This window comes from Allobosea caraganae, assembly GCF_003351345.1.
In the GTDB taxonomy this organism is placed as follows: Bacteria; Pseudomonadota; Alphaproteobacteria; order Rhizobiales; family Beijerinckiaceae; genus Allobosea; species Allobosea caraganae.
Map to the genome: position 1 here is coordinate 531,024 of NZ_QQTO01000037.1, position 56,362 is coordinate 587,385.

The following is a 56,362-nucleotide window of genomic DNA, read 5'->3' on the forward strand; positions in this document are numbered from 1 at the left end:
ATACCCGCCCGCTGACGCTCGGCGCCGACATTGTCATGCATGCCGCCACCAAGGTGCTGAACGGCCATTCCGACGTCGTCGCCGGCGCGCTTTGCGCTCGCGAGGACGACGAGTTCTGGGGCCGCGTCAAGACCGTACGCAAGATGCAGGGCGGCATCCTCGGCCCGTTCGAGGCCTATCTGCTGATGCGCGGCATGCGCACGCTCCATGTCCGCCAGGAGCGCCAATCGGCCTCCGCTATGACGCTCGCCCAAAAGCTGTCGGCCCATCCGCTGGTGGCGCGCGTGCTCTATCCCGGCCTGCCGCAGCATCCCGGCCACGACATCGCCGCCCGGCAGATGGAGGGCGGCTTCGGCTACATGCTCTCGATCCAGGTCACCGGCGGCGAGGCGGCTGCGGTCAAGGCCGCTGCCCATGTCGAACTCTACAAGCGCGCGACCTCGCTCGGCGGCGTCGAGAGCCTGATCGAGCACCGCGCCTCGATCGAGGGCGCCGGTTCGCCCTGCCCGACCGACCTGCTCCGCCTCTCGACCGGCATCGAGGATGTCGAGGACCTCTACGCCGATATCGACCAGGCGCTGAGGGTTGGGCACGCGTAGACGACCTCTACCGGCAACCGAACAAAGCGCGGGGAACCCTCTCCTGTAAGGAGAGGGCAGGGTGAGGTGTAGGCCAGAACACCAGTGAAGCTGAACCAGCCGCCGCGGTTAGCTCACAGCTACAGCGTCAAACGGCCGACACCTCACCCCCACCCCTCTCCTTACAGGAGAGGGGCTCCCGCGCCCTTCTCGCGAACCTCACAGCCAAATCCCCTTCGCCACCGCCAGCAGCCGCGTGCGTTCGGCCAGCCCATTGCGCCCGCCATTGATCAGCCGCGTCACGCGCACGACGTCATCCCCATCCGCAGCCTCGTTGATGCCGCGCTCGCGCCAATAGGCGAAGGCGATGGCGAGCGAGATCGCCGGGTCCTTCGCCAGCTCAGGGTTCGCTTCGAGATCGAGCCCGAGCAGCGCGCCATAGCGCCGGTAGTTCGACCGGCCGGTGAGCTGGAAGACACCACGGCCGTGAAAGCGCGCACCGTCGCCCGGCTGCACGTTGCCGAGATCGCGCCGCCCCTCGTAGCGCGCGAAATAGGCCGTGTTGCCATACTCCTGCAGGGTGCGGAACCTGTCGGTCTCATGCGCCGCCTGGGCCAGGAAATGGCAGAGGCGCAGCCGCGTCGTGACGCCGTAATCCGCTGCCTGCCAGTCGAAGCCGGCGGCGATGCCGGCGATGATCGCGGGTTTGCCTGATGGCACCAGCCGGCGAAGTTTTTCCTCGGTGACGGCCAGAGTCGGCGGCTCCGGCAGGTCCGCAACCGTCTCGGCCCATCCAAACATCGACATTCGCAGCGCTCCCCAAGGGTGGAAAAGCGCCATCATGCGGCCGCTCGGAGCGCCGGGGATAAGCCGAAGCAACTATCCCCGAAATCGTCACAGCGCTGAAACAGCGCCTCGCTAGCTCCGGCCATTCCCAAAGGAGGTGACGACCATGCAAGCTCTCGAAACCAACCGCCGCGCGCTCCTGCTCGGTCTCGGCGCCGCCGCGCTGATGACCCAGGCCAGGCCCGCGTCCGCCCGTACTTTGCCGGCTCTGCCGACCGCCAATATCGGCGCCGACACGAGCTACTGGACCGCCGTGCGTAACCTCTACAGCGTCACGCCCGATATGGTGAACCTCGAAAACGGCTATTGGGGCATCATGGCCGAGCCGGTGAAGGCCGAGTACAAGCGCCTGACCGACTTCGTGAATTTCGAGAACACGGTCTATGCCCGCACCAAGATCGGCAAGGACCTCGACGATGTCCGCACACCGCTCGCCGCCTTCCTTGGCGTCGCCCGCGAGGAGATCGCCCTCTCGCGCGGCGCGACCGAGGCGCTGCAGGCGCTGATCTCCGGCTACAACAAGCTCAAGCCCGGCGACACCGTGCTCTATGCCGATCTCGACTATGACTCGATGCAGTATGCGATGAACTGGCTCAAGGGCCGCCGCAGCGTCGACGTCGTCAAGTTCGCCATCCCCGAGCCCGCCACCCGCCAGGCCGTGCTCGACGCCTACGACGGCGCGCTCAAGGCCAACCCGAAGACCAAGCTGCTGCTGCTGACCCATATCAGCCACCGCACCGGCCTGATGATGCCGGTCAAGGAGCTCGCCGCCATGGCCAGGGCGCGTGGCGTCGACGTCATCCTCGACGCCGCCCATAGCTGGGGCCAGGTCGACTTCCAGGCCAAGGACCTCGGCGTCGACTTCATCGGCTTCAACCTGCACAAGTGGATCGGCGCGCCGCTCGGCGTAGGCATGATCTACATCAACAAGGACCGCCTCGCCGACATCGACTCCTACATGGGCGACGAGGATTTCAAGGCCGACGACGTGCGCTCGCGCCTGCACACCGGCACGCCGAACTTCGCCGCCCAGCTCGCCGTCCCCACGGCGCTGGCGCTGCATCAGGAGATCGGCCCGCAGGCCAAGGAGGCGCGCTATCGCCACCTGCGCAACTATTGGGTCTCGAAGGCCCGCGAGCTGAAGGGTGTGGAGATCCAGACCCCGGACGATCCGAGCATGGTCGCCGGCATCACCTCCTTCGCGCTGACCGGCAAGCGCACGGCGGCCGAGACCAACGCGATCGTCGCGAGCTTGCGCGACCAGCACAAGGTGATGACGGTGCGCCGCGGCGGCGTCGCCAAAGGCGACACGATCCGCATCTCGCCGGCGCCCTACATCATGGAGGCCGACTTGGACCGGTTCGTCGCCGCGCTGGCGGTGGTGTCGGGTAATCGGGCGGGTTGAGTTCTTCCCTTCTCCCCTTGCGGGAGAAGGTGGCCCGCCGCAGGCGGGTCGGATGAGGGGTCGCGCCATCGTTTCCGGTTGGCGTGGCTGAGACGAAGCGCCGCAAGCGTCGCGCGACCCCTCACCCCAACCCTCTCCCGCAGGGGGAGAGGGGGCAGGTCGCGCTACCCCTTCGCCACCTTCTGGTAGTCCTTCACATCCGAAAAGCTGATCTCCGGCACGCGCTCGGAATCGTATTTCAGCGTGAACTGGCTGGACGCCATGAAGACCGGGTCGCCGTCGAGATCATCCGCCATCGACGAGGGCTTCAGCGCCACGAACTTCGCCAGCGCCAGCTTGTCCTCGCTCGAGACCCAGCGCGCGATCGCGAACTGGCACGGCTCGAAATCGACAGGCAGCGAATACTCCGCCTCCATCCGCTCCTTCAGCACGTCGAGCTGCAGCGCGCCGACGACGCCGACGATGGCGGGCGCGCCGTCATGCGGCAGGAAGAGCTGGACGACACCCTCCTCCGCCATCTGCTGGAGCGCCTCGCGCAGCTTCTTCGCCTTCATCGCGTCCTTGAGCTTGACGCGGCGCAGGATTTCCGGCGCGAAGCTCGGCACGCCCTTGAAGACGATGTCCTCGCCCTCGGTCAGCGTGTCGCCGATGCGCAAGGTGCCGTGGTTCGGCAGGCCGACGATGTCGCCGGCATAGGCCTCCTCGGCGATCGAGCGGTCGCGGGCGAAGAAGAATTGCGGCGCGTTGAGCGGCATCGGCTTCGCCGTCCGCACCAGCTTCGCCTTCATGCCGCGCGAGAGCTTGCCCGAGCACACCCGCATGAAGGCGATGCGGTCGCGGTGGTTCGGGTCCATGTTCGCCTGGATCTTGAAGACGAAGCCGGTCATCTTCGCCTCGCCCGCCTCGATCAGGCGCTTGTCGGCCACCTGCGCCCGCGGGCTCGGCGCGTAGCGGCCGAGCGCGTCGATCAGGTCGCGCACGCCATAGTCGCGCAGCGCCGCGCCGAAATAGAGCGGCGTCATATGCCCTTCGCGGAAGGATTCGAGGTCGAAGCGCTTCAGCCCCTCGCGCGCCAGGAAGACCTCCTCGCGCCAGGTCTCGGCCAGCCCGTTCGGCAGGAGCTCGTCGAAGAGCTTGTCGTCCTCGCCGGCGACCGGCGTGCCGGCGTCGCTCTCGTCGCCCTTCTGGTTGCGGCGGAAGGTGTTGGAGGCGAAGTCGAGCGTGCCCACGAACTCGCGCCCGCGCCCGACCGGCCAGGTCATCGGCGCGACGTCGAGTGCCAGCGTCGTCTCGATCTCGTTGATCAGGTCGAACGGATCGCGCGTCTCGCGGTCGACCTTGTTGATGAAGGTGACGATGGGGATGTCGCGGAGACGGCAGACCTCGAACAACTTCTTGGTGCGCGCCTCGATGCCCTTGGCGGCATCGATCACCATCACGGCGGAGTCGACCGCCGTCAGCGTGCGATAGGTGTCCTCCGAGAAGTCCTCGTGGCCCGGCGTGTCCAGCAGGTTGAAGACGTGCCCGGCATATTCGAAGGTCATCACCGAGGTGACGACCGAGATGCCGCGCTGGCGCTCGATCTTCATCCAGTCGGACGAGGTCTGGCGCCGCCCGGCCTTGGCGCGCACCTCGCCGGCGAGCTGAATGGCGCCGCCGAAATAGAGCAGCTTCTCGGTCAGCGTCGTCTTGCCCGCATCCGGGTGCGAGATGATCGCGAAGGTGCGCCGGCGCGCATAGGGCGCCTCCGCCGCAGCCGGGCTATCCAGGGTCGAGATATCGGTCATGGCGCTGTTGAAGACAGGAAGGGGCGGCCGCTGTCAATTCTTCAAGCGGTAGCCGGTCCGGAAGATCCAGCCGACCACGGCGATGCAGACGGCCAGGAAGACCAGCGTCATCGCCAGGCTGATGGCGATTCCGACGTCGGCAAGCCCGTAGAAGCTCCAGCGGAAGCCGCTGATCAGGTAAACCACCGGGTTGAAATAGGCGATGGTACGCCAGAAGCTCGGCAGCATCTCGATCGAGTAGAACGAGCCGCCGAGGAAGGTCAGCGGCGTCACCACCAGGAGCGGGATGACCTGCAGGCGCTCGAAGCCATCGGCCCAGATGCCGATGATGAAGCCGAACAGGCTGAAGGTCATCGCCGTCAGCACCAGGAAGAACAGCATGAAGACCGGGTGCTCGATCCTGAGCGGCACGAAGGCTGTCGCCGTCAGCAGGATGATCAGCCCGAGCAGGACCGATTTGGTCGCGGCCGCGCCGACATAGGCGATCACCGCCTCCCACCATGCCACCGGCGCCGAGAGCAGCTCGAAGATCGTGCCGGTGAATTTTGGGAAGTAGATCGCGAAGGAGGCGTTGGCGATGCTCTGCGTCAGCAGCGAGAGCATGATCAGCCCGGGCACGATGAAGGCGCCATAGGGCACGTCGCCGATCGTCGGCATATGCGAGCCGATCGCGCCGCCGAAGACGATGAAGTAGAGCGAGGTCGAGACCACCGGCGAGACGATGCTCTGCAACGGCGTGCGCCAGGTGCGCGCCATCTCGAACATGTAGATGGCGCGGATCGCGTGAATATTGACGGCCATCGCGCTCATTTGCGCTCCCTCACCAGGCTCACGAAGATGTCTTCCAGCGAGCTCTGGCTGGTGTTCAGGTCCTTGAAGCGGATGCCGGCCGAGGCGAGGTCCTGCAGCAGCGAGGTGATGCCGGTGCGCTCCGCCTTGGTGTCGTAGGTGTAGACCAGCTCCTCGCCATCGGCCGCGAGCGCGAGGTTGTACTGCGCCAGCGCGGCCGGCACCGCCGCCATCGTCTGCTGGAGCACGAGCGTCAGCTGCTTCTTGCCGAGCTTGCGCATCAGCTCGGTCTTGTCCTCGACCAGGATGATCTCGCCCTTGCTGATCACGCCGATCCGGTCGGCCATCTCCTCGGCCTCCTCGATGTAATGCGTGGTCAGGATGATGGTGACGCCGTTTTCGCGCAGGCGCCGCACCAGCTGCCACATGTCCTGGCGCAGCTCGACGTCGACGCCGGCCGAGGGCTCGTCCAGGAACAGGATCTGCGGCTCGTGCGAGAGCGCCTTGGCGATCATCACGCGCCGCTTCATGCCGCCAGACAGCGTGCGGATCGTCGAGTCGCGCTTGTCCCAGAGCGAGAGGTCCTTGAGGATCTGCTCGAGCAGCGCCGGGTTGCGCGGCTTGCCGAACAGGCCGCGGCTGAAATTCACCGTCGCCCAGACCGTCTCGAACGCGTCGGTGGTCAGCTCCTGCGGCACCAGCCCGATCTTGGTGCGGGCCGCGCGGTAGTCCTTGGCGATGTCGTGCCCGTCGGCCGTGACAGTGCCTGAGCTGGGATTGACCAGGCCGCAGATGATGCTGATCAGCGTCGTCTTGCCGGCGCCGTTGGGGCCGAGCAGCGCGAAGATCTCGCCGCGGTTGATGTCCAGGTCGACCGATTTCAGCGCGCTGAAGCCGGAGGCATAGGTCTTGGACAGGTTGGATACGGAGATGATTGGTGACATGGCGCCCATATAGGCGATGTGGCTGGGAGATGCGACCGCATCGCCATGCGCCGCAAGCGCGGCGGAAGAAGCAGGCGCGCCTGTCAGGGCGCGTCAGGAACCGGAGCCGCGCGCCGAAAGAGGCGTCTCTGCTCGCCGACGCCGACGTGACAGAGATCGAGACATGGCAAAGGCCGGGAGCAAACTCCCGGCCTCGATGTATTATTGGTAATTCTACGCCTCAGCGCATGAAGAACCACAGCAGGATGATGAGCGGGATCGGAACACCGAGCAACCACAGAGCAATCGAGCGCATGACATAGCCCCCTGTTGGACATTTATGCAGGAGGCAACGCCGTTGCGGCCGTGAATGTTCCGCTTGGCCAGGCACCAAACGCGGTGCCAGCGCCGCCATCGGCCGTTCTTACTTGAAGGCGATGCCCTTGACGATCTTGCCCATCGCGGCGTCATGCTCCTTGTGCCCGTCTTCCGAGGCCCAGTAGGTCAGCATGACGATCTTGCCGCTTGCGGCATTCGGGTTGATCGCGATGTAGCGGATGATCGAGGCGCCGTCCTCGGTCTTCGCCTTCAGCTCGGTGAAGGACCAGGCGCGGCCGTCGACCTCCTGCTTCACCGTGTCGGAGGCGCTGGTGATGGTGACCCCCTCCTTGGTGAAATAGGCCTCGTGCTCCTTCTGGACGGCCTCGATCTCGCCGGGCGCGACCAGCTCGAACCAGACATAGACCTCTTCGTCGGGCGACTTGATCTCGGCGCCGCGCGTGATCTTGCTGTGAGTCCAGTCGTCGGGAATGGTGACCGTGGCGACGGGGTCGGCCTCGGTGATGCTGACGGGACCGGCGAGGCTCGGGCCCGCCGGCAGGATAACGGCGCCGGCAAGGGCGAGCGTGAGGCTGAACGCGCAAACCAGGGTTCGCAGCATGGGAAATATCCTTGGTGGGATGGCTCGGAAAAGGGCGCGGCACACCAGCGTGGTCACGCCTCTGCCGCAACGGCAACTTGTCATCGCGCAAAAGCTTTGCAAGGCGGGCGCAGCCGGCTCAGGCAGAGTTTGCGACGCTGCTGTGCCAGCGAGGTTGATAGCCGTTCGCAAGCGCCACCAATGTTGACGGCGGTGTGACGACGGCGACGAAACCCGCCGGCCGAGCTTGCTTTTCAGCATAGCCCGCAGGCGTCCAGAGCAGCGCCGCCTTGCCCCGCAGCGCCAGCCATTCGCCCGGCGCGGCCTCGACCATCGCGCCATCGGGCAGGTCATCGGCCGGCAGCCTGTGCAGGCGCTTCGCTCGCCCGATCCGGCGCTCGCCATCGAGCAGCCGGTCGATCTCTGGAAAAAGCGGCGCCTCGTTCAGGCCGAGCCCGCGCACCAGCGCGGCGCGATAGCTGAGCGCATCGGCGCGGCGGCATTCCATGCAGGGCCGATGCCCGGCCGCCAGCGCCGTGACCTCATCGCAGAAGAACAGCTCGGTATAGAACCTGCCCCAAACCTCGCGCCGCCGGTTCTTGAAATCGAGCACGCAGCAGATCCATTGCCGGCTGGCATAGGCCCGCTCCGGCAGCGCCTGCGTCTCGGGATCATGAAAGCGCCCGCCGCGATTGCCGAAAAGCTCACCGCGCGCCGGATCGGCGAAGAGCGAGCCGTCAGGCCTGATGCGATTTGGCAGGGGCATGGGCGATCCGTTGGCGTAAGCGACAATCTCACTCTAGCGGAGTTTCCTGCCAGCGCATGGCGGCAGGTGCGGAGGGCCGACCTATTCCCGCAGCCCGGCTACCACGGGCGCGCGATAGGACATCAGCGCCGGCAGCAGCGAGATCGCGCTGCCGATGGCGAAGAGCAGGAGCACCATGAGGATCTCCTGGCTTCCCAGCGCGAAGGCGAGCCGCAGGCCGGTCTGGGCCTCGACCAGCCCGGAGACCGCGCTCGTGAACAGCGCGCCCACCGCGAGGCCTGTGAGGCAGCCGACGCCGATCAGCAGGGCCATGCCGAGCCAGACCACGAGCAGCACATAGGCCCGCGGCGCGCCCAGCGCCCGCAGCACGGCGTAGCGCCGCCGCCTGAGACCGGCGACCGCGACCAGCAGCAGCAGCACCGCTGCCAGGATCAGCACCGCATTCAGCACCGAGGCGACGACGAGGACGTTTCTGACATCGCCGAGCGCCCGGTAGAGCGTCACCAGCACCTCGGCCGGGAAGAAGGCCATCGTGCCGCCCTGGCGGTACTGCGCCCGCAATTGATAGGCGCCGGCGACGCTGCGCGGCTTCACGACCAGCGCCGGCACGCCGGGGATCTTCTGGCCATCGAAGGGCAGGCCGATGACATCCTCCGTGGCATGGCCATTGCCCAGCCCATGGATCTCCCAGACGCTCTCGATCGGCACCAGGATCGCGCGGTCCCAGGGCGAGCCCAGCCGCGGCAGCCGCCCGACCGCGACATAACCATGGCCCTCATGGCGATGCCCGGCCTCCTCCTCGTCGACCTGCCCCGGCTTCGCGGCATGGCCGAAGACGCCGTGCGAGGGCGCGATGGTCTCGCCGAGCTTGTAGAGCACGTCGGCGCCGAGCACGGCCTCGCCCTCTCTGGCGAAGAGGCGGCCCTCGGAGGGCTGCACCCGGCCCCAGCGTCCGGCGAAATTCGCGGTCGTGCCGATGATCGAATAGCCGCGGCTGACATCGCCGAAGGCGATCGGCGCCAGCGCCGCGACGCGCTCGTCCTTGGCCAGCGTGTTGAGCAGACGGCCGTCGATCAGCGGGATCGCATCGGGCTGGAGGTAGATGGCCGACATCAGCAATTGCGTCTGGCTGCCTGGCGCGCCGATCAGCAGGTCGAAATCCTCCGCCGCCGCCGCCGAGCTGCGCCTTAGCGCCCGCTCCTGCGCGCCGATGGCGACGCCAATAGCGACCGCGAGCGCCACCAGCACGACGATCGCCAGCGCGGTCCAGCGCAACGCCCTGATATCGGCCCAGACCATCGGAAACGGGTTCATGACGCGAGCGCCAGGGATTTGTTGGTGACCGTGCCGATCTCGACCACATCATTCATCCGCGCCAGCAGCGCGGCATCGTGCGAGGCGCAGATCAGCGTCGCGCCAGCCTCCGCCGCGACCTCGACCAGGAGCGAGCCGACCTCGGCTGCATGCGCCGCGTCCAGGCTCGCGGTAGGCTCGTCGGCGAGGATCAGCGCCGGCCGGTTCAGCACGGCGCGCGCGATCGCGACGCGCTGCTGCTCGCCGCGCGAGAGCACGCGCGCCTTGCGGCGGAGATCGCCGAGGCCCATGCGCTCAGCCAGCGCCGCGGCTCGCTCGTGATGAGCCCTGTCGATCCGCCAAGCCGAGAAGGTCGCCGGCAAGGTGATGTTGGCGGCGACGTCGAGTTCGGGGATCAGGTGAAAATCCTGGAAGACGAAGCCGATCGTCTCGCGGCGCCAGCGGTCGCGGGCCGAGACCGGCAGAGCTGAGACGCTCTTGCCGTCCCAGGCGACGGTGCCGGCATCGGGCACCAGCAAGCCGGCCACCAGATGCAGCAGCGACGTCTTGCCGGAGCCGGACGGGCCGCGAAGCCCGATGCGTGCGCCGGCCGAGATGGTGAGGTCGGGAATGTCGAGCACGCGGAAGGGACGGCCATCGCCCCCGCGATGGTCGAGCGTCACGCCGTGGAGATGGAGCGTCTTCGCCGCAGCTTCTGGCAAGCCGTCAGGCAACGCGGAAACCGGCATCGACGAGTCTGATCTGGCTGACGAAGCCGGTGTCGGGATCGGTCGCGGAGCCGATCTCGAGCCGCCCGGTAACAGTGACCTTGCGCCCGGCGCTAACCATCGGCGTCTCTTCCTTCATGAAGATCACGACGATATCGACCGGCCAGTCGGCATCGGACTGGCAGAACGGGCAGATCGCCAGCGGCTCTCGCGTCAGCACGAAGAAGCGGCTCTCGGGCTTCAGCGGCGGCGCCATGTAGCCGACGATCCGGGCCTCCTGGCCGCGTAGCGCGGTGACGCGGTCGGAGAACTGGAAGCCGAGCACCCCGAAGGATTTGTAGAGGCTGTCGAAGGCGATCAGCGCCGGCTCGGCCGCAAGGGCCGGCCCGGAAAAGCCTAGCGCCGCGAGCCCCTGGAGGAGCCCGCGGCGGGAGAAGGACATGGGGGAGATGCGCAGACGCATAAGACGCTCCTTCATCCCCCCGTTTGCGCGCTTTCCGTTCGGCCGGTATCGGCCGAACGATCAGAATTCGCGCCAAGCAATAGCCTGAGTCTAGCTTACTTGCCGCCGAGCGCCAGCGCTTCCGTCATGACGCGGAAGACGTAGGTGTTCGGCTTGTGGCCGCGGAACTTCTCGGCGCCCGGGCCCATCGCGGTCAGGACGACGTCGTCGGCGGCATGGACGCCCGAGTTGGAGTCGAAGGGCAGGTTGCCCTGCTTGCGCACGGCCATCGGCGCCGTGCAATCCTTCTCGTTGGCGACATAGGTGCCCTTCTCGGCGCCCGCGACGGCCGGGACGCGCTCGCCGTCCATGTTCGGCTTGCCGGTGTCGCAGGTGTCGGGATAGGAGCCGAACACGACGGCCAGGCGGCGCGAGGTGTTGACGTCGGTCGGGTAGCCGTCGGCATCGCGCGGGCCGTAGTTCGGCACGACCGAGTCCTGGTAGACGCCGAGCTTGTCGCGCAGCAGCTGGCCCGGACGGTCGTCGTTATAGGTGCCGATCAGCGAGACCGGGTGGGCGTGGTCGGCGACGACGATGATCAGCGTGTCGTTGCGGTCGCCGGCGAAGTCCTTGGCGGCCTTGACGGCGTTGTCGAGCATGATCGTGTCGAACACCGCGCGCTCCCAGTCGAGCGAGTGGCTGTACTTGTCGATGCGGGCCGACTCGACCATCAGGAAGAAGCCGTCCTCGTTGCCCTTGAGCATGTCGATCGCAGCCTTGGTCTGCTCGACCACGTCAGGCTGGTCCGGGAACTTCGAGACCGAGCCCTTCTTGGCCAGGCGCAGGTCGAAGGCGCCGTCGATGTTGCCGGTGTTGTAGAGGCCGAGCATCTTCTTGGCGCCGCCGGAGACCGCGGTGTTCATCTCGGTCTTCGAGGTGGCGATCGAGTAGCCGGCCTCCTTGAACTTGGCGATGAAGTCGAGGTCGTCGGTGCGCTTCGAGCCGTTGGTGGCCTTCGGCAGGAAGTTCGGCGAGCCGCCGCCCATGATCACGTCCGGCTTCACGTCGAAGAACATCTTGACGATGTCGTTGAAGTCCGAGCGGCGGCGGGTATGGGCCACCATCGAGGCCGGGGTGGCGTCCTCGATCTCGGAGTTGGTGACGACGCCGATCGACATCTTGCTGCGGCGGCGGATCACCTCGGAGATGGTCTCGACCTTGGGGTGGTCGAGGGTCAGCGCGTTCTGGGCGCAGTAGACGCCGAGCGCGTTGACGCAGGACTTGTGGCCGGTGGTGTAGGCATGGGCCGCGTTGGCGCTGTCGGTGACGACCGAGTCGGTGCCGGAGGTCGAGATCAGCGCCATGTTCGACATGTCGTCGATGGCGAGCTCGCCGCCGTAGCGGCCTTCCTTCAGGCCCTTCGACATGATGCGGGCGGCGGTGCGGTGGGCGATCGAGAAGCCGTCGCCGACGAAGAGGATGACGTTCTTGGCGCGGCGCGGGGTCGCGGTCGCGAAGACCTCCCAGTTCACCGTCGACTTGTTCGCGCCCTGCGTCGCTTCGACGACGTAGCGGCCGGCCGGCAGCGAGGCGCCGCGCAGCCACAGGGCGGAGTGCTTCTGGCCTTCCTCGTTCTGCATGAACGTGGTGGCGCGGCCGAGGGTCTCGGCGGCCGGCTTGCCGTTGATGGTGACGTTGACGTCGGCCGAGGTCGGCGCGTTCGGGAACTCGACCTTGAAGTCGAAATGCGAGCCTTCGAGGATCTCGGCACGGTCGATCGGGTAGATCGTCTGGGCCACCGCGGGAGCGGCTCCGGCGAGCGTGGCCGCCACGGCCATCATCAGCAATCGTTGCGCCTGCATATGTGTTCTCCGCCTGTCGCGCGTGTTGAATGGACTCGGGCTGACGCCATAGGCAGCGCAAATGACAATACGATTACTGACTCAAGGTAAGTAATTATGCAATGTTATACTATAACATGATTTCGATGCTCGAACCGCCCGGCGCGGCGAACCCTCTTCCGGGAGAGGCGGCACGACCGGGCGGGCGGCTTCCTTTCCTTCTCCCATCCGGGAGAAGGGTTCCTCGCGCCCTTCCTTCCAAGCCTCACGCCTCCTTGAAGCCGTAATCCGGGATGCCCTGCTCGTTGCCATAGTACTTGTAGGGCAGGAACTTGCCGGACATGGCGATCTTGACCCGGTCGCCTTTGGGGTTCGGCTCGCGCTCGAACTCGATGTTGAAGTCGATCGCCGACATGATGCCGTCGCCAAATTCCTCCTCGATCAGCGCCTTCCAGGCCGGGCCGTTGACCATCACCATCTCGTAGAAGCGGTAGATCAGCGGGTCGGTCGGCGGCATCGGCGTGCCCGTGCCGCGATAGGGCACCTCGTTGAGCATGCGCTTCTCGTTCTCGGAGAGGCCAAACAGCGCCGCCGCCGTCTCGGCCAGCGGCTTGACCAGCTTCATCTGGCCGAGCAGCGCGCCGACGATCAGGACCTCGGACATGCCGCCGATCTCCTGCGTGATGTACTTCCAGCTCCAGCCCTTCTCGCGCTTGATGTCGAGGATCTTCTCGGTGAGCTCTTCGCGCTTCATCCTGCCTGCTCCTGGGTTGGTGGGCAGGGCGAAGCAGGCAAGGATCAGGCCGGGCCCGGGAGATGCGGTGGTGTTTCTGGAAACCCGGCAGGATCATCTTAACGTTACGGTGAGTTAGGCCCCATGACGTAAGGCATTTGAAGTATTTTTGGCGTCATTCAGAGCTCCACCGAGCCACGCGGAAAATCCAGCGCCGATGAATGCCTACATTCCCCTGATCCTGTTCACGGTGCTGACCAACGCCGCCGCCCAGCTCATGCTCAAGAAGGGCATGACCGGCATCGGCCAGTTCGACATCCCCAATGACGGGCTGATCTGGACGGTCTTTCGCGTCGTCTTCAACCCGTTCGTCTTCGCGGGCCTGTGCACCTTCGTCATCAGCATGGCCTCGCACCTGATCGTGCTCTCCAAGGTGCAGATCAGCTACGCCTATCCGTTCCTGAGCCTCGCCTACGTTGTCGTCGCTATCTACGCCTACTTCGTCTTCCAGGAGGATCTGAGCCCCGCCCGCATCGCCGGCATCGGACTGATCGTCGTTGGCACCATCTTCATCGCACAGAGCTGAGGACTATGATGGACCTGATCGCCCGCCTCATCCTTCGCCTCGCCATCCTGTTCGAGCCGCCGGTCGACCGCGCGCTGCGCCCGGTGCCCGTGCCGGTTCGCGCCAATCCGCCTCGTCTGCCCGGCGCCCCGCGCTGATCCCTTCAACCGAACCAGCAATGGCCTGATCATGAAGCACATCATCATTGGCGGCGACGGCTTCGTGGGCTCGCATCTGGCGGCCGACCTCGCCGCCATGGGCGAGGAGGTCCTCGTCGCCGACATCCACAAGAGCCCGCACGCGCATTACGGCAAGGTGCCGTTCCAGACGATCGACGTCACCAAGGCCGAGAGCGTCGAGAGCATCGCGCTCACGCCGGACGACCTCGTCTACAATCTCTCGGCCAAGATGCTGAGCCCGATCGTGACCCGCAAGGAGCGCCACGATTTCTTCTGGCCGGTGAACTATCACGGCACCGCCAACATCCTGACCTGGATGGAGAAGAACGGCGCCAACAAGCTCGTCCACTTCACCACGGACATGATCTACGGCCATTCCGTCACCGTGCCGCAGGACGAGACCCATCCGGCCAAGCCGCTCGGCGAATACGGCGAGAGCAAGCTCGCGACCGAGACCCTGGCCCAGACCTATCGCGACAAGGGCTTCCAGATCCCGATCTTCCGGCCGCGCCTGATCATCGGCCCGGGCCGCCTCGGCATCCTGGTCAAGCTCTTCCGGCTGATCGACATGAACCTGCCGGTGCCGATGATCGGATCGGGCAAGAACCCCTATCAGTTCATCTCGGTCTTCGACTGCGCCAGCGCCTGCATCGCCGCCTGGAAGGCCGGCTTCCCAAACAGCGCCTACAACCTCGGCTCGGACGATCCGCCGCCGGTGCGCAAGCTGCTCGGCGACCTCGTCAGGCATGCCGGCTCGAAGTCGATCCTGCTGCCGACGCCGGCCGCGCTGGTCAAGCTGACGCTCGACACGCTCGATGCAGTCAACCTGCCGATCATGGACCCCGAGCAATACCTGATCGCCGACGAGATCTGCATCCTCGACACCAGCAAGGCCAAGCGCGAGCTCGGCTGGACCCCGAAATACCGCGACGAGGACATGCTGCTCGCCGCCTACACCGAATATCGCAAGAGCAAGGACGAGCAGAGGAGCAAGGCCGCATGAGCATGCCCGCATTCAAGAACGACGTGGTCCCCGCCCGCCCGAAGCTGATCAGCGTCGAAGAGGCCAAGCAGCTCGACGCCGCGACGGTGCGCGACCTCTTCGCCGCCCATATCAACCCGGGCCAGCTGCATTTCCTCAAGCTGCTCGGCTTCGACAAGATCCTCGTCGATCGCGCCGAGGGCATGCACTACATCACCAGGGACGGCCGCAAGATCCTCGATTTCTTCGGCGGCTTCTGCTCGGTGGCCTTCGGCCATAACCACCCACGCATCATTGCGGCCCGGCAGAAGTTCCAGGACGAGAACCGCCATGAGATCTGCATGGCCTTCATGTCGCAATATGCCGCCGCGCTCGCCAAGAACCTGGCCGAGATCGCGCCGGGAGACCTCGACATGGTCTTCCTGGGCTCGACCGGCTCGGAGGCGATGGAGGCGGCGCTGAAGGTCGCCGAGCAGGTCCAGGGCCCCGCCCGCTCCAAGATCCTGCACGCGGCGAACTCGTTCCACGGCAAGACCAAGGGCGTGCTCTCGGTCACGGATTCGACGCTCTACCAGTCCCAGTTCAAGCTGGTGGAGAACCGGGTCAAGGTGCCCTTCGGCGATATCGAGGCGGTGCGCAAGGCGCTCGAATCCGACCGCTCGATCGGCATCGTCGTGATGGAGACGATCCAGGGTGGCGGCGGCATCGTCGAGGCGCCGCTCGGCTTCTGGCGCGAGCTGCGCGCGCTCTGCGACAAGCACGACGTGCTCTGGGTCGCCGACGAGGTGCAGTGCGGTCTCGGCCGCACCGGCCAGTTCTTCGCCTTCGAGCGCGACGGCGTCGTGCCCGACGTAACCGCACTCGCCAAGGCGCTGGGCGGCTCCAAGGCCGCGGTCGGCGCGATGATCGCGCGCCGCGACCTCTACATGAAGGCCTATGGCAAGCCGAAATCGGCGCTGATCCATGCGCAGGCGACCTTCGGCGGCATGGGCGAGGCCTGCATCAGCGCCATCGAGGGGCTCAACGTCCTCTATGACGAGGACCTGATGGGCAACGCCAGGCGCCAGGGCGACTACCTGATCGAGCGCCTGAACCAGCTCCGTGCCAAGCACCCGAGCCTGCTCAAGGAGATCCGCGGCCGCGGCCTCATGATCGGCGTCGAGTTCAACGACATCAGCGAGACCATGCCCTTCGGCCTGAAGCACATGGTCGCGCTGCTCGACGACAAGCTGAAGGGCTCGCTCTGCGGCTTCGTCGGCGCGCTCCTGCTCAAGGATTACGACGTGCTCGTCGCCTTCACCGAGTACAACCGCAACGTCATCCGGCTCGAGCCGCCGCTGATCGCGACCCGCGAGGATTGCGACACCTTCCTCAACGCGCTCGACGACCTGCTCTCGCGCGGCATCACGCGGATCGTCACGGACTACCTGCGCAAGGTCGCGACGGCGAAGGGCTGAGCCCCCGGTGGCCATCGCACTATTCTCCAGGGCCGGCTTCGCCGGCCCTTTTCTTTCGTCCGCAGATTCCCGATGAATGTCGAGATGCTGGCGAAAGCGCAGCCCTTTCAGGGAGAGAGCCAGTGCCGACTGAGTATGAAGTAGCCGAAGCAATTTGCCGAATACTTGGCGAGCTTCACCGACTTACGGATTTAGGCCTTGACCCGCGGCGCATCGATAGAGTTCGGCGAGAGACAATCTTCTTCCTTCACGAAGGAGGCGAACCCGCCAAATGGTGCGAAAGTCGAGTACACTCCGCAGCGGCCCGAGAGATGCGCCGTACGGCCAACTCACGCTTCACCAGTAAAAACTACGACATCACCTACGATCACGCGATACCGCTCGCCACTCTGTGGCAAGGACTTCGCACCTGCATCGTGGACGCGGCAGAAATGAACTCGTTCTTGGAACTCCACGTCGCCGGCGTCGTCCTTCTCAAGGCGGAAAATGCCAAGCTCAATAAATGTGGCCTCCGAAGTTCAATGCCTCCGGGTGCTCCCGCTTACGATAAGCTCGCTCGCTATAGACACGCCGACATCGCCTTCGAGCCAGCGGACGAAGCCCGGTTGAAAATTCACAATCCAAACTGAGACAACCACTGTCCCCTGACAGGGATTGGCCGGCGCGTGTGCGCTTTTACCCCTCCCGCAGCCATGACTTGGACGAGCACATGCTGGGTCACATCTCCTTCGGCGTCTTCGATCTCAAGCGCGCCGCCACGTTCTACGATGCGGCTCTCGCGCCGCTTGGCCTGACGCGGGTCTGGGCGGTCGCCGATGGCGTCGGCTACGGGCCTGCCGGCGGCGGCGACCTCCTCGCCTTGAAGAAGCAGCCGGAACCGGTGACCCCGCCCGGCCCCGGCTTCCATCTCGCCTTCAAGGCGTTTTCTCATGCAAGCGTCGACGCGTTCCATGCAGCGGCGCTGCAGGCAGGCGGGCGCGACAACGGCCAGCCGGGGCTGCGAGCCCATTATGGCCCGCACTACTATGCCGCCTTCGTCATCGACCCCGACGGCCACCGCATCGAGGCGGTCTGCCAGGAGCCGGCCTGACGTCAGCCCGCCGTCACCCGCCGCCAGAACCCGGACGAGAAGCCCGGATCGACCTGCTTGGCGAACTCGCGCCAATGCGGGAACGACGCCTCGAAGGTCTCGGCCGACATGCGCGCGTCCTTATAGGGGTTGACCCGCCCGCCGGCCGCGAGCGCGATCCGGTCGAGCTCGTCGAGCAGCCGCAGCGTGCGCTCGCCACGATGCGGGAAATCGAGCGTCAGCGTCGCCCCGGCGATCGGGAAGGACATCATGCCGCGCGAAGGCACGTCGCCGAAGATCTTGAGCACGGTCAGGAACGAGGTCTCGCCGGCGGCGAGCGTGCGCTTGAGCATCTCCTCGACCGCCTCGCGCGCCTGAGCCATGGGCACCGCGCACTGGAACTGGCGCAGCCCCTTCGGACCATAGGCCCGGTTCCAATTGTTGACCCGGTCGAGCGGGTAGAAGAACGGGCGATAGGGGATGCGCCGCGGCTCCGGCGTGCGCGGCTGCGCGGCACGGTAGAGCGCGTTGAAGGCGAGCAGGCTCAGGCGGTTGATCAGCGGGAATGGCGGCTTGATCGGGAACGGCAGCGGCCGCGCCGCCCGCCCAGGCGGCAGGTCGGAGGCCGGCGCGTGATTGGCGCGGAAGAAGACGCCGCGCCCGAAATGCGCGCCCTCGGCCAGCGCGTCGATCCAGGCGACGGTGTACTCATGCGTCTCGTCGGATTCCGCCGCGATCTCGAAGAAGCGGTCGAGCCCGTCGAAATGAACCACCTCCTGCCGCATTTCGGCCGAGGGCACCCGCATCAATTGCAGCGTCACCTGCGTGATCAGCCCGGTCAGGCCGAAGCCGCCGACCGTGGCGGCGAAGAGCGGGCAGTTCATGTCCGGCCCGCAGGTCAGCCTTGTCCCGTCCGAGCGCACCAGCTCGAAGGCGCGGACATGGCGCCCGAACGTGCCGGCGCGGTGATGGTTCTTGCCGTGGACGTCGTTGGCAACAGCGCCTGCGACCGTGACGAAGGCGGTGCCGGGCGTCACCGGCAGGAACCAGCCGAGCGGCACGACATGGTTCAGCACCGCGTCGAGCAGGACGCCGGCCTCGCAGGTGATCAGGCCGCTCTCGCGGTCGAAGGCCAGGATGCGGTCGAGCTGGCGCGCGGCGATCAGCGCGCCGCCATCGTTCAGGCAGGAATCGCCGTAGGAGCGGCCATTGCCATAGGCGAGCGCGGGCTTGCGATAGAGGCCGGGCTCGGCGCTCCACGCTTCCGGCGCGACGATCTGGCAGTCATGGGCGGCGAGCCCGCCCCAGGAGCGGTAGTGCTTCAGATCCGATGGCACGGCAGATTCTTCGCTCACGGCAGATACTGGCTCACGGAATCACCGTCGCCGCGACCATGATCAGCACGACGAGCGCGCCCATCAGCTGGCTGCGCCAGTCGCGGATCATGAAGACCAGCGGGTCGTCCGGCATCTGCCCGCGCCGCGCCAGGAACCAGACCCGCGCCATCTGGTAGAGGATGATCGGGCAGATCAGCCAGATGATCTCGGGATGGCGGTAGAGCTCCTTCACCGCGGCGCTGTCGACGTAGAGAGCCATGATCAGCGCGCAGGTGCAGCCCGAGGCCATGCCGAGCTGCGACAGCGCCTCGAGATCCTCGGCGTGATAGCCACGCCCGGCCTTCTTCAGCCCGGACTGGTCCTGCGTGATCCTGAGCTCGGCATAGCGCTTCACCAGGGCAAGACTGAGGAACAGGAACATCGAGAAGGCGAGCAGCCAGGACGAGATCGGGATCGCCGCCGCGGCGTTGCCGGCCAGCAGGCGCAGCGTGTGCAGCGCCGCCAGCCCGAGCACGTCGACCAGCAGCTTGCGCTTGAGGAAGAACAGGTAGAGCAGCGCCAGCGCCAGATAGGACGAGAGCGCCAGCAGGAAGAGCTTGGGCTGCGGCACGAAGACCGTCAGCCCGAAGGCGACGACCAGGAGCACCGGCACCGCGGCATAGGCCTGCGTTTCCGTGATCTCGCCGGCGGCGAGCGGGCGCTTGCACTTGGTCGGATGGCGCCGGTCGGCCTCGACGTCGACGATGTCGTTGAGCAGGTAGATCGCCGAGGCGAGCAGGCTGAAGGCGATGAAGGCGACGACGCCGTGGCCGATCGCCGCAGGATCGAACACATCATGGTTGAGCAGGATCGGCACGAAGACGAGCCCGTTCTTGAGCCAATGATGCGGCCGCATCGCTCGGATCATCGCTGTGATGGACATCTCGACGTCTCTGCACACCCGGAAGAGCGCATCGCGGTTAGCCGTCGACCACGGCCAAATCTCGCGATGGGCGCACTGAATTGCCTCAATGCCCTTCCTTATCGTCAGCAAGTCCTAAATCCCCGTAGATGCCGTAGCGTTCGCTCTCTGATTTGCTTGCCATGATTAACGACAACCTGCCGCAGCAGGCGGGAAACAAGGCCAGCGGCATCGCCGGCTTGCGACATTTGAACGAACCGCCATTCGCAATCATCCCGCGCGCCGCTTGCAATGCGCGCGCTATCGTTCAATCGTCGCGACCATCGACAAGAACTGCATCGGCCGAGATGGCCCCGACCCATTCCTCTAAGGCATCGCCAGGCGAGATGGCCACGACGACCGAGACCGCGGCGGCGAACCGCGAACGGCTCGTCATCGTCGAGGACGACCCGATCACGCGCACGATGATCGCCGGCTATTTCAGCGACCAGGGCTTCCGCGTCGAGGAGGCCGAGACCCTGGCCGAAGCGCGGCGCCTGGTGCGCCGGGTCAAGCCGGAGCTGATCTTCCTCGATGTCGTGCTGCCGGATGGCGACGGCTTCGAGCTCGCCAAGGAGTTGCAGGGCTTCTCCGATGCCGGCATCATCTTCGTGACCCGGCGCGACACCGATATCGACCGCATCGTCGGGCTCGAGCTCGCCGGCGACCACTACGTCACCAAGCCGGTCAACCTGCGCGATCTCCTCGCCCGCACGCGCTCGCTGCTGCGCCGGCGCAAGATCGAGCGCGAGACGGCGCGGCGCAGCACCACGATCACCTTCGGCCCCTTCATGATCGACCTGCTGCGGCGCGAGCTCGCCACCATCAACGGCGACCCGATCCGCCTGACCCGCGGCGAGTTCGACCTGCTCGCCGCGCTCGTCGAGAGCAACGGCCGGCCCTTGAGCCGCGACTACCTGATCGAGGTGGTCAGCAACCGCCAGGGCGACGTCGACGCCCGCACGGTCGATGCGCTGGTGGCCCGGCTCCGGCGCAAGCTGCTCGGCGCATCCGAGCCGGGCGTGATCGCGACGGTCAGCGGCATCGGCTACAAGCTCGGCATCGTCGCCGAGCGCAACGCCTGATCCGGCCCGAGCGGCCCCGGCACGGCCTTCGCCACTCCGGCGCTGCGCCGGGCGAGATCGGCCAGAGCCTCCTCGCGCGCCCCCTCCAGCCCGGCCACGTCCTGCGCCAGGACGACGAAGGACGCAGCCGGCGCATCGCGTTCGAGCCCGGTCGCCCGCGCCAGCACGCGGCCGAGCCCAAGCGCCCCGGCCGAGCTGCCGAGCTGATGAGCGGCGCGGGCCAGCCCGGTACGGTCGGCCGCCTCCAGGGCCGAGCGCATCGCCTGCAACAATTCGAGCGAGACGGTCGCAAACAGCAACACGAGCTGGTCGAGGCGGTGATCGCCGATCAGCTGGCCCTGCGTCTCGAAGAAGAGCGCGTCCACCGCCTGCTCGGATGACAGGACGATGGCGCCGCCGGGCTCCGCCCGCCGCGCACCGCCGCCCAGCACCTGCAGCAGCGCGGAGGACGTCGCCGGCTTCGACAGCACCTTCGTCAGCCCGGCCTCGCGCAGCAGGCGCATCGTCTCCGGCGAGACGTCGGCGGTGAGCATCACGATCTCCGGCTGGACGATATCCGGCTGAGCGCGGATCGCGGCGGCGGTCGCGATGCCGTCCATCCCGCCCATCTGCATGTCGAGCAGCACGAGATCGACCGGCTCGTGCTCCAGCAGCGTGACGGCGGCCTCGCCTGAGGCTGCGGCCAGCGCCCTGTGCCCGGCCTTGTCGATCATGATGCGGGCGACCTCGCGCGTCACCGGCTCGTCATCGACCACCAGCACCCGCAGCGCGCGCTCGACCGCGACGCGGTCCTCCGGCTGCGCCGCGGCCCTGGCCGGAATCGCGGGCAGTCGCACCGTGAAGGTGCTGCCGGCGCCGACCGCGCTGACCACCGAAAGCGTCCCGCCCATCAGCTCGGTGAGCTTGGTGCAGATCGCCAGCCCGAGCCCGACCCCGCCGGAGCGCCGGCCGGTCTCGGGATCGACCTGCACGAAATCCTGGAAGATCTTCTGCTGCATCGCCGGCTCGATGCCGATGCCGGTGTCGCGCACGATGATGGTGAACGTGTCCCCCGCCACCGCCGCGGCCAGCACGATCTCGCCCCGGTCGGTGAAGCTGATGGCGTTGCGCAGCAGGTTGAGGACGATGCGGTTGACCTTGCCGGCATCGCCATGCAGCCGCATGCTGGCGGCGCTGCCGAGGCCGAGCTTGAGCGCGATGTCCTTGCGCGCCGCCGCCGGCTGCATCAGCGTGACGGTCGCGGTGAGCAGTGCGCCCGGCTCGTAGTCGCGCAGCTCCAGGCTTTCGGTGCCGGCCTCCAGGCGCGACAGGTCGAGCGTCGCATTGGCGAGGTTGATCAGCGTGTCTCCTGAGGCTGCCGCCATCTCGACCAGCCTGCGGTCGCTGCGGCTCATCCGCCTGCGGTCGAGGATCTCGAGCACGCCGAGCACGCCTGAGAGCGGCGTGCGGATATCGTGGCCGACGACGGCGAGGAAGCGTGATTTCGCCCTGGTCGCCTCCTCCGCCACATGCCTGGCTTGCTCGGCGGCGCGCTGCCCGGCCGAGGCCTGGTCGAGCGCGGCGGCAAGCGCGGCGGTGCGCTCCAGCACCTTGTCCTCGAGCACGGCCCGGCTTTCCTGCAGCCGCCCCGCCATCAGGTTGAACTGGTCGCCGAGCTCCTGCAGCTCGTCGCCGGTGCGGATCGCAATGCGCTCGTCGAGCTGGCCGCGACCGATCCGGGCCGCTCCGTCGCTGAGCGCCCTGATCGGCGCGACGAGCCGGCGGCTGAGCCCGATGCTGGCGAGCACGGCGCAGACCAGCGCCGCGACGAGAATGCCGAGCGAGCGCAAGATCGAGGCGTAGATCGGCGCGAAGGCCTCGCTCTCCGGCAGGTCGACCACGACGCTCCAGTCGAGATTCGGAACCTTGGTCATCACCGACAGCACCGGCCGGCCCTCCATGTCGCGGATCGAGACGCCGCTGGCGCGCGCGTCGGTTCCGCCTTGCGCGCCGGCCTGCTCGTGCGCCGCGAGCAGCGGCCCCAGGTTGGTGTTGCGCAGGACGAAGCGCAGGTCGGGATGCGCGATCAGCCGGCCCGAGCGCGCGACCACATAGGCGCGCCCGGCCTCGCCGACCTTGAGGCGGGAGACGAGGTCCCTGATGAAGGTCAGGTTCACGGTCGCCAGCACGACGCCCTCGGTCGGCGTGACCACGCGCTTGGCGAGCACCATGTAGGGCTCCGAACCGCGCCGGAACGCGACCTCGCCATAATACTGGCCCTGCGCCAGCGCCGTCTGGAAGCCGGGATCGGCCGACCAGTCGGCGCCGCTGCCGACGCGATCGTGCTCGAAGCGCGACAGGCCGAGCAGCTCCCGGCCATCGCGGCCGATCTGCCTCAGCTCGAGGATGGCCGGCACCTGCCGCAGCAGCCTGAGCCCGTCGAGCCGCCTGTCCTCGCCGGGATTGGAGCCGACGCCGCTTTGCGAGACCCAGTCGAGCTGGCGCATGATGTCGGTGACGAAACTGCCGATCTGGCCCGCCGCCGCCTGCGCCTGCTCCTGCTGCACCCGCACCACCAGCGCCCGCTGGTCGGCGAAGGCGAAGAACGTGCCGATCACCGCGTTGAGCCCGAGTGCGATGCAGATCGCCGAGCCGACGAACACAGCGTATTTGCGCGCGAGCCTGCCGCGCGGGCGCTTGCCCGGCATCGCCTCGCCCGGGCTCACGCGACGATCCGCGTGGCGCGCACGCGCAGCGACATCGGCAAGGTGAGGCCGAGATCGGCGGCGGCGCGCTCGTTGATCACCAGCTCGAAGCTGCGCGAGAACTGTACCGGCAGCTCGGCGACGTTGGCGCCGCGCAGGACGAGGTCGATATAGGAGGCGATGAGCTCGCTCGATTCGTCCCGGCCGCCGGTATAGGACATCAGCCCGCCCTGGGTGACGAAGGTGTCGAAGACATAGATCGCCGGCAGCCTGTGATGGGCCGCAGCAGCCGCGCAGGCCCTGGCATAGCGGTAGGTGAAGCTGTCCGGCGGGAACATCAGCCCCGTCTCGGAATTCTCGGCCAGCGCCGCGATGGCGGGCTCGATCTGCGTCGGATCGAAGATGGGATGGTCCAGGATCGCCACGCCCCGCTCCGCCGCAGCAGTGCGCATCTGCGCCACATAGGTCACCCCGCCGGCGGCCGCCGTCGCCGGGTTGTAGATCAGGCCGATGCGGCGCGTCGCCGGCGCGATCTCGGTCAGCAGCTCCACCCATTTTCCGCACATGGACGGGTCATTGTTGCTGAAGCCGGTCGCGTTGCTGTCGGGCCGGTCGAGCGAGCGCACGAAGCCGCTGCCGACCGGGTCCGAGGCGGTGCCGAACAGGACGGGGATCGTTTTCGTCACGCTGAGCGCGGCGGCCGCCTCGGCGCTGGAGCCGACGACGATGACCTCCACCCCCTCGCGCACCAGCTCGCGCGCCGCATCGACGAGGACCCTCTCGTCGGCGCCGGCCGGCCGCAGGAGCAGTCGCAGGTTGCGCCCCTCCTCCCAGCCGCGCCGGGCGAGCTGCTCGCGCAGGGCCGCCAGCCGCACGCGCACGACGGGGTTGTCGAGGGGGAGGCTGAACAGCACGGCCACGAACCGCATCCGCTCGGCCGCGTGGGCGGCGGCGGGCGGCGTGGCTGCGAGTGCGGTCAGGCCGGTCAGGAACGAGCGACGGCGCATGCTTCGGCCAGATCAGGAAGGCGGGCGGGAGATCGCGGCGCCCCTCGTCGCATGTCTTCGGCGCGGCGTCGAGGGCGCGGTGACCAAGCGTCAGAGCCGGCGGTCAGGGCCGGCTGCTCAGGCCCCTCCGGCCTCCGATGGCACCACCCGCCAGGCCGAGGCGGTATCGTAGAAGAAGCGCTCCTGCGCGATGCGGTCGCCGCGCCAGCGCTGGATCGCCAGCTCTTCCAGCCGCCGCGCCGTCCCGTCATGGGCGATGGCGTCGAAGACCCAGTGGACGACGACGTTGTCGCCATCGACGAGCACGGCGCGCGGGGCATGCGTATGCATGCGCTGGACGCGGGCGAGCGCCTTCGCCTCATGCTCCATCAGAGCCTCGCGGCCACGCCGCGGCTCCTTGTCGGGCTCCTGCATGGTGGCGTCGTCATGGTAGAAATCGGCGATGGCCTTGACGTGGTCGCCGCTCACGACGGCTGCGACAAAGGCCTCGACACGCGCACGGTCCGGCATGATCTGCTCTCGCTTCTGCCTTAACCGCCCCTTCAACGCGCATCTCTAGCGCGCCGAGCGGCGCAGGGCCAGCACCGCGGAACCGCCGGGGCCGCGGGGCGTTATCTGTCTGAGTTCGAGACCACTAGCCCGCCATCCTGATCAGGGATGGCGGGTCTTTTTTGTCCGGCAGCCAGACTGGGAACCCACCCGCCGACGGCGAATTCTGCGGCACAAGGCCATGCAAGCGGCGCGCAGCCTTGATGCTGCGCCGCAGCAGCCATGCATTTCAGGCATTGGCAGACGTAAGCAATAATAATATATGGATGCTTATGAACAGCATGCCTAAGGTCCCGGCGACGCAGCAGCCCTCCCCCACGGTCGGCTTCCTCGTGCACGACGTCGCGCGCCTGCTGCGCAAGCGCTTCGAGCAGAACGCCCGCGGCTTCGGCCTCGGCCTGACCCGCTCGCAGTGGCAGGTGCTGGCCTATCTCGACAAGAACGAGGGCATCCAGCAGGGCGGCCTTGCCGAGCTGCTCGAGGTCGAGCCGATCACGCTCGGCCGCATTCTCGACAAGCTCCAGGCCTGCGGCCTGATCGAGCGCCGGCACGACGCCAAGGACCGGCGCGTCTGGCGGCTCTACCTCACCGGCAAGGCCGGGCCGACGCTCGTCACCATGCGCGAGCTCGGCGAGATCACCCGCGCCGAGGCCTTCGGCGAGATTTCCGAAGCCGAGCGCGAGGTGCTCCTCAAACTGCTCGGCACGATGCGCGCGAACCTCTCTACGGCCTGCGCGACGCCGCCGGCCGAAAGGCAGAAGACCCATGGATGACGCAGCCAGAAGACCCGAAGCCACAGGCGACGAGCCGCCCGTCCCCGCCAGCAACGTAACCGAGATCCGCCGGGCCGAGCCGAAGGCGCCGCCCGCGCAGCCCGCTCCCGTCGCCAAGGCGCCCGAGACCGCCGCCTCCGCACCGGCCGTCGCTGCCGACACCGCGCCCGCGGCCAAGCCGCGAAACCTCAAGCGCAAGCTCCTCTTCGCCGCGCTGCCCGTCGCGCTGATCGCCGGCGGCTACTGGTACGTCGTCGGCGGGCAGGTGATGTCGACCGACAACGCCTATGTGCAGGCCGACATCGTCGGCGTCTCCACGGATGTCGCCGGCATCGTCAGCGCGGTCGACGTGCGCGACAACCAGCAGGTCAAGGCCGGCGACGTGCTGTTCAAGCTCGATGACGCGCAGTTCCGCTACGCGCTCGACCGCGCCGACGCGCAGATCGGCAACGTCCGCAACGACCTTGAATCGCAGAAGGCGACCTACAAGGCGATGCAGAGCCAGATCGCCCAGGCCAGGAGCGATATCGATTTCTACCAGACCGCCTTCAAGCGCCAGCAGGACCTCGCCACCAAGTCGATCGCCTCCCAGGCGACCTATGACTCGGCCAAGCACGATCTCGACGGCGCCGCGCAGAAGCTGGCGCAGCTCCAGAGCCAGCTGATCAGCCTCGCCGCCAACCTGAACGGCAATCCCGACGCGCCGATCGAGGACCACCCGCGCTACAAGGACGCCGTCGCCGCCCGCGCCGAGGCCGCCCGCCAGCTCGACCACACCGTGGTCAAGGCATCGATGGACGGCATCGTCACCAACGTGCCCTCGCTGCAGAAGGGCCAGTACCTTGCCGACGCCACCGTCGCCTTCAGCCTGGTCTCCTCCGACCATGTCTGGATCCAGGCCAACCCGAAGGAGACCGAGCTGACCTGGGTCCGCCCCGGCCAGAAGGCGACCGTCTACGTCGACACCTATCCCGGCGCCGAATGGACCGGGACGATCGACAGCATCAGCCCGGCCTCGGCCGCGAGCTTCTCGCTGCTGCCGGCCCAGAACACCAGCGGCAACTGGGTCAAGGTCGTCCAGCGCATCGCCATGCGCGTCAAGATCGAGACCCCGCAGGGCAAGCCGCAGCTGCGCGCCGGCATGAGCGTCGTGCTCGACGTCGACACCGGCCGCGCCCGCGGCCTGCCGACCTTCATCACCGACCTCTTCGGCAAGACCGAGACCCATCATGTCTGACGGTGCAGCCGCGGCTGCGACCCCGGTGGTCGCCAATCGCGGCGCCATCACCGCCTGCGTCATCCTCGCGGTCATCATGCAGGCGCTCGACACCACGATCGCCAACGTCGCCCTGCCCTATATCCAGGGCAGCGTCGCGGCCAGCGCCGACCAGATCAACTGGGTGCTGACCTCCTATATCGTCGCGGCCGCGATCATGACGCCGCCCTCGGGCTTCCTCGCCGCCCGCTTCGGCAGGAAGCGCGTGCTCTCGGTGGCGATCATCGGCTTCGTCGTCGCTTCGATGCTCTGCGGCGCGGCGCAGTCGCTCAACCAGATCGTCGCCTTCCGCCTGCTCCAGGGCTTCTTCGGCGCAGCGCTCGTGCCGCTCTCGCAGAGCATCCTGCTCGACATCTACACCCCGGAGGAGCGCGGCTCGGCCATGGCGCTGTTCGGCGTCTCCGTGATGGTCGGCCCGGTGCTCGGCCCGGTCATCGGCGGCTGGTTGACCGACAACATCTCCTGGCGCTGGGTCTTCTACATCAACCTGCCGCTCGGCGCGATCGCGCTCGCGGGCGTCACCATCTTCGTCACCGAGACCAAGGCGAGCGCGCTCGCCAAGCTCGACTGGATCGGCTTCGGCGCGCTCAGCCTGGCGATCGCCTCGCTCCAGCTCTTCCTCGACCGCGGCGCCCAGCTCGACTGGTTCTCGTCGCTCGAGATCATCATCGAGGCGACGGTCTGCGCCGCCGCGCTCTACATCCTCGTGGTCCACACCTTCACGGCGCAGAACTCCTTCATCAAGCCGCGGCTGTTCCTCGACCGCAACTTCAGCGTCGGCATGATCTTCATCTTCATCGTCGGCATCACCTACCTCGCCTCGATGGCGCTGATGACGCCCTATCTGCAGACGCTGATGGGCTATCCGGTCGTCACCGCCGGCATCGTCATGGGCCCGCGCGGCATGGGCACGATGGCCTGCATGTTCCTGGTCGGCCGGCTGATCGGCAAGGTCGACATCCGCATCCTGCTCGGCGCCGGCCTCGCCGTCAGCGCCTGGGCGATGTACGACATGGCCGGCTGGACGCCCGACGTCTCCGAGAACACGATCATGCTCACCGGCTTCATCCAGGGCGCCGGCCTCGGCCTGCTCTTCGTGCCGCTGACCACCGTGACCTTCGCGACGCTCTCGCCGCAGGATCGCGGCGACGGCACCGGCCTCTACAACCTCTCGCGCAACATCGGCTCCAGCGTCGGCATCTCGATCGTGGCCTACCTGCTCACTCGCAACACCCAGGTGAACCACGCCGAGATCGCCAACTACGTCACGCCCTTCAACCGCATGTTCGAGATGCCCGCGATCAAGAATGCCTGGGACCCGCTGACGCTGGCCGGCCGCGCCGCGCTCGACGACGTCGTCACCCGCCAGGCGACGATCATCGCCTATATCGACGACTTCAAGCTGCTGATGATCCTGTGCCTGGCGGCCATGCCGTTCCTCGCCCTGCTGGTCACCCCCAAGCAGGAAAAGGCGCCGGCGGACGACCACGCGATGGTGATGGAGTAGGCCGGGCGCCGCGCCAGCGCGTGACGCCACGGCAATTCGCAGGCACTAGATCGCCGTGCGTCCTACCGGACGCAAAGTGGCGATCTAGACCTTTGTTGTTGCAACGGATTTTCCCGAAAATCGGATTCCACTTTTCGGTCCGATGCTCTAGCGCCCGGAAGACGATCTGCGCTGGCCGTATTTGAGCGAGGCACTATTGGCGCCGCCGAGGCCGCTGCGCTTGGCCGAGATCGACCGCGCTTCGGCGTAGTCCGGCGCGACCATGGGATAATCGTGCGGCAGGCCCCATCTCGCCCGGTACTGGTCGGGGGTGAGCCCGTACTTGACGCGCAGGTGCCGCCGCAACGTCTTGAACCTGCGGCCATCTTCGAGGCAGACGATATAGGACGAGTTGACGGACTTGCTGATGGGGACCGCCGGATTGCGCAGCGGCTCCGACTGCGTCTCGGGGGGCTTGGCCAGGTTGCCGATGGCTGAATGGGTCGTTTCGATCAGCTTGGCCAATTCCGATCGCGGGATGCTGTTATGGGTGACATAGGCAGCGACGATCTGCGCCGACAATCCGGCCGCCGCTTCGCTCTCGTCAGTCATAGGCTCTTCCTCGAGGCTTTCCTCCCGTATCCCCGCACGCATCAGGAGATGCGATCGCATGCATGTCCAGGGTTCGTCAGGCCTCATCCACAGCGATGGCCCCGCCACAGCCCGGCGCGGCCGCATGCGAGCCCGGAATCGGAGCTTCCAGCCTGGCCGGGCCGAATTCCAGGGGAGTGCGCGCCCGCACCTGCATTGACGACGCAATCAGCGGGTGGGCCGGAATTTATGGCGTCCCGGAAGGGAGCGGGCTCAACACCCTCAAAAGTCAGTAAAATCGGCCGTTTTTGACCGTCATCACAGAGGCGTGTGTAACACCTGCGTGTTGCACGGGCCAGCAAAATGAGCGGTCACCGTGCAACCCGGTGCACACATCCCAAGCCGCGCCCGCGCCCCTGCAAGGTGCACGCATGATCGCCTGCGCGAGAAGAGCCGCCCGACCACTCGAGCCGCTCCCGCCCCCCGGAAATGGCTCTCCGGTGATGGAGGGCGGAAGGAAATCCTGCCGTCAGAGGGAAGGAAACCCTACCCGCAGGGGGAAGGAAATCCTGCCCCCCTCTTAGAGGAACACCTAGAGGAACAGGTTAGCGCATCATTCCGGCTGGCTCACGCCGCCGGTCTGACCCCGATTTTGGAAATCAACTCGATCCCGGAAGCCAAACCGATTTCCGTCCCGGTTCCCCAAGTTTGCGTTCGGAAACCCGAACCTCAGACGTTCACTCTCCCGAACCTCAGACGTTCGGAAATCCGAACCCCCTCTTAGAGGATCACCTAGACGAACAGGTTAGCGGATCACTCCGGCCGGCTGACGCCGCCGGTCTGAACCAGATTTCGGAAAATCATCCGATCCCAGAAGCCAAATCGTTCGCCATACCTGCTCTAGTTCGGCACCCGCTGGGTCGACCCGCAAGTCTGGGCTCGGAAATGTCGCGCCCACTTGCAGAACCACTATACACAAAGACAGTGTAGATAAGTATACTGTCTTTGGATATTTACATACCCACTAGACAATACGGTAACCCAATGAGATGATTGCCCACCAAATCACTCTCAAGGGAGCGTTCGATGTCCGGAGCCGAGCAGGTTTCCATCCGTTTGCCCACCGACGTGCTCGCTCGCGTCGACCGGGCCGTCTATGACCGGCGCCGCGCCAAAGCGGCCGGCCGAGCCTCGCGGTCCAGCGTTATCGCCACGTTGGTGGCTGATGCGTTGCAGCCCGCCACGAAGGAGGATCGGTCGTGATCCACCTTGGCCCGAACCTCACCCGCCGCGACACGGATGAGACGCGCGCCTCGCGTCGCCGCGCCGCTGCCGTAGCCACCACCTTCGGCGATCGGAACCAGAAAGGTCCGGCGCTGGATTTCAATGCCAAGGCTTCCCCGGCCGCCCCCTCGTCGGGGATGGGCGTCAGCTTCGCTGATGCGTATGCGCCGTCGTGGAAGGCTGAGATGGCGGAGCGGGACGAGCGCGCCGCCCGTCTCGACAAGCTCCCGCCCGCCGTGCAGCGCCTCGCCACCGAACAGGGCATGACCGAGCTGCCGATGCTGGAGGTGATCGCGATCATCTCCCGCGCGTGCAAGACGATGGGCGGCAACCCGGCGCAGTGCTGGGCTTCGGACATCGGCCGCGCCATCGGCGTCTCGACGCAGAAGACCGAGGAAATTCTTCGCGAGGCCGCCCAGCGCGGCTTCATCGAGCCCCGCGCGAACAGCTACTGGCGCAGCAAGCTCTGACCAGATCGGCGCGCGGCCTCATCCTCCCCGCGCCGTCAGTCCGGAGGTAACGGCCCGGACGCCAGAGGGGTCGGGATTGGTCTCCCGGCCCCTCATTCGTCTCTCATCGACAGGATCGCGCTATGCCCGTCACCAATGCCTTGCTGATCGTCCTCGGCGCCTTCGTCTGGATCGAAGGGGGCCGCGCACACTGGCGCCTCATCGTGCAGGCCGACGCCGCCGTTCATCCCGAGTTGGCCGCAACCTGTGAGTTCCGCCGCGACCTCGCTGCCGGCCACCTCGGCGCCCATCTCACCCGATGGTGCTTCATCCTGTTCTGGCCGTTCTGGCTCGCCCTCGGCTGGCTTAATGCCGCGCGCGAACACCTGCGCGGACGGTAGGAGAATGTCATGCTGAAACGTGTCCACCTCTACGGCGAGATGGCCGAGCGCTTCGGCCCCATGTTCATGCTGGACGTGGGGAGCCTGAAAGACGTGGCACAGGCCCTCGGCGCCCAGATCAAGGGCTTCCGCCAGTACATCACCGACAACACGTTCCGTGTCGTCGCGGGCAAGTCGCTCGATGATGGTATCCAGCTCGACAAGGATCAGGTCTCCTTCAACACGGGCAAGCGCGACATCCACATCGTGCCCGTGGTCAAGGGCGCCAAGCGCGCCGGCATCGGCAAGATCATCGCCGGCATCCTCATTGCTATCGTCGCGTGGTGGGCCGCGCCCGCCCTCATTCCGGCCGGCTTCATGGGCGCTGAGGGCGCCCTCACCATCGCCGGCATCAATGCGAGCACCATCGCCATGTTCGGCGTCGCAATGGCACTCTCCGGCGCCTCACAGCTCCTGACGCCCAAGCCGAAGAAGCAGCCGAACACTTCGCCGGAACGGCAACCCTCCTTCGTGTTCAACGGCGCCGTCAACACCACCGAGCAGGGCGGCTGCGTCCCGCTGATCTATGGCCGAACCATGGTCGGCTCCACCGTCGTCTCGGCAGGCATGACCACCGACGATATTACCGTTTAGCAGTTCCGCAACTTTGCACCCGGTTGCAAATAGGACGCATGAGTAAGAGAAGGATACACAATGGCCTACGATCTCAACCCGGTGGCGCCCGTCTTCGCCGACATGATGCACACGATGGCCGGGCTCGCGGCCGATCTCGTTTGCGAGCACAAGGCCGTGGAATTCACGATCTCATTCGGCGACAAGAGCGTCCTGCTCCTCGGCGCCCGTGTACCGGTCAGCGAGGAAGAGGGCGCCAAGGTCGTGAAGTCCATCACGACGAAGGCGACCCTGCATGGCTACAAGATTGACGGCGCCGTTGGCCCCGAGGAAATGACCCCGCTCGGCTTGGCCCGGCGCCTCTCCTTCGCGATGCGAGACATCGCCGAGGAACCGGCCCTCCATTGACCATGTGCATTGTCTGCCGCCATCCCGACAGGATTGCCATAGAGGCCGCCCTTGAAGCCGGGCGGTCTCTTCGCGCTGTTGCGGCCGACTATCCGGGACTGAACCGAAACTCCCTGCATCGCCACCGCACTGAGCACATGACGAGCGCGCCAACTGGGGAGGCCGCCGCGTCCATCCCCAACACCGCGCCCCAAAGCTTTCCGGCTCCCCCCACCGTCCGGCGCCGCACGCGCCCCATAGACGAAGCCCAGCGCCTCGACATCGCCCTGCGCATGAAGGCGCGCGGCTGCACCCGTGCCGACATCGCCCGCGCCCTCAACGTCCACCCGAGCACCGTTGGCGAGATCGTGCGCCGCGCCACCGACAACGCCGTGGAGCGCGTCCGCGCACAAACGATAGAGGAACTGGTCTCAGAGCACCGGGCAGAACGCCATGCCCGTGTGCAGGCCCTTCATGCCGTCCTAGATGGCGCCACGCTGCGCAACGATGCCCGGACCATCGTGGAGGTCATCCGCGAGCTGCGCCATGAGGCGAAGGAAGACCGGGAGTGGATGCGCGAGCTGGGCGCCTTCGACAGGTTCCGGGTTCATGTTGCCGTCGACCGCGACAAGGCCCCTGGACAGGAAGGTGCGGAGTTCATGCAGGAGGCGTTGCGCGAGATGGTGACTGCCTTCGGCTCGCTCGATCCCGACGAGAGGCTGTCCCTCGCTCCGGCAGGGCCAGCGCACTGAGAGGGACAGGCCGCCCCCCCGTCCCTACCGCACGCTCGGCAACACAATGCCCTTTGTCGCCCCGCCTTCCGGCTCCCCGCTATCTCCTCTGCCGGCAAGCAGCGTGACGCGCTCTCCTGAACCGGAGGGACAGTGACACCCTATTATAGTCCCCCCGGAGTGCCTGCCTCCCCTAGCGGCATGTATTGGATCGAGCAAATCGTCCTCACCATGTCGACCAGAGTGACGACATTGCCGTTCTTCCTGTCCCACCATTTGGGGAAGTAGCCTTGAGGAGACTTAGCCTGAGGCGGCCCATATGCCTGTGTCAGGTCAGCGTATAGTTCGGGGCATCGACTGGGGTCGGACAATTCCAGCATGACGATGGACAGCCGGTCCGACCGATCAAACACGAACCTCGACCTGAAGGTGTGCCGCCCGCTCTGATACGGCGCCACAACCTTTGATCTTTGGTCGGCAGTCTCGCTGCTATCCTGAAATGGGGTAGCAGCACCCCGTGCCGCTTCGATGACCTGCGCCGGGTTCATACCCCACTTGCTGTATTGCCAGTCTGCCTTCGCGGCCAACGGAACCATGGCCAAGATCGCGACGATAACAGCACGCATCACATCCCCCCAGACGCTCAGCCAATCCATAGCTGCGAGGGTCGATGTCGGCAACCGAGGCATGTCCGCATAGGCATACCTGTGCGGACACGTCGGAAGGCCAGTGAAACGATGTCCGTAAGGGTTGACTTAGATCAACGGACATGCAATCTAACGGTCGCAACCTCAACGGACATCCTCCTGCGATGCAGACCGTCTTCTACGCCCGCGTTTCGACAGCCGACCAGACCATCGCGCATCAAGAGAAGCAGGCGAAGGATGCCGGCTTTTCCATTGACCGGGTGATTGCGGATCACGGCGTCTCCGGCGTCAGCACTCGACTTGGGGAACGGCCGGAGGGCAAGCGTCTCTTCGACATGCTCCGGGCCGGCGACGTGCTGGTGGTGCGATGGGTAGATCGGCTGGGCAGGAACTACGCCGATGTCACCGAAACGATCCGCGAGTTCATGCGGCGGGGCGTCGTCATCAAGACGATCATCAACCGCATGACCTTCGACGGGGCCACGACTGACCCCATGCAGCAAGCAGTCAGGGATGCGCTCATTGGCTTCATGGCGGCTTCGGCACAGGCGCAGGCCGAGGCCACTAAGGAAGCGCAGAAGGCCGGCATCGAGCATGCTCAGGCCAACGGCGGGAAGGCCTATAAGGGCCGCAAGCCGAGCTTCGCGCGGGCGCAGATGGAGGCCGTGCGAGACATGCTGGCACAGGATATCGGCATCAGCGTCATCGCGAAAGAAACGGGGCTTTCTCGGCAAACGATCTACCGCATGAAGGATGATCCGTCCGAGGCGGAAGCAGCGCTGAGAAAATGGGACTTATAGGCGTCGCACCTGCGTCTCTAGAGACTTATTAACCCCGTCACGCACGGCTGGAAAGCTTGGCGACCTCAGCTTTCGCTTTTCGCCGCCGACCGCCCTGCTTTCAGGTGGGCGATAGCGTTGTCCAATCTACGACGCTGAATTGATCGCAGAGAAAAAGGCAGTGTCATAGAAGCCAGAAACGCCAACGACGTCAAGAAAAAAGACACAACCTGCATCGCTCTATAGATAAATGTACCATCAACACAAAGCATAAAAACAAATATAGATACCAGTAATAATATATAGACGATAAAAATATCAGTTTGGCGATGTATCTGTCGCTGAGTTTCAGTTGCAGACAGATAACTATGCCGCCATGATTGATCCAAAAGCATACTTGGGTCACCTAAAATACTAATAATCACAATCAGAACAGCCGCTAATATAGCGAATATTGCCGCTATGACGGCCAAAACATCAGGCTTATTAGTAAGAGAAGAACTAAAAAATACTGTAAGAACGACAGACAAACACAAAAACGAGAAACTCAAAATTATCCGGCCGTAAGCCGGCTTTCTTTCAACGCTTCCGCTCGTTGCATTGACCATCACACAGAGTCCAAGAACGCTACAATTTTGTTCCAAGCCACATCTACGCTCAGGAGAGCGTCGTTACCCGCATCAAAATAGGTCTGCCGCAACAGTAGTTCTTCTCTCGTGAACGTCGCTTTCGAAAGAGTTCGAATCGAGAATTCTTCGTTATCCTCTACGGCCTCTGTAGCAAGTGCTGTCAAAGCTTCGATCTCAGCCGCAGGAGCCTTCCTGCGGGCATTTATGGAAATATTCACATCCATATTCGCCAGCTCTTCGATCTGCCCTTCGCGATGATCCGCTTGCAACCGTGCTGAAAGGGCCTCTCTCATTGCCTTACCAATGGTGTCAGATAGTGACAGTGGCTGTCCATCCACGACCTCGACCGCATCCACGTGGGGGAGCGATACGCCGAGATCAAAACGGTCCACGCCAGCTGCAAGCATCCGTTGGACAGCCGCCGGATCAGCCCTTGCGGCTAGAACTAGCCTGTTTGCTAGCTCCGCCCCATGCTGCAACTCGATGAGTTTTGAAAGGGCTCGCGTTATCGTTTCGCTTCGAGCTCTCCCAGCCGCCACATATCCAATTTGGTCCCTGCGGACGATTAGCGCCAGTTCGCGTTCAGTGAACTCAGTGCCTGCTGGAGCGGTTGCAGTACCTAATGCTCCAATCGGCTGCCCGCCCGCGTGAGGGCGAATGCCGCGATGCGCCCCCGCTACGTGAAGCGACAAATGAAGTCTGATTTCGTGAGGCAATGTCTGTCGGTGTCGAACCTCGCACACCTGACCGCCAAACTGAGTTTCAGTATCATCGACGTTAGGACGCACAAGCAGGGTAGCTCTGAGCAGCTCAAGCAAATCCTCGCGTTGGTTGACCCACTGCACACCTCGCAGATGGATGGTCCTATACGTCCCCATGATATCCCCCCGGTTGATGCGAGATGCTAATCGCATCAAAAAACGGGAGTCACTCTCTTTTTCTTCAATCTACGGGGATCGCTTAAAATCACTTTGGATATCCTGTGAGCTGGAGCTGCGAAAGCAGGCCGCAGCCTAGCTAACGAGCGATTTCATTTGCGAAATCCCCAATTCGGCGGTGCCTTTAGCCCTCGAAGCTGTGTGGAGGCGCAGGCCATGTTGCTAATGCTGGACAGGGTTCGCTAGCGCCTCACGAACGTCGAGACGTGTTGTCGGAAGCACCGTCCTCGACCAGCCGCTGGAGCAATAGGCTGACGAAATACAGGTCAGCGGTATTGCTTATCAGATGCGCTCGCGAGCGCAGGATCGTGCGGAAATTGATATCGATGACGTCCTCGCCGGCCATTTCGACAAAGCGCCCGGTGCCGGGCTTCCCATGCCAAAGCATCAGCGCGAGACGTGGCGACAAAGGCATCATGATCCGGCAGGCAGGGTGCCCCATGCCACGGGGATACAGGCGCCGCTTCCCATCGTCGGGGTCGGCGAAGAACATCACGGCTGGATTGTCGCTCGTCAGAAAGGGCGTCGGCGTGTCGTTGACGAGAATATCGAAGCGGAAGAGCTTGCTGATGACCTCTAGATTTGCAGCAAGGATTTCGGGAAACCAAGTCTCCATGCCGTTGTTCGCATAGGCCTCGAACTCGGCGAGGGACATACGATCACCGGTGGATATGCTTGCAGGTATCTTGGCTCCGGGAACCACGCGAATGGATCGCGCTTTCTGCACCACGTTAGATAGCTGCTTCTGGACGAAATCGATGTTCTGGGGCGGGCGAGCGAGCATCGATCCCGCGAAGGCATAGAGCGCTGCGACGTCCTCTTGGCTGGGATGCGCGCAGGTTTCGAGAAGCCTCCTAGCGCGAACGAAGTCGCGTTCGATCCCGCCGAAGAAGGTCTCGATTTTGAGATCGCGGCGGCCGTCGCGGAAAACGGTGTAGAGGTCCGGCATCTTGAGGATGTTGGCCGGCGCCTTCTTTCGGTGGTTCTGGCCGTCTCGGTCGAAGACGTGCACGAAGGGCTTATGCTTCGGCGGGCAATCCGGGTCCGTCCAGGCGGCAAGGTAGCTTTTCGGAACCCAATGCTGATCCAACTAGCGGCATTCCTTCCGATTGCGAAACTGGGTGCAAAATCTCGCGGGAGCTGATCTAAATGGCAGCTTAGGGACTGGGCTCAGGAACCATGCAGGCGTTTGCTAAGCAAATGCAACCAATGTCGGCGTCGAACGCCGAAATCCTAAAACGCCTCGCAACTCTCGATCTTTCTAATCTGAATGAGACAGACGTTCGGGAAGCCTTCCTAGCACCTCTTATCGATACGCTGGGATACATTCGCGGCAGCGACTACACGGTTCTTACCGAACAACAGTATGCACTAAATCCACTTTTCCTTTCGGTGGGCTCTAAGCGGATCAAACTCGACTATCGCTTCAATACCTACCGAACCGGGTTTTGGCTCCTGGAGGCGAAGGAGGGCACCGCAACGGACCCCAATACGCCCCCTCAGATCACGAGTGACATGATCGGCCAAGCTCATTTCTATGCTCATCACCGCGAGGTCGATTGCCCCTTATTCGGTGTTTCAAACGGGTGGTTCACCAACCTATACGACCGCGACAGTGAAAATCCGCTCGACCCGGTCCTCTCCATCCCTCAACGCGACATAGTCGCGCGCTACTCGGAACTCTATGCGCTGATCGGGTTCGACCAAATAACGTTCCGCCTGAAGCGCAGCCTCTTGAAGCGGATCGAGCAAGTGCTGAGCGCAGATGTGGACCTGTCGCGTGGTGAGGAGTTTGTGCGAGCGGTCGCAGTCGCAGCCGCCTCCGCGCGGCCAAAGGTTTTGGAGAATTTTCGTAAGGCCGCTGCCGTTGTCGAGGCCCAGAACGACCGAGAATTCTTCGATTATCTCGACAATGCGCATACTTGGGAGGCAATCGACACCTTACTCCAAGCAGGCCTCTCGATGGGTGACCTCGGAAAGGCATCAGATCGCCTTGCTGTGCGAGTCGCCCAATATCAGGGTAGCAATCAGTATTTGTTCTTTCACAAGCTACTCCTGAAGGATACTCGCCCGGTCTCGACCGAATACTACTTCAACTCCTTGCATCTGCTCGGAAATATTGCGATGCGCCCAGCATTGGCGGACGTCTGTTACGGCGGAGGGACGGCACTAACACCAATCACCGAAATATATGCCGAATATGCTGATCTTCTAGTTCATCACCTTATGGCCCGTCCGGAGCTGAGGTTGATGTGGGCGCTGGAAGCCGTTTCGCGCCGCCTTTGCAAGCGCTTCTTGGTCAGCGCGGACGTGACGCGCGACACAATTCTTGGCCATGTTGAGATTCAACGCTTTATCAATTCAGAAGAACGAAATGCCTTCCTAGGCCCCTCTCCGGCGCGAACTTTGCTCCAGATTGTCGACCACACAACAATGGGCGCAACCGGGCGGTTTTTCGCAAAATACTACAATCCGCGTAACCGCTCTTTCGCCTTCCCCGTAGCCCTCGCCGAATATCAGGGGTTGGAACGTGCGGCGATGTCACTTGAGACAAAAACCGAAGGCGCTTACGTCGAATTGAAAAAATCGCTCGGTGGCGGGTGGAGCGAACTCACATTCATTGACAGTCAAAATCGTTCTTTCGATCGCCTGGGTCACGGCGTCTGTGATGTGATCAGCAGCTACCCGGCCCTGCTATCCGCATTGTCAGAGCGCACTTGGGCTCGGATTGAGTTCCTAGCAAGGCTCGGGAACCCCTTCGCTAAAACCTGTCTACAGAAGATCGGGCGAGCTGAGCCGACGCCTCACCCGGATGTTGCATCAGAGCTTATAACCATATTTGACCCCTCCCAGCACGATTAGGCCCATCGACACAGCGCAGGTTCGGGCGCTCGCCGCCGAAGGCATCGGTGCAACCGCGATTGCCCGGCGTCTCGGCATTGGACGTGCTCCCGTTTATCGCGTGCTTGAGGTGTAGCCGGACCGGACTGCGATTTGCACCGGGTTGCACATCAATTGCTGAGCATCGGCTCACTCTGGTCAGTCGGCCTGTAGCCGCGCCCGGCCATGCAGCCGGTGTAGACGTTGGTCATAAGCTGGGTCGGGTAGACCCCCGGCGCCGTGAGGATGGCCTTGCTAACCTCGCCGTTGCAGACACTCTTGTCCTGCCGCATCTGCGCTACCGAGGCCGGGCTATCGCTCGCAGTTTTTCCATCGATACGAGCCATGATCGGCACAGTCGGCGCGCAACCGGCGAGCGCGGCGGCGCCAAACGCGAAAAGCACAGAGCGAAGCATGATGATATCCCCCCAGCCCGTCGCCAAACCGAACGGCGACGCCAGACGCTCATATCATCGCCCCAGAGTGTAGAGAATACTCCGTGGTGGAATACTCATCATTCGCGCCCTCTCGCGCTTATGGGCATCCGAGAGGTTTTTGCAGCCAACCTAAAACGCTATCGGCGCGCCGCTGGGCTTTCTCAGGAGGAGTTGGCACACCGGGCGGGCATCGACCGGACCTACATCAGCGCGCTAGAACGGTGCCAATATGCGGCGAGCATTGAAGTGCTGGAGCGGCTGGCACAGCAGCTTGGTGTCGAGCCAGCGCAATTGCTCCTTTCTTCCACCGACCGGTGAGCCTGCGGGACATGATAAACTGCCAAATCCGATCCCTTAGCACTCTGGGCTCGCAACTGCGCCTGTATCAAATCATACTTGGAGAGCTTCCGGTAACAGCAGACGGACCTCAGAGTCGCCCCAGCAATGAATTCATAGAGCAAATAAAAGGCTGGTTGAAAGTTGCAAATACCGTAGCGGATGAATTTGAGCTGACATCTGTAAAAAGCTACCTACCTGCATTTGAAAGACGCCTAAGGCAACCGTCAATTACAAACGAAAAAATATCAAATGACGCAGGTGTCTTGCTTGAGCTTCTGGATGAAAATTTAAAAGGCCAGCTAGTCTATCGCTACCCCAGTGACAAGGCAAAAATACTCAGGCAATGGAAAGAGGATTGGGCGCCAGCCGTCGCTTCGTTTCCATCCGCTGCGGCTGACATTCGCAATGGCGTAGACCTGTGGGCACTTGGACATGGCACTGCCAGCGTCTTCCATTTCATGCGGGTTCTTGAGCATGGGCTTCGGGCCTTAGCCAACGATGTTGGGAAAAGCTTCGATGTTCAGAGTTGGCAGGTAGTCATCGATCAAATCGAGGCGGAAGTTCGCAGTCTTGGTAAAACCCTTCCGGCAGGGAAGGAAAAGTCGAGCAGATTGAAATTTCTATCAGAGGCCGCAAAAGAATTCGCGTTCTTCAAAGATGGATGGCGCAACCATGTTGCACACGGCCGAGAGAACTACGACGACCATCAAGCGCGCAACATCATGGATCACGTCAGGCATTTTATGACTTTGCTTTCTTCAGGCCTTTCTGAGGATGGGCCGCCCAGATAAGTTCTGGCGCGTTCCGCATGACCAACGGTATCGGCAAAAGAGTATGCACGAAGTGCGGTGGCAGCCGATTTAACGGCTGGAATAGCTGCATGGATTGCCGAAACGCGCGAGGAAGGCTTCGCGAACAACGCCTTAAAGCAAACGGGGGTCGGCACACGGTCGCTGAATGGCGGGCTCTTCTAAAGACCTCACCGACTTGCGCCGAATGCAACCGACCTTGGTCCGTCATCCCACCGAGGCCGGACCGGCGATACAAAGCGGTCTGGACGAAAGGGCACAAAATTGCCGTCTATCACGGTGGCACCAACGACATCCGCAACATCCAAGCTGAGTGCTATGAGTGCAATTTCGGGAAGAACGCAGGGCCGTTGAAGCGATAGGTTTCCGCCCAAACGTCTTTGCTGGGTCCGTTCGTAGCTAGCGCAGAAGCTACACCGGTGGACCGGAGTTTACCCGCCTGCGCCTTCGATCGGGAAAGCGTCCTCGTTCAAGTCGGTTCCTCTCGGCGGAAGCACGCGCAGCTCACGAATGTCCCGCCGCATCGCGTTGAACAACGCACGGTAGCAGCGTTCAAGCACCGCCTGACCCGATCCATTTCGTATAGCTTCAAACAGCTCATTGAGCGCCAACACCACTTGGTCCGAGCCGACCAATCGAACTCGCCGAGCCATGCGGTTGAGTTCCACGCGCGCAGCGGTCGTGCCACCTTCAAACAGAGCGTCGACCTGCCCGGCAAGACCGAGATAAACATCCCGTCGAAGCTCGTAATCAGCCCAGGCTTTTTCACTCAGCGCTTGGTCGCGGTCGGCGCGAACCTTCTGGCTAGCGACCCGGGCAGTGACCATCGAGTTGATAACCACAGTTAGAAAGCCAATCACTAATGCGACCACGCCCGCCACCAACGCGGCGGTAACTTGAGGATTGCTAAGGTCAATCGGCATGGCAAACCTTCGCCCGAGGCAAATGCGATAGCTGGACCGGCGCCACGATCTTGCTTATCTCAGCGAAGAGACGGGCGACAGAGTGGCCAGCGCCATAGCCGCGCCCGACGCTCTTCCCTGCCGCGTGCCCCGTAAGCGCATCATGCACGTCTTCAGATAGCCCTGCGTCCCGGCACATGTCTTTGAACAGATGCCGGAAGGAATGGAACACCTTGCGAGGATCGGTGACGCCGATGGGCTTCCGGCCCTGATAGTTGCCCCACCACTGTGAGAATGCGGCGGTGCGCGCGCGGTTCTCGGCCGAGCCCAGCAGTGGCCATAGCGTCGCCCCCTGCCCCGAACTCCTGCGGCCCTCCACATAGCCGAAGAAGCCGAGGCGGCGTAGCTCGGGATGGATGGGGACTTTTCGGATGCTGGTGCGCGTCTTTACCGTCCGTCCGCCGGATGTGCCGATGCTGATGAAGGCGATGCCGCCATCGTCCGTTTGCAAATCGCAGACCCGGAGTTGGCCAAGCTCAGACAGGCGGGCTCCCGTGAACAGCGCGAGAAGCGGCAGCCAATACTGCGCTTCTCCGCGCCCGCCCTTGAGCCGTTCGCCGCGACCGTGCACCGGACCATTGGCGAAGATGCGGCGGAGATCGGCGGCGCTGAACGGCACTCTGTCATCCTCGGCCGTCGCGTCACTCTCGACACGCTCGGCTTTGAAATGGTTAGGCCAGTGGGAAGCTTCGTCTAGGTCGCTTTTCCTTCGGGCCTGCTCAATCATGGCCGAGAGCATTTGGAGCGACTTGTTCACCGTCGAAGCGGATCGGCGCCGGAACTTGGACAGGTCGCGCTTGAGCAGGTCCGGAAGCGTCATCTTTTGCAGCTCCACAGAGAGCTTCACCGGGATTTTGGAGATCGCGACGGCGTAGTCCTGAACCAACTTCTTGCCGATCTCGCCAATCCTCATGTCGCCGTGGAGCTGGACGAAGTGACGCACAGCCATATCGGCTTCCATGACGGTCTGCCGACGCGGCTTTCGGCCACCCACCACGCCGCTGCCTTCTTTCCATGCCAACAGCGCCTCTGAGAGCAGCGGGCCACGGGCCGCCTCATTGTCTGGTATAGTGGCATCAGGATTGAACAGCGGATCGCTGGGCACAAACGGCCTTCCGCTCAACTCCGATAGTGCGAACCTGCTGCCCTCTATCGCAGCGCGGCGCACAAGCTCTTGAAGCTCGGCATATTGCGGTAGCGCCCGGTCCACGGAGACCGCGTAAGCCCTTTCGCTCTCCGCCGTCGCATCAAGATCGGCATCGGGCGCGCGCGTCGTATCAAGGTCAGCATCAGAGACGCGCGCAGTCGGCCAGCCTTTGTTTTTCAGGATCAGGTCAGCTCTTTCCCGGACACTATCGCGCCCCTGCTCATCCTGATTGCGATAGGAAGCGAGAGCGTCTTCCAGCTCCTCCAACCGCTCTGCCCGCTCCTCCGGGTCCGCAGAGCGGCTCTTTGCCGCAGACAGCACCTCGCGATAGTAGCCCGTCGCCAAGCGCTCCAGATCGGCCCTGCTCAGCTCGGATAGGTCACGGCGGGTCCGCTTCGCGGCAGCCCGCAGTTCCGTGAAACGGTCCAAGATGACCGGAAGCCGTTCGTCGCGGCGACGCAGCGCCTCGGCATGATCCGAAGTGCGAAGGCTCTCCAACACCTTCTGCGTGCCGTAGGTCTCAGCGTAGACCTCGGCAACGTCTTTCGGCACGCGGAGGTTTAAATAGTACGCCCCCCTCCGCTTGTTACGGCGCCAAAGTTTCGGCACGCGTTCCCCGCTCATGCGTGTTGCACCCGTGTGTTGCAGGTTGAACCGTCGATTGTGCTGATATCTGAAGAAGTTGCAGCAAATCAAGGATTTGCGCGAGAGCTGGCGTCCCGGAAGGGATTCGAACCCCTGACCTACGGTTTAGGAAACCGTTGCTCTTTTTAGCCCCTACTCGAGCATACCGCAGCCTACCGATCTGACGCCACAGGTACAATGCGACGGTGAGGTGTTTCGCGCGGGGACGGGCCGGCGCGCCCTCAATAGCGCCGTAGCCGGCCCGTCGCTGTGCGAAACACCGGGACCAGCTAGGAACTCCTTGATCCGCTCATCGTGCTAGATTTTGCCTCAAGCACCCCGATGAGGACACGTGATGGGATGGGACCGAAACGGTGGGCTGAACTGCAAGCCGCCTCCTGTCTAAAGGCCGTTAGGGCTTCGTTGCAGCATCAGGCGTGAGTCCACCCGATGTCCTCGAAGGATTCGCCGTAGTTGAAGACGGTCGTGACGACGCGGACCGCCCAGCCGTTCGACGGTCCTATGGCCTCGCCGAACTTACCTTCGTGGCCAAGGAGGCCCTCGACCTCGGGCTTGGTCGACTTGGTAACCTCGTGGACGTTGGCCTTCGTGACACCCTGTATGTCCACTGAAGGCGAAGGTTACCGCATCCCCCGAGAAGGCGGGCAATCGCAGTTGACAGCTCGCCAAGATCGGATTGCATCCGCTCCGGCGTGAGCTCCGCTATTGGGCGGGCTGCACTCGTCGTCAGAAATCATCGAAAGCGAGACTGTCGAAGAATGCGTGCGCCCGAGTGATGCGGCCGTCCTTGACCTCGAGGAACCAGGCGTATGTGTTCGCATAGGGCTATCCGCGATGCCGCCGCGATCGCTTGCGCGGATTCTTTCATCGAGCTCCTCCCAGGTGGCTATGACTGCATGGTCGGAGAACGCGGAGCTACTTGGTCAGGGGGGGAACGCCAAAGGATAGCGATTGCCAGAGCGCTTCTCCTGAAGGCTCCAATTCTGGTGCTTGACGAGGCGACTTCAGCGCTGGATGCAGCCACTGAAGAGCAGGTTCTGCGGAACCTGTCAGAGGTCGGCCCGCAGTTACGAAGATCGTGATTGCCCATCGTCCTCAGCCGATTGCCTGGGCGGATCGGGCGGTGCGCGTCGAACTCGGACGAAGTGTGTCGTGAGAGAAGGCACAAAGACGTACAGCATCCTGCGTGCAGAAAATGCAGCTAATGAGTGACAGCATCCAGGCCTTCGGCGTCGGCATGTTCATAGCTTGCTATCATTCCTCGAAACTCGTCACTCGAAAGCCGCCGCCTAGCCAATAACTCGCTACTGGCCCTCTGAAGAGGCTGCTGATGCGCCTCGATAATCGCGCAAGCCCTGGCCATCTCCGCCGCAAGGGTCTTGTCGACCTTCGATCGCAAGTCGCCGGACAACCGGAGGGCGGACATAAGATCCGGCTCGCGATCCTCCGCGATGAACGACAACCCCGAACCCAGGCCGAACGAGGCCTCGAGTCTAACCGCCGCAAGGGTTGCACGATGCAAATCACTGTCTTTCACCCCTCCACCCGACGAGGATCTGTCGCCGAGGAGGACTTCCTCTGCCGCGATCCCCGCAAGCAGCCCGCAAATCTCATCGCGGATGGTGGCGGCGGTCGAAGCCCGCGGCTCGGAGTTCACCAACTGAATGAATCCCAGTGGTTGATATCCTTCCAGTCCTTCCGCCACGTCGGAGAGCTCGACGCCTTCGAACGGCTGTCCCAAAGACAGATACGCCATTGCGTGACCGCACTCGTGGATCGCAGCCCGGCGAACCAACTCTTCTGGAATGACGATCCTCTTCGGCAGCGACGCCTCCAGGTCTGACACCAACACCGCTCGACGGTCGCGCCGGGCGACGCGTCGGGCTTCGCGAACCAATTTCGCCAGTCCGGCGCCGCTCCATTCCTCCGTCCGACGAACTACCTGGCTCAGATCGTCGTCGGCCAAGTCTCCGGCGAGATGAAAGCGGAGAATTCCTTCACGCGCGGCGCCGTCGGGAAGCGGGATCCTCACGTGCCTGTCCAGCCTTCCAGGTCTGACGAGCGCCGGGTCGAGCTTTTGAGGGTAGTTGCAAGCGCCGACGACGATCACGCCTGGGCGTCCCTCCACGCCGTCAATACACTCCAAGAGCCCGGCGACAACCTCCGTTGAGTACTGTGCGCTATGGCCCCGGAAATCCTCCCGGGAGCCGACGGCATCGACCTCGTCGATAAAGACGATCGCAGGGGCGCGCTGCTTCGCCTCATCGAAGGCCGCTCTCATCGCTTTCAGCAAGTCTCCGAGGTGTCCGCAAGCTTGCCACCTGGCGATCGAGCCGACGACGAGATGAGCGCCACAGGTCGTTGCCAAGGCACGGGCGAATATTGTTTTGCCGACCCCTGGCGCACCGCTGAGTAAGATCCCGCGATCGACATCGCCCCACGCGATCTTGCCTGCCTGCCAGTCCTTCAGGTCGGTGGCGAGCTCGAGTGCCCAAGCGGCGGCCTCGCCGAAACCGTGGAGGGCCTCGACGCCGACCTGACCGGCCTCGGGCTTGTCCTGCCTCTGCAAGATGTCTCGGATCATCTCGATCGAACGGGACACAGGTCGACCGCGTCGAACGTTCGCCGCAATCAGATCCAGTGGCATGCTCGCCATTTCGCGCGCCAGGCTGCTGGTGACGTGTTGCTTCAGGCACAATCGAGCCGCGGCCACGACGTGACCGACTTCCGGCGGACCGAGAGTGATAACAGCATCAGCCGCCGCGATCACCTTCTCGGAGACATCCGACAGGCTCTTCGCCAGCACGACGAGTCGATCGTAGTTGATCAACCCTTCGACGGTAAGCCTTTCCTTCCTATTCCCATTTTCATCCGCGGTCAGGAAGTTCGTCTTCTCAAAGTCGAAGCGAGAGCGCGGTTCCGGCTCCCCGAAAGCGAAGATCGCCGCTTCCTTGTATTGGTCTATGTTGCCTCCGATGGGCAATACGACGACGATCGCGAACGAAGCATGGGAGTCGACGTAGGGTCGACAATGCCGGACGATGTCGCAGTATGCCAGGAATCGACAAACGGATCGCGTCAACTTCCTGCGGTCCTGCTTGGCCAGTGAACCCCATTTCATGGTCGTCGACGTCTCATATTTGGCTCGGATGGCACTCGGGCCTGATGGTCAGGCCGCCTGGTCTTCTGCTCTTCGCCTAGTCATCCCTCGAGGGATCGGGCAACGGACCGCGACGCCTTGGATGCGGCTGCCGCGTGGCCAGACGGACGCCTGTCGCGGGACCGACCCCTTCTTCGCGCATCGCCTCACCGAAGGTCCTCGGCCTGGCGACGAGATCGATCAGTTCGATGAGGTCGTCGAGCGATAGGGTCACCAACGAGCGCTCTCTCCCCGGATCGTCGTCGAGGCTCTCGGATGCCCTCTGTCCTCGATCGAGCTCTCGCAAGGCGGTCGACATCGCGCTGCGGTCCCCGGAATGGGCCGCCGTACGAATGCGGGCGAGAATGCACTTGTCCATGTCAGGTCTTCACCTCGGGCCGCATCAGAGACCGCCGATCGACCACGTTGGGTCGCTTTCGATGTAGGAGCTTCCAGTCGCTCGAAGGACGGCCCGCGCAATCGCTGCTGCGGCATTGCCGAGCTTCGGCGACGGGCTGACCGATCCGTCGATCAGAAGCGGCCCAAGACCAAGCACGACGTCCGAAACGCCGAATCCAACAATGTCCTGGATGCTTGGTGAAACGCGCGACGATGCACGCGTCGCTTCGCGTTTGAGCAGACGCTGGTAGTCCGCCTGCTTCAGCACAGCCGGCCAGCCGATCGGCACCACGACAACGCTTTTGTTTCCGGGCCGGGACCTCGCTCTCGCAAGGCGTGCGAAGTCGTGTGCCAGTTGCCGGAGTTCTTGCTTGTCCGTGGCCATCGGCAGCAAGAGATGGCAACGCGGGTCATCGAGCAGCTCTGAGGGAACTGAACCACCAGGTAGGTCAACGACCACTGGGCCCTGATCGCCGTGAGCCGTCGCTCGGCGGAGAATGGCGGCGCCCGTAGAGCCCGCGTCGCCGGGTTCCAACGCAATGGTTGCGAACGGAGCCCGCACCTCGCCCGGCAAGCTTGGCGCCGCACCGGAATTGTTCGGAATCCTGATGAGCAGGGGATCCATTCCGCGCCGTGCAAAGCCCAATGCGAGCAGGAGGCTGATGCTTAAGCGCGCAATCTGATTGCCGGACCCCGCGATGGCGAAAAGCTCCATGGAAACCGACTCCTGCCAACGCGACGGCGAGCGATTCGCGAGGTCGGCAAATCACGACCTAGGATTCGAGGTACAACGAACGGCCCTATATAGGCAAGTAGGGCCCTATATAGGCATACAGGGCCTTATATGGGCGATCTTCTCCTGCGCTGGATTTCAGGATTCGCGCGTGTCATCTCGACAGAATGCTTGCCAGCGCTAAGCTCTTGAAATCGGCGAGAATTGCGCTGGGCGCGAGTCCGGAGGCAATCGCCACTGCGGCAACTCTTCACTCCCGAACTGTCCGAAAGATTGAGGCGGCAGCGTCCCGCCAGTCACGCGCGGCGATGGCGGTACAAGCGGCATTGGAATCCAAAGGAATTGAATTCATCAAGACGCCGGACGGGCGCGTGGCAGGATTCCTCATGCCTCCGACGATGGACGAGCGCGAGCAAGGGCAGGTCAAGGGACAGCTTCCGTTTGCCGCTCTGCTCAAGCCGGCGAGGCTTGCTCTTGGGCTCAGTCTCGATGAGGTAGCGACGCAGGCGAGGATTCATCCGAGGACAGTTGGACGCGTCGAAACGCGAGGGCCGAACGCCGAAGCAACCGCTGCAAGCGTTGCCGTCAGAGACGCGCTCGAGGCGAGCGGAATCGAGTTCCTTCCCAGCTCGGAAGTCCGAGGGCCTGGCTTTCGTCTTCGGGAAGTAGATATCTGAACCGATGCGACGAGTGCCGTCAGTCGCAACGAGCAAATACAAGGTCTGCAATATCCCCGATAGCCGCCGCAGGCCCCTTCGCGATCCAAACCGATCAGGCGGGCGATTTGAGAAACGATCCTGAAGGTTGCGCACCAGTTCATCCGGAGCGTCGCCGAGCCGGATTCAGCGAAGGCGATTACGGCGCCGGACCAGGAGCGACGCCCACGTCGTACTCCTCTTCGCGCTCATCGGTCATAAGATCAAAAATCGGAAAGCCAGGCAGATCCGACGCATCGGCATGGAAGCGAATGTCGGTGACGCCGTTCTCGCAGGCATGCGTGAACAAGGCGACGAACTCTTCCGAAAAGCCCTCCGCTCTCATTTCCGATATTTTCTCGGCGCGCCGCTCTTCGATATCAATTCTCGCGCTAGGCGAGAGGTCTCGGTCTGGAGCAGGCGCGAGGCAGCCCGACGTGCTGATGATCCAGCCACAGGGGCAGAGCGTGACATATAGCGACTGGCCGAAGTCGCCGTCCCGTTCTCCATCTTCATCCACTCCGCGGTATGTCTCGAGCAACTCGAAGTCACCCTTGCGGAGGTGACCGGTCGACAGATCGAGCATGGTCCAGAAGTTGGCTTTCCGGAATCGTTCGTCGGAGGCACGGTCCAGCAATTTCCGAGCAATCTGCTCGGGCGTGTCGGTCTGCTTGAATAGAGCCGCCCATTGCTCCTCGCTGAATTGCCGGCGGAGCAGCGCGTGTAGGTTCACAAGATCGATCGCGCAATCGTCGAGGAAGTCGGCGCTCGGCAGGCGCTGGTCGTTCATAATCGGGTTCCCTTGGCTCGAACGCAGGCAAGACAGCCATGCGCAGAGCCAGTGTGCCTGATGACCTAGCAATGGACGGCGGCCGGCGGCCGGCGGCGCTCCACGGAAAAGCGGCAACGGAATCGATGGCTCTAGAACGCAAATCGCATGGGTCACGGCTACGCCTGCGAGAAAAATCGCAAACGGGCCGGCCTGTCCCGCGAGCTACGTCGTTCCTCTGGTATCGAGAGCCTGGTTGTGACGCATTTCTGTCCGACGCGAGACGCGCGATTCTGGCCCTTTGCGGACTCCGGGGAGGTCCGCTTCTGGGCTGTTCGGTTTGTCGATGGGAGCAGCCGGAGTTCGCCCTTTCCACCGCAACCATTGCAATCAACCGCCGTGTGAAAACGGATATTAAGTGGATGGCTACAACGCGATCAGAACCGGGTCAGCATCCCGTAATCGTGGTCTCCCGTGAGGAGCAGACGATGCGGCTGGGTCGGATTGCGCTAATGTCGTTGAATAAGTCGCCGCGCTGCGACTTGACGGTCTGGTTTAGCCATCCTCGTGGATGGTAGCAGTCTGCTGATGGGCGAGGGGCGGATGGAGCTCGGGGCGTGTTCTACCAGTCGGCGTGGAGCGGCTGGGCGCTCCATCGCCGACCTGCAAAAGGTCGGCATGCCGGTTCGACCGCGCCCTCAGAACCTGACGGCCAGATTGGCCTTGAAGGCTTGGTCCTGGGCGTCGGCGGCGAGCTGTCCGGTGTAGGACAGGCCGAGCAAGGCACGCGGGCTGATGGCGAGGTCGAGCCCGGCTTCGACGAGCGCGGCGTTCTGCGCGATCGGCACACCCGCGACGCTGAACGGCGTGCTGCCCGAGAAGGCGAGCGTCGTGGTCGGATCGACATCGCCGAAGGCATGGCGCCAGGCCAGCGCACCGCGCAGCGTCAGGTCCATGCCCTGCATTGCAAAGCTGGTCGAGGCGCGCAGGCCGAGCGCGGAGTACCCGAGGCTGGTGTCCTCGCCGCGGGCGGAGAGCGCCGCCGCGCCGCCGATCTCGCGGAAGCCGTCGGTCTGCAGGTTGAGATAAGCCAGGCCGGCGAAGGGTTCGAAGGCGACGCGCGCGAGGTCGATCCGGTAGCCGAGCTCGCCGAAGACCTGCGCCGTGCCGGCGTCGTAGCCGGCGCGCGGATTGTCGCCGAAACCGGCGAAGGCGACCGTGCGGCGCGTCTCGACATCGTGCCAAGTGTAGCTCGCCCCCAGCCGCAGGCCGAGCGCGCCAAACTGCCCGCCGCCGTAGAGGCCGAGATGATAGTTGTCGCTCTCGCCGAAGGAGAGCCGGCCCTTGGCGTCGAACTCGCTATGGCTGTAGCCGGCGAGCAGGCCGAGACGCAGGCTGTCGAACAGGCCCATATCGGCACCGATCATCAGCCCGCCGGTCGAGCGGGTGAGCTTGCCGGCATTGCCGTCGGCATCGCTCCGGCCCCACGAGCCGTAGCCCTGGCCCCAGGCGGCGAAGCGATCCGACCGGAGCACCGGCATCGGCCCCTTCACGCTCGGGGCGAGGTCGGCGGTGAAGCCGTAGTTCATCGTCGCCATCGGGGCTGAGCCGACGCTGCCGAAGGCCGAGCGCAGCCGGTCGATCGCGGTTGAGCGGACGGCGCCGCCCTCCTCGACGAGCGCGCTCTTTGCCGAGGCGTGGATCTCGCCGGAGAGCAGGTCGAAGGCGCCGCGCGCGGACGCCGCGTCGAGCATCAAGAGGCTGTTGTAGAGCGCCAACGTGCCGCCGACCTGCGGCAGCGTGTTCAGCGCGAGGGCAGTGGCAAACTGGTTGCGCGTCTGAGCCACGGTCTGGAACACGGTCGGCGCGGGCGTGCCGGGATCGGTGGGAGTAACGGGAGGCGTGCCCGGATCGCTGCGGGGAGGCGTGCCGGGCTCGCTACCCTTGATCGCAATGGTGAGGCCGACCTCGCCGGTCCTCCGGTCGAGCCCAAGCGTGAGGAAGGCGGATGAGGTCGTGACGCCGGCGAAGCTGCCGTTGACCCCGCCTCCGGCGCTGATCAGCGAATAGCGCTGGCCGTTCTGGTAGCTGGTCTGCGGATCGAGCGCGCCGACCGTGACGTTGGCGCCAGCCACCGTCGCGGAGCCGGTGACCACGATCAGGTCGGAGCCGCCATTGCCGCCGATCTCGGCAGCATAGGTCGAGCCTGGAGCGAGTACGAGATTGCCATTGACGGTGAGCGTGCCGATCGAGTTGCCCGGCGCGATCGTGCCGTTGGCGAGGATCATGGTCGCGCCGACCGTGCCGGAGCCACCGAGTGTCGCACCGGCCTGCACCGTGACCGCCGAGCCGGCGAGCGAGCCGTTGACGGCCAGTCGCCCGGCCTCGACCGTAGTCGGGCCGGTGAGCCCGCTCGTGCCGGTCAGGTTCAGGCGGCCGGTGCCGCGCTTGGTGAAGGAGCCCGTGCCATCGATCGCGTTCGCGAATGCTGCATCGGCCGGCTGGTCGATAACAAGCGCGGCATTGTTCAGGATCGTGCCGCTGCCGAAACTCGCCGCCGAACCGATCAGCGTGCCGGCCGAGATCACCGTGCCGCCGCCATAGGTGTTTACGCCGGTCAGCGTCAGCGCGCCGGTGCCGAGCTGCGCGAGCGAGCCGGAGCCCGAGATCACGCCACTGAGGCTCACCGCGTCCGAGCGGTTGAAGGCGAGCGTGCCATTATTGGCGATGGTGCCGGTGATCGAGCCGGTCGTGCCGCCATCGCCGAGCTGCAAGGTGCCGGTACTGATGGTCGTGCCGCCGGTATAGGTGTTCGTCCCGGTCAGCGTCAGCGTGCCCGTGCCAAGCTGCACGAGCTGGCCGCTGCCCGAGATCGCGCCACTGAGGCTCGCCGCATCGGAGCGGTTGAAGGCGAGGGTGTCGTTGTTGACGACATCGCCCGTGATCGAACCCGAGGTGCCGCCATCGCCGAGCTGCAAGGTGCCGGCACTGATGGTCGTGCCGCCGGTATAGGTGTTCGTCCCGGTCAGGATCTGCGTGCCGTCACCGGCCTTGACCAGTGCGAGTGCGCTGTCGCCGGGCTCGCCGTCGATGAGTTGGCCGGCGTAGCTTGCCGTGCCGGAGGGCAGCGCGATGGTGAGCGAGCCGGCTTGCGTGTCATTGCCATTGACCACGAGGCCCGCACCCGAGAGCGAGCGCACGGTGACGTTTCGGCCGTTCGCCATCAGCGCAGCGGTTGCCGCCAGCGTCACGTCCGAGTTCGGCGAGAAGGCGCCGTCCGAGGCCGCAATCAGCGTCACGCCGGCGCCGATCGAGGTCGGGCCGCTATAGCTGTTGGTGCCGCCGAGCTCGGCCGCACCGATATCGGTATCGCTGTTGACGAAGGACAGCGCGCCGCCGGCGCCGTTGCCGTCGCCGATAGTGCCCGAGAGCGTCATCACCTGCCCGTTGACGTCGATCTTGCCGCCGGCGGTGTTGACCGCGATCGCATTGGCGAAGCTATTGATGAAGCCCGTGCCGGCCTTGAACGTGCCGCCATCGAGCGTCAGTGCGCCGGAGCCGAGCGCATCCGCGCTGCCCGCCTGCAGGATGCCGGCGGTGACGGTCGTACCGCCGGAATGGGTGTTGAAGCCCGACAGCACCAGCGTGCCGGCGCCCAGCTTGGTCAGGCTGCCGGCACCCGACATCGACCCACCAAGCTCGAGCTGCGTGCCGGTCGCCACATCGACGCTGCCGGCACCGGCGAGGCTGACAGTGCGGAACATGTCGAAGCTCGCCGTCGTCGCGAGCGTGCCGCCGTTGAAGGTCAGGCCGCCCGCCGCATCGCCGAGATTGGCGTTCGACGAGACCTGGAGCGTGCCGGCGTTGATCGCGGTGCTGCCCGTATAGCCGTTGGTGCCGGTCAGCACGATCGTGCCGCCGCCGGTCTTCTCCAGCCCGCCGCCGCCCTGGATCGATGCGTTGATCGTCGCCCTCAGGCCCGTGTCGATGCGCAGCTCCGTCGCCGATGCGGCGATCTGGAGCGCGCCCGGCCCGTTCAGCACATAGCCTCCCGCGCCGAATTGCAGGCCCTGAACCTGCCGGTCGCTCGCGATCGTCACCGTGCCGCCGGCCGGGCCGGCGAAAACCGCGATCATGTCGGACCATGCGGTGCCGATGCTGCCGCTCGCGTCAGTCCAGTTCGTGGCCGTCCCGTCCCAGATGCCGCCGCCGCCATGAACGGTCCCGTTCGCGGAGCTCTGCGAACCGTTCCAGAACTGCAGCGCGTCATAGGTGGCGACGAGGTTGACCTGTCCCGCCGTCGTCGCGTCGACGCTGAAACTGTAGCCGGCCGGCACGATGCCGAGCGCGAGCCCGTGATCGACGAGCGAGCCCTGGTTGAACAGGCGGTAAGTGCCGGTGCCGAAGCCGCTCTGCGGCGTGATGTTGAGCAAGCCGTCGAGCGTCAGGTTGCCGTCGACCACGATGAGATCGTTGACCCCGCCGCCGACCACGCCAGGCGTGCCGAGCTCGTAGGCGAGCTGCGACGAGGCGTTCAGCAGCAGCGACCCGACGGTGAGCGTCCCCGGGCTGCTGCCCGGAGCCAGCGTGCCGCCATTGGCGATCGTCACGGCGCCGTCGATGCTGCCCGAGCCGCTGAGCGTCGCGCCCGCAGCCACGGTCACCGCCGTGGTGCCGAGCGAGCCCTCGACACGCAGCGTGCCGCCATCCACCGCCGTGCCGCCGGTATAGCTGCTCGCGCCGGTCAGCGTCAGGACGCCAGCATCGCCTTTGATGAAGCCGCCGGCCCCGGATAGCGCGCCCGACAAGGTGACGTCCGTGCCGTTGACCAGGGCGAGGCCTGCATTGAGCGTGACATCGTTCGCAATGCTCAGTGAGCTGCTGTCGGCGAACAAAGTGGTCAGCGTGTTGACGCTCACGCGCCCGAGCCCCAGAGCCGTGTCGCTGTGGACGGCGACGTCTCCGCCCGCGAAGGTCGTGCCGCCAGTATAGCTATTGGCGCCGGACAGCTCGACGAAGCTCGCCCCCGGATGGCTGATGGTCACTGACCCGTCGCCTGAAATCACTCCGTTCAGCGTCAGTGAGCCTGCGCCGCCGGCTCCCGAAGTCAGCGTCAATGCCTGCCCGGCATTGATCGCGATGGTGTTGGCGAGCGCGGCGCTCCCGCCGTTGGCGTTCGATAGCGTCGCGCTGCCGGTGACGGCGAGTCTACCGGTTCCGATCGCGGCGTTGTTCCCGAGCGCAAGCGTTCCGGCTGAAAGCGTCGTGCCGCCGGTATAGGTGTTCGCGCCTGTCAGCGTCAGCGTGCCGGTGCCCTCCTTGGCGAGGCGCCCGCCGCTGCCTCCGATGGTGCTGGCAACGGTCGTGCTCGAGCCGTCGCCGACGGTCAGCCTGTTGATGCCGAGCGAAACGCTGCTCCCGGCGACGCCGGAGAGCGCACCGATGTTCTTGTTGCCACCAGCGCTGATGTCGAGGCTTGCGCCGACGCCGGCAAGCGAGACGGCGCCCGTCCCTGCTGCGATGCTCCCGCCGGCGCCGAGCGCGAGCGTACCGGCATTGACCGTGGTGCCACCCGTATAGGTGTTCGCGCCGTTCAGCGTGAACGTGCCCGTCCCCTGCTTGACGAGGCCGCCGGTGCCTCTGATCACGCCGCTGAAGGTCCCGTCCGTCGCGGTCCCGAGGGTCAGCGTGTTGGCGCCGAGCGAGATGCTGCCTCCGGCGCCGGTCAGCACGCCGATGGTCTGGTTCGCGCCCGACGCGCTGATGTCGAAGGCGGTGCCCACACTAAGCGACACAAAGCCCGTCGCCGCGAGGCTTCCGCCCACGCCGAGCGCAAGCGTGCCGGCACCGATCCTCGTGCCGCCGGTATAGGTGTTCGCACCCGTCAGCGTCTGTGTGCCGATTCCAAACTTTTGGAGGCTGCCCGTGCCGCTGATGACACCGCCGAAGGCCTGGCCCGTCGCGGCGCCGAACGTGAGCATGTGGGCGCCGAGCGAAACCGAACTCCCGGCGACGCCGGAGAGCGCGCCGATGGTCTGGTTTCCGGATGCTCCGCTGATGTCGAGCGTCGTATCCGCCCCGGCAAGGTTCACCGCGCCACTTGCCGCGAGCGCACCGGAACCACTGAGCGCGAGCGTTCCGGCACTGATCGTGGTGCCGCCGGTATAGCTGTTCACGCCGGACAGCTCGACGAAGCTCCCCCCCGGATGGCTGATCGTCACCGACCCGTCGCCTGAAATCACTCCGTCCAGCGTCAGTGAGCCTGCGCCGCCGGCTCCCGACGTCAGCGTCAACGCTTGCCCGGCATTGATCGCGATGTTGTTGGCGAGCGCGGTGCTCGCGCCGTTGGCGTTCGATAGCGTCGCGTTGCCGGAGACGGTGAGGCTGCCGGTGCCGATGGCGCCGTTGTTCCCGAGGGCGAGCGTGCCCGCTGAAAGCGTCGTGCCGCCGCTGTAGGTGTTCGCGCCCGTCAGCCTCAGCGTGCCGGTGCCCTGTTTGGCGAGGCGGCCGGTGCCGCTGATCGTGCTGGCGACGGTCGTGCTCGCGTGGTTGCCAACGGTCAGGGTATTGGCGCCGAGCAAGACGCTGCTCCCGGTGACCCCCGCCAGCGCGTCGATGCTCTGGTTGCTATTCGGCAAGCTGATGTCCAAGCTTGCGCCGACATCGGCAAGCGAGAAGGCACCCGTCCCTGCGAGACTCACGCCGGCGCCGAGCGCGAGCGTACCGGCATCGACCGTAGTGCCCCCCGTATAGGTGTTCGCGCCTTGCGGCGTGAATCTGCCCGTCCCCTGCTTGACGAGGCCGCCCGTGCCGCTGATCGTGCCGGCGTAGGAGCCGTGCGCCGCGGTCCCGAAGGTCAGCGTGTTGGCGCCGAGCGAAATGCTGGTGCCCGCGGCGCCGGTTAGCGCGCCGATGGTCTGGTTTGCGCCCGAGGCGCTGATGTCGAAGGCGGCGCCCGCAATGGAAAGCGAGAGAGAGCCCGTGGCCGCGAGGCTCCCGCCGGCGCCGAGCGCAAGCGTGCCGGCAGTGATCGTCGTGCCGCCGGTATAAGTGTTCGCGCCGGTCAGCGTCTGTGTGCCGGTTCCCTGCTTGAAGAGGTTGCCAGTGCCGGTGATGACACCGCCGAAGCTCTGGTTTGTCGCGTCGCCGAAGAACAGCGTGCGGGCGCCGAGCGAAACCGTACTCCCGGCGACGCCGGAGAGCCCACCGATGGTCCGACTTCCTCCGACGGATGCTCCGCTGATGTCGAGGCCCGCCGCGGCGCCGGCAAGGTTCACGGCGCCATTTGCCGCGAGCGCACCGGAACCATTGAGCGCGAGCGTGCCGGCATTGACCGTGGTGCCGCCGGTATAGCTGTTCACGCGGGAGAGCGTAAACGTGCCTGTCCCCTCCTTGACGAGGCCGCCGGCGCCGCTGATCGAACCGGCGAAAGATTGGTTGGTCGCGTTGCCGAAGGTAAGCGTTCGGGCCCCGAGCGAGATGCTGGTGCCAGTGAGACCGCTCAGCGCGCCGATAGTCTGG

At 64.8% G+C, this 56,362-nt stretch carries 53 protein-coding genes (2 of these 53 only partly in view); 25 read left to right on the forward strand and 28 right to left on the reverse strand.

Going from position 1 to position 56,362, the window contains the following annotated elements:
* Positions 1-599 carry the 3' portion of a trans-sulfuration enzyme family protein gene (locus tag DWF00_RS26960; protein WP_114828125.1) on the forward strand. It extends 556 nt beyond the left edge of the window, so 599 of the gene's 1,155 nt are visible here — the last part of the coding sequence; its start codon lies off the left edge, out of view; its stop codon occupies positions 597-599.
* A 198-nt stretch (positions 600-797) separates the two neighbouring features.
* Here the strand turns inward: DWF00_RS26960 and DWF00_RS26965 are convergent, their stop codons facing one another.
* The gene (locus tag DWF00_RS26965; RefSeq protein WP_181832524.1) at positions 798-1,385 is read right to left on the reverse strand and encodes a glycoside hydrolase family 19 protein; all 588 of its coding nucleotides are present in this window, start codon (positions 1,383-1,385) and stop codon (positions 798-800) included.
* Positions 1,386-1,530: 145 nt separating this feature from the next.
* On the opposite strand from DWF00_RS26965, the gene DWF00_RS26970 reads away from it, so the two are divergent.
* Positions 1,531-2,829 (forward strand): aminotransferase class V-fold PLP-dependent enzyme, encoded by a 1,299-nt coding sequence (locus tag DWF00_RS26970; protein ID WP_114828123.1) that lies wholly within the window; start codon positions 1,531-1,533, stop codon positions 2,827-2,829.
* A 164-nt stretch (positions 2,830-2,993) separates the two neighbouring features.
* Here DWF00_RS26970 and DWF00_RS26975 read toward each other — a convergent pair whose 3' ends face one another.
* The 10 genes from DWF00_RS26975 to cynS all read right to left on the reverse strand — a co-directional run bounded on the left by DWF00_RS26975 (position 2,994) and on the right by cynS (position 13,071).
* Positions 2,994-4,616: a peptide chain release factor 3 gene (locus DWF00_RS26975; protein ID WP_114828122.1), complete on the reverse strand. Its 1,623-nt coding sequence runs from the start codon at positions 4,614-4,616 to the stop codon at positions 2,994-2,996.
* Positions 4,617-4,649: 33 nt separating this feature from the next.
* Positions 4,650-5,417 (reverse strand): ABC transporter permease, encoded by a 768-nt coding sequence (locus tag DWF00_RS26980; protein ID WP_114828449.1) that lies wholly within the window; start codon positions 5,415-5,417, stop codon positions 4,650-4,652.
* A gap of 5 nt (positions 5,418-5,422) precedes the next feature.
* Positions 5,423-6,349, reverse strand: a complete 927-nt coding sequence (locus DWF00_RS26985) for an ABC transporter ATP-binding protein (RefSeq protein ID WP_181832523.1) — start codon at positions 6,347-6,349, stop codon at positions 5,423-5,425.
* Positions 6,350-6,752: 403 nt separating this feature from the next.
* Positions 6,753-7,268 carry a hypothetical protein gene (locus DWF00_RS26990; protein ID WP_114828120.1) on the reverse strand — a complete coding sequence of 172 codons (516 nt, stop codon included), beginning with the start codon at positions 7,266-7,268 and terminating at the stop codon, positions 6,753-6,755.
* Positions 7,269-7,386: 118 nt separating this feature from the next.
* On the reverse strand, positions 7,387-8,013 hold the full coding sequence (locus DWF00_RS26995; RefSeq protein ID WP_114828119.1) for a hypothetical protein: 627 nt from the start codon (positions 8,011-8,013) through the stop codon (positions 7,387-7,389).
* Positions 8,014-8,094: 81 nt separating this feature from the next.
* Entirely contained in the window at positions 8,095-9,327 is a 1,233-nt protein-coding gene (locus DWF00_RS27000; protein WP_245974329.1) for an FtsX-like permease family protein, read from the reverse strand.
* On the reverse strand, positions 9,324-10,055 hold the full coding sequence (locus DWF00_RS27005) for an ABC transporter ATP-binding protein (protein WP_114828117.1): 732 nt from the start codon (positions 10,053-10,055) through the stop codon (positions 9,324-9,326). Before DWF00_RS27005 ends, DWF00_RS27000 begins: the two co-directional genes overlap by 4 nt.
* A complete protein-coding gene (locus DWF00_RS27010; RefSeq protein WP_210207856.1) occupies positions 10,033-10,497 on the reverse strand; it encodes a hypothetical protein in 465 nt (154 codons plus the stop codon). Before DWF00_RS27010 ends, DWF00_RS27005 begins: the two co-directional genes overlap by 23 nt.
* A 95-nt stretch (positions 10,498-10,592) precedes the next feature.
* The gene (locus DWF00_RS27015; RefSeq protein ID WP_114828115.1) at positions 10,593-12,338 is read right to left on the reverse strand and encodes an alkaline phosphatase; all 1,746 of its coding nucleotides are present in this window, start codon (positions 12,336-12,338) and stop codon (positions 10,593-10,595) included.
* A 244-nt stretch (positions 12,339-12,582) separates the two neighbouring features.
* Positions 12,583-13,071 carry a cyanase gene (gene cynS, locus DWF00_RS27020; protein ID WP_114828114.1) on the reverse strand — a complete coding sequence of 163 codons (489 nt, stop codon included), beginning with the start codon at positions 13,069-13,071 and terminating at the stop codon, positions 12,583-12,585.
* Positions 13,072-13,267: 196 nt separating this feature from the next.
* On the opposite strand from cynS, the gene DWF00_RS27025 reads away from it, so the two are divergent.
* The 6 genes from DWF00_RS27025 to DWF00_RS27040 all read left to right on the forward strand — a co-directional run bounded on the left by DWF00_RS27025 (position 13,268) and on the right by DWF00_RS27040 (position 17,323).
* On the forward strand, positions 13,268-13,636 hold the full coding sequence (locus DWF00_RS27025; protein WP_114828113.1) for a DMT family transporter: 369 nt from the start codon (positions 13,268-13,270) through the stop codon (positions 13,634-13,636).
* Positions 13,637-13,641: 5 nt separating this feature from the next.
* Entirely contained in the window at positions 13,642-13,773 is a 132-nt protein-coding gene (locus DWF00_RS30020; RefSeq protein WP_281270191.1) for a hypothetical protein, read from the forward strand.
* A 31-nt stretch (positions 13,774-13,804) separates the two neighbouring features.
* A complete protein-coding gene (locus tag DWF00_RS27030; protein WP_114828112.1) occupies positions 13,805-14,797 on the forward strand; it encodes an NAD-dependent epimerase/dehydratase family protein in 993 nt (330 codons plus the stop codon).
* Positions 14,794-16,233: an aspartate aminotransferase family protein gene (locus DWF00_RS27035; protein WP_114828111.1), complete on the forward strand. Its 1,440-nt coding sequence runs from the start codon at positions 14,794-14,796 to the stop codon at positions 16,231-16,233. Before DWF00_RS27030 ends, DWF00_RS27035 begins: the two co-directional genes overlap by 4 nt.
* A gap of 311 nt (positions 16,234-16,544) precedes the next feature.
* Positions 16,545-16,862 (forward strand): hypothetical protein, encoded by a 318-nt coding sequence (locus DWF00_RS29215; protein WP_114828110.1) that lies wholly within the window; start codon positions 16,545-16,547, stop codon positions 16,860-16,862.
* Positions 16,863-16,942: 80 nt separating this feature from the next.
* Positions 16,943-17,323 (forward strand): VOC family protein, encoded by a 381-nt coding sequence (locus tag DWF00_RS27040; RefSeq protein ID WP_114828109.1) that lies wholly within the window; start codon positions 16,943-16,945, stop codon positions 17,321-17,323.
* 2 nt (positions 17,324-17,325) lie between these two features.
* Here the strand turns inward: DWF00_RS27040 and DWF00_RS27045 are convergent, their stop codons facing one another.
* Complete coding sequence (locus DWF00_RS27045; RefSeq protein ID WP_181832522.1) at positions 17,326-18,639, reverse strand: FAD-binding oxidoreductase; 1,314 nt, start codon at positions 18,637-18,639, stop codon at positions 17,326-17,328.
* Positions 18,640-18,670: 31 nt separating this feature from the next.
* Positions 18,671-19,579 carry a UbiA family prenyltransferase gene (locus tag DWF00_RS27050; RefSeq protein WP_281270192.1) on the reverse strand — a complete coding sequence of 303 codons (909 nt, stop codon included), beginning with the start codon at positions 19,577-19,579 and terminating at the stop codon, positions 18,671-18,673.
* Positions 19,580-19,926: 347 nt separating this feature from the next.
* On the opposite strand from DWF00_RS27050, the gene DWF00_RS27055 reads away from it, so the two are divergent.
* Entirely contained in the window at positions 19,927-20,664 is a 738-nt protein-coding gene (locus DWF00_RS27055; RefSeq protein WP_181832521.1) for a response regulator transcription factor, read from the forward strand.
* On the opposite strand, the gene DWF00_RS27060 is transcribed toward DWF00_RS27055, so the two are convergent.
* The 3 genes from DWF00_RS27060 to DWF00_RS27070 form a co-directional block, all read right to left on the reverse strand.
* Positions 20,628-23,369, reverse strand: coding sequence for an ATP-binding protein (locus DWF00_RS27060; RefSeq protein WP_114828105.1), 2,742 nt, complete (start codon positions 23,367-23,369; stop codon positions 20,628-20,630). The genes DWF00_RS27055 and DWF00_RS27060 overlap by 37 nt on opposite strands.
* Positions 23,366-24,355 carry an ABC transporter substrate-binding protein gene (locus tag DWF00_RS27065; RefSeq protein WP_114828104.1) on the reverse strand — a complete coding sequence of 330 codons (990 nt, stop codon included), beginning with the start codon at positions 24,353-24,355 and terminating at the stop codon, positions 23,366-23,368. Before DWF00_RS27065 ends, DWF00_RS27060 begins: the two co-directional genes overlap by 4 nt.
* A 117-nt stretch (positions 24,356-24,472) precedes the next feature.
* Complete coding sequence (locus DWF00_RS27070) at positions 24,473-24,865, reverse strand: nuclear transport factor 2 family protein (RefSeq protein WP_114828103.1); 393 nt, start codon at positions 24,863-24,865, stop codon at positions 24,473-24,475.
* Between the two features lie 311 nt (positions 24,866-25,176).
* Here DWF00_RS27070 and DWF00_RS27075 point away from each other — a divergent pair, with 311 nt between their 5' ends.
* From DWF00_RS27075 to DWF00_RS27085, 3 genes are read left to right on the forward strand one after another with little or no spacing between them, the layout of a single operon-like run.
* Complete coding sequence (locus tag DWF00_RS27075) at positions 25,177-25,677, forward strand: MarR family winged helix-turn-helix transcriptional regulator (protein ID WP_245974332.1); 501 nt, start codon at positions 25,177-25,179, stop codon at positions 25,675-25,677.
* A complete protein-coding gene (locus DWF00_RS27080) occupies positions 25,670-26,914 on the forward strand; it encodes an HlyD family secretion protein (protein WP_114828102.1) in 1,245 nt (414 codons plus the stop codon). Before DWF00_RS27075 ends, DWF00_RS27080 begins: the two co-directional genes overlap by 8 nt.
* Positions 26,907-28,460, forward strand: coding sequence for a DHA2 family efflux MFS transporter permease subunit (locus tag DWF00_RS27085; RefSeq protein WP_114828101.1), 1,554 nt, complete (start codon positions 26,907-26,909; stop codon positions 28,458-28,460). The genes DWF00_RS27080 and DWF00_RS27085 overlap by 8 nt, the downstream gene beginning before the upstream one ends.
* A gap of 147 nt (positions 28,461-28,607) precedes the next feature.
* On the opposite strand, the gene DWF00_RS27090 is transcribed toward DWF00_RS27085, so the two are convergent.
* Positions 28,608-29,051: a Ros/MucR family transcriptional regulator gene (locus tag DWF00_RS27090; protein ID WP_114828100.1), complete on the reverse strand. Its 444-nt coding sequence runs from the start codon at positions 29,049-29,051 to the stop codon at positions 28,608-28,610.
* Between the two features lie 1,065 nt (positions 29,052-30,116).
* Between DWF00_RS27090 and DWF00_RS29600 the strand changes: the two genes are divergently transcribed.
* From DWF00_RS29600 to DWF00_RS27125, 7 genes are all read left to right on the forward strand, one after another.
* Positions 30,117-30,293, forward strand: coding sequence for a hypothetical protein (locus DWF00_RS29600; RefSeq protein ID WP_181832520.1), 177 nt, complete (start codon positions 30,117-30,119; stop codon positions 30,291-30,293).
* The gene (locus tag DWF00_RS27095; protein WP_114828099.1) at positions 30,290-30,784 is read left to right on the forward strand and encodes a hypothetical protein; all 495 of its coding nucleotides are present in this window, start codon (positions 30,290-30,292) and stop codon (positions 30,782-30,784) included. The genes DWF00_RS29600 and DWF00_RS27095 overlap by 4 nt, the downstream gene beginning before the upstream one ends.
* A gap of 122 nt (positions 30,785-30,906) precedes the next feature.
* The gene (locus DWF00_RS27100; RefSeq protein WP_114828098.1) at positions 30,907-31,164 is read left to right on the forward strand and encodes a hypothetical protein; all 258 of its coding nucleotides are present in this window, start codon (positions 30,907-30,909) and stop codon (positions 31,162-31,164) included.
* A 9-nt stretch (positions 31,165-31,173) separates the two neighbouring features.
* A complete protein-coding gene (locus tag DWF00_RS27105) occupies positions 31,174-31,797 on the forward strand; it encodes a tail assembly protein (RefSeq protein ID WP_114828097.1) in 624 nt (207 codons plus the stop codon).
* Positions 31,798-31,857: 60 nt separating this feature from the next.
* Positions 31,858-32,184: a hypothetical protein gene (locus DWF00_RS27110; protein ID WP_114828096.1), complete on the forward strand. Its 327-nt coding sequence runs from the start codon at positions 31,858-31,860 to the stop codon at positions 32,182-32,184.
* Positions 32,181-32,915 (forward strand): hypothetical protein, encoded by a 735-nt coding sequence (locus tag DWF00_RS27115; RefSeq protein ID WP_147283654.1) that lies wholly within the window; start codon positions 32,181-32,183, stop codon positions 32,913-32,915. Before DWF00_RS27110 ends, DWF00_RS27115 begins: the two co-directional genes overlap by 4 nt.
* Positions 32,916-33,705: 790 nt before the next feature.
* Complete coding sequence (locus tag DWF00_RS27125) at positions 33,706-34,341, forward strand: recombinase family protein (RefSeq protein ID WP_114828093.1); 636 nt, start codon at positions 33,706-33,708, stop codon at positions 34,339-34,341.
* 65 nt (positions 34,342-34,406) lie between these two features.
* On the opposite strand, the gene DWF00_RS29220 is transcribed toward DWF00_RS27125, so the two are convergent.
* The 3 genes from DWF00_RS29220 to DWF00_RS27140 form a co-directional block, all read right to left on the reverse strand.
* Entirely contained in the window at positions 34,407-34,928 is a 522-nt protein-coding gene (locus DWF00_RS29220; RefSeq protein WP_147283653.1) for a hypothetical protein, read from the reverse strand.
* Positions 34,928-35,341 carry a hypothetical protein gene (locus tag DWF00_RS27130; RefSeq protein ID WP_147283652.1) on the reverse strand — a complete coding sequence of 138 codons (414 nt, stop codon included), beginning with the start codon at positions 35,339-35,341 and terminating at the stop codon, positions 34,928-34,930. The genes DWF00_RS29220 and DWF00_RS27130 overlap by 1 nt, the downstream gene beginning before the upstream one ends.
* A 736-nt stretch (positions 35,342-36,077) precedes the next feature.
* Entirely contained in the window at positions 36,078-36,977 is a 900-nt protein-coding gene (locus tag DWF00_RS27140) for a DUF4238 domain-containing protein (protein ID WP_114828090.1), read from the reverse strand.
* 89 nt (positions 36,978-37,066) lie between these two features.
* On the opposite strand from DWF00_RS27140, the gene DWF00_RS27145 reads away from it, so the two are divergent.
* Complete coding sequence (locus DWF00_RS27145; RefSeq protein ID WP_114828089.1) at positions 37,067-38,749, forward strand: hypothetical protein; 1,683 nt, start codon at positions 37,067-37,069, stop codon at positions 38,747-38,749.
* On the forward strand, positions 38,727-38,864 hold the full coding sequence (locus DWF00_RS27150) for a helix-turn-helix domain-containing protein (protein ID WP_114828088.1): 138 nt from the start codon (positions 38,727-38,729) through the stop codon (positions 38,862-38,864). Before DWF00_RS27145 ends, DWF00_RS27150 begins: the two co-directional genes overlap by 23 nt.
* A 34-nt stretch (positions 38,865-38,898) precedes the next feature.
* On the opposite strand, the gene DWF00_RS27155 is transcribed toward DWF00_RS27150, so the two are convergent.
* Positions 38,899-39,183 (reverse strand): hypothetical protein, encoded by a 285-nt coding sequence (locus DWF00_RS27155; RefSeq protein WP_147283651.1) that lies wholly within the window; start codon positions 39,181-39,183, stop codon positions 38,899-38,901.
* A 120-nt stretch (positions 39,184-39,303) separates the two neighbouring features.
* On the opposite strand from DWF00_RS27155, the gene DWF00_RS27160 reads away from it, so the two are divergent.
* The 3 genes from DWF00_RS27160 (at position 39,304) to DWF00_RS30160 (ending at position 40,714) form a co-directional block, all read left to right on the forward strand.
* Positions 39,304-39,522 (forward strand): helix-turn-helix domain-containing protein, encoded by a 219-nt coding sequence (locus DWF00_RS27160; protein WP_114828086.1) that lies wholly within the window; start codon positions 39,304-39,306, stop codon positions 39,520-39,522.
* Between the two features lie 11 nt (positions 39,523-39,533).
* Positions 39,534-40,334: a hypothetical protein gene (locus tag DWF00_RS29225; RefSeq protein ID WP_147283650.1), complete on the forward strand. Its 801-nt coding sequence runs from the start codon at positions 39,534-39,536 to the stop codon at positions 40,332-40,334.
* Positions 40,335-40,423: 89 nt separating this feature from the next.
* Positions 40,424-40,714, forward strand: a complete 291-nt coding sequence (locus DWF00_RS30160; RefSeq protein WP_425453187.1) for an HNH endonuclease — start codon at positions 40,424-40,426, stop codon at positions 40,712-40,714.
* Between the two features lie 69 nt (positions 40,715-40,783).
* On the opposite strand, the gene DWF00_RS27170 is transcribed toward DWF00_RS30160, so the two are convergent.
* The 3 genes from DWF00_RS27170 to DWF00_RS27185 form a co-directional block, all read right to left on the reverse strand.
* Positions 40,784-41,275, reverse strand: coding sequence for a hypothetical protein (locus tag DWF00_RS27170; protein ID WP_114828084.1), 492 nt, complete (start codon positions 41,273-41,275; stop codon positions 40,784-40,786).
* The gene (locus DWF00_RS27175; RefSeq protein WP_114828083.1) at positions 41,265-43,085 is read right to left on the reverse strand and encodes a site-specific integrase; all 1,821 of its coding nucleotides are present in this window, start codon (positions 43,083-43,085) and stop codon (positions 41,265-41,267) included. The genes DWF00_RS27170 and DWF00_RS27175 overlap by 11 nt, the downstream gene beginning before the upstream one ends.
* 431 nt (positions 43,086-43,516) lie before the next feature.
* Positions 43,517-43,714 carry a hypothetical protein gene (locus DWF00_RS27185; protein ID WP_114828082.1) on the reverse strand — a complete coding sequence of 66 codons (198 nt, stop codon included), beginning with the start codon at positions 43,712-43,714 and terminating at the stop codon, positions 43,517-43,519.
* 288 nt (positions 43,715-44,002) lie between these two features.
* Here DWF00_RS27185 and DWF00_RS29930 point away from each other — a divergent pair, with 288 nt between their 5' ends.
* On the forward strand, positions 44,003-44,188 hold the full coding sequence (locus DWF00_RS29930) for an ATP-binding cassette domain-containing protein (RefSeq protein WP_281270194.1): 186 nt from the start codon (positions 44,003-44,005) through the stop codon (positions 44,186-44,188).
* Between the two features lie 119 nt (positions 44,189-44,307).
* Here the strand turns inward: DWF00_RS29930 and DWF00_RS27195 are convergent, their stop codons facing one another.
* From DWF00_RS27195 to DWF00_RS27220, 4 genes are all read right to left on the reverse strand, one after another.
* Positions 44,308-46,227, reverse strand: coding sequence for an AAA family ATPase (locus DWF00_RS27195; RefSeq protein ID WP_114828080.1), 1,920 nt, complete (start codon positions 46,225-46,227; stop codon positions 44,308-44,310).
* A gap of 421 nt (positions 46,228-46,648) precedes the next feature.
* The gene (locus tag DWF00_RS27205; protein WP_114828078.1) at positions 46,649-47,359 is read right to left on the reverse strand and encodes a hypothetical protein; all 711 of its coding nucleotides are present in this window, start codon (positions 47,357-47,359) and stop codon (positions 46,649-46,651) included.
* 873 nt (positions 47,360-48,232) lie between these two features.
* Positions 48,233-48,862, reverse strand: a complete 630-nt coding sequence (locus DWF00_RS27215; RefSeq protein WP_114828076.1) for a DUF5983 family protein — start codon at positions 48,860-48,862, stop codon at positions 48,233-48,235.
* A 677-nt stretch (positions 48,863-49,539) separates the two neighbouring features.
* A protein-coding gene (locus DWF00_RS27220) for an autotransporter-associated beta strand repeat-containing protein (RefSeq protein ID WP_181832519.1) crosses the window boundary here: on the reverse strand, positions 49,540-56,362 show its 3' portion. The gene runs 536 nt beyond the window's last position; only the last 6,823 of its 7,359 coding nucleotides appear in the window; the start codon falls outside the window, past its right edge; its stop codon occupies positions 49,540-49,542.

What these genes read in the sequence shown, in the direction of transcription:
- DWF00_RS26965 (WP_181832524.1), bottom strand. Translation starts at nt 1,385, where the DNA reads ATGTCGATGTTTGGATGGGCCGAGACGGTTGCGGACCTGCCGGAGCCG.
- DWF00_RS26970 (WP_114828123.1), top strand. Translation starts at nt 1,531, where the DNA reads ATGCAAGCTCTCGAAACCAACCGCCGCGCGCTCCTGCTCGGTCTCGGC.
- DWF00_RS26975 (WP_114828122.1), bottom strand. Translation starts at nt 4,616, where the DNA reads ATGACCGATATCTCGACCCTGGATAGCCCGGCTGCGGCGGAGGCGCCC.
- DWF00_RS26980 (WP_114828449.1), bottom strand. Translation starts at nt 5,417, where the DNA reads ATGGCCGTCAATATTCACGCGATCCGCGCCATCTACATGTTCGAGATG.
- DWF00_RS26985 (WP_181832523.1), bottom strand. Translation starts at nt 6,349, where the DNA reads ATGTCACCAATCATCTCCGTATCCAACCTGTCCAAGACCTATGCCTCC.
- DWF00_RS26990 (WP_114828120.1), bottom strand. Translation starts at nt 7,268, where the DNA reads ATGCTGCGAACCCTGGTTTGCGCGTTCAGCCTCACGCTCGCCCTTGCC.
- DWF00_RS26995 (WP_114828119.1), bottom strand. Translation starts at nt 8,013, where the DNA reads ATGCCCCTGCCAAATCGCATCAGGCCTGACGGCTCGCTCTTCGCCGAT.
- DWF00_RS27000 (WP_245974329.1), bottom strand. Translation starts at nt 9,327, where the DNA reads ATGAACCCGTTTCCGATGGTCTGGGCCGATATCAGGGCGTTGCGCTGG.
- DWF00_RS27005 (WP_114828117.1), bottom strand. Translation starts at nt 10,055, where the DNA reads ATGCCGGTTTCCGCGTTGCCTGACGGCTTGCCAGAAGCTGCGGCGAAG.
- DWF00_RS27010 (WP_210207856.1), bottom strand. Translation starts at nt 10,497, where the DNA reads ATGCGTCTGCGCATCTCCCCCATGTCCTTCTCCCGCCGCGGGCTCCTC.
- DWF00_RS27015 (WP_114828115.1), bottom strand. Translation starts at nt 12,338, where the DNA reads ATGCAGGCGCAACGATTGCTGATGATGGCCGTGGCGGCCACGCTCGCC.
- cynS (WP_114828114.1), bottom strand. Translation starts at nt 13,071, where the DNA reads ATGAAGCGCGAAGAGCTCACCGAGAAGATCCTCGACATCAAGCGCGAG.
- DWF00_RS27025 (WP_114828113.1), top strand. Translation starts at nt 13,268, where the DNA reads ATGAATGCCTACATTCCCCTGATCCTGTTCACGGTGCTGACCAACGCC.
- DWF00_RS30020 (WP_281270191.1), top strand. Translation starts at nt 13,642, where the DNA reads ATGATGGACCTGATCGCCCGCCTCATCCTTCGCCTCGCCATCCTGTTC.
- DWF00_RS27030 (WP_114828112.1), top strand. Translation starts at nt 13,805, where the DNA reads ATGAAGCACATCATCATTGGCGGCGACGGCTTCGTGGGCTCGCATCTG.
- DWF00_RS27035 (WP_114828111.1), top strand. Translation starts at nt 14,794, where the DNA reads ATGAGCATGCCCGCATTCAAGAACGACGTGGTCCCCGCCCGCCCGAAG.
- DWF00_RS29215 (WP_114828110.1), top strand. Translation starts at nt 16,545, where the DNA reads ATGCGCCGTACGGCCAACTCACGCTTCACCAGTAAAAACTACGACATC.
- DWF00_RS27040 (WP_114828109.1), top strand. Translation starts at nt 16,943, where the DNA reads ATGCTGGGTCACATCTCCTTCGGCGTCTTCGATCTCAAGCGCGCCGCC.
- DWF00_RS27055 (WP_181832521.1), top strand. Translation starts at nt 19,927, where the DNA reads ATGGCCACGACGACCGAGACCGCGGCGGCGAACCGCGAACGGCTCGTC.
- DWF00_RS27065 (WP_114828104.1), bottom strand. Translation starts at nt 24,355, where the DNA reads ATGCGCCGTCGCTCGTTCCTGACCGGCCTGACCGCACTCGCAGCCACG.
- DWF00_RS27070 (WP_114828103.1), bottom strand. Translation starts at nt 24,865, where the DNA reads ATGCCGGACCGTGCGCGTGTCGAGGCCTTTGTCGCAGCCGTCGTGAGC.
- DWF00_RS27075 (WP_245974332.1), top strand. Translation starts at nt 25,177, where the DNA reads ATGAACAGCATGCCTAAGGTCCCGGCGACGCAGCAGCCCTCCCCCACG.
- DWF00_RS27080 (WP_114828102.1), top strand. Translation starts at nt 25,670, where the DNA reads ATGGATGACGCAGCCAGAAGACCCGAAGCCACAGGCGACGAGCCGCCC.
- DWF00_RS27085 (WP_114828101.1), top strand. Translation starts at nt 26,907, where the DNA reads ATGTCTGACGGTGCAGCCGCGGCTGCGACCCCGGTGGTCGCCAATCGC.
- DWF00_RS27090 (WP_114828100.1), bottom strand. Translation starts at nt 29,051, where the DNA reads ATGACTGACGAGAGCGAAGCGGCGGCCGGATTGTCGGCGCAGATCGTC.
- DWF00_RS29600 (WP_181832520.1), top strand. Translation starts at nt 30,117, where the DNA reads ATGTCCGGAGCCGAGCAGGTTTCCATCCGTTTGCCCACCGACGTGCTC.
- DWF00_RS27100 (WP_114828098.1), top strand. Translation starts at nt 30,907, where the DNA reads ATGCCCGTCACCAATGCCTTGCTGATCGTCCTCGGCGCCTTCGTCTGG.
- DWF00_RS27105 (WP_114828097.1), top strand. Translation starts at nt 31,174, where the DNA reads ATGCTGAAACGTGTCCACCTCTACGGCGAGATGGCCGAGCGCTTCGGC.
- DWF00_RS27110 (WP_114828096.1), top strand. Translation starts at nt 31,858, where the DNA reads ATGGCCTACGATCTCAACCCGGTGGCGCCCGTCTTCGCCGACATGATG.
- DWF00_RS27125 (WP_114828093.1), top strand. Translation starts at nt 33,706, where the DNA reads ATGCAGACCGTCTTCTACGCCCGCGTTTCGACAGCCGACCAGACCATC.
- DWF00_RS29220 (WP_147283653.1), bottom strand. Translation starts at nt 34,928, where the DNA reads ATGGTCAATGCAACGAGCGGAAGCGTTGAAAGAAAGCCGGCTTACGGC.
- DWF00_RS27145 (WP_114828089.1), top strand. Translation starts at nt 37,067, where the DNA reads ATGCAGGCGTTTGCTAAGCAAATGCAACCAATGTCGGCGTCGAACGCC.
- DWF00_RS27155 (WP_147283651.1), bottom strand. Translation starts at nt 39,183, where the DNA reads ATGCTTCGCTCTGTGCTTTTCGCGTTTGGCGCCGCCGCGCTCGCCGGT.
- DWF00_RS27160 (WP_114828086.1), top strand. Translation starts at nt 39,304, where the DNA reads ATGGGCATCCGAGAGGTTTTTGCAGCCAACCTAAAACGCTATCGGCGC.
- DWF00_RS29225 (WP_147283650.1), top strand. Translation starts at nt 39,534, where the DNA reads ATGATAAACTGCCAAATCCGATCCCTTAGCACTCTGGGCTCGCAACTG.
- DWF00_RS30160 (WP_425453187.1), top strand. Translation starts at nt 40,424, where the DNA reads ATGGATTGCCGAAACGCGCGAGGAAGGCTTCGCGAACAACGCCTTAAA.
- DWF00_RS27170 (WP_114828084.1), bottom strand. Translation starts at nt 41,275, where the DNA reads ATGCCGATTGACCTTAGCAATCCTCAAGTTACCGCCGCGTTGGTGGCG.
- DWF00_RS27175 (WP_114828083.1), bottom strand. Translation starts at nt 43,085, where the DNA reads ATGAGCGGGGAACGCGTGCCGAAACTTTGGCGCCGTAACAAGCGGAGG.
- DWF00_RS29930 (WP_281270194.1), top strand. Translation starts at nt 44,003, where the DNA reads ATGGTCGGAGAACGCGGAGCTACTTGGTCAGGGGGGGAACGCCAAAGG.
- DWF00_RS27195 (WP_114828080.1), bottom strand. Translation starts at nt 46,227, where the DNA reads ATGAAATGGGGTTCACTGGCCAAGCAGGACCGCAGGAAGTTGACGCGA.
- DWF00_RS27205 (WP_114828078.1), bottom strand. Translation starts at nt 47,359, where the DNA reads ATGGAGCTTTTCGCCATCGCGGGGTCCGGCAATCAGATTGCGCGCTTA.
- DWF00_RS27215 (WP_114828076.1), bottom strand. Translation starts at nt 48,862, where the DNA reads ATGAACGACCAGCGCCTGCCGAGCGCCGACTTCCTCGACGATTGCGCG.